Here is a 56,737-nt window from a genome sequence, read left to right as displayed (position 1 = left end):
CAGTGACCGGGCTTCGTCGCGAAGCATCGTCTGTGTGGCCGGACGGTATTGGTCGAGGCCGCCGTAGAGCGGGCCGCACGCGGCGAGCACTGCGGCCTCGGTGCACTGTCCGTTCACGGTGAGGTCGGGGTAGGCGGCGTCGACGACGCGGAAGGCGTCAGTAAGCCCGTGAATGCGCACGGAACGATGGACTTGGGCGACCAGTGCGGCCTTGAAGGTAGTGGTGAGCTGAAGGTTCTCGGTGGCTCCAGCGGGGAAGTGGCTGATCGGGACCGCGTTCAGTTCAGTGATGAACAGGCGGTAGGCCCGTTCGAACGCGTCGTCGTCGGCCGCGCCGGCGAGTGTCGCAGTGGTCACGATGGTCCTCCGGGGTCGTTGTGGGTGAACGCGGCCCGGCAGCACACGTGCCCTTGGGCGCCCGTCGGGTTCTCAGCCGTTACGTTCGCGGGGTGCGGGGCGCCCGAGGGCACGTGTGCTTTGATGCGGCGATGTCACCCGCACGGCGTCGGAGGGACAGCCGGTCCCCAGAATTGTTCTTCTCAACCCGGCTGCGGAGTGCCGGCGGTGCTAGCGCTGTTCTCCGTTGTTGTCGCTGGCCTTGGGTAGCGGGAGACCGCATAGCTCACAGGCAGCGCCTGGTACACCGCTGTGGGAGCTGATTCCCTGGTTGAAAGGCTCGACGGGGCATCCTCTTTCGAGCGCCTCGGTGAGGGCCGCTGCCCGGTCGGAGGGAAGGCAGGCTTCGCAGTGACCGTAGGTGTCGGCGATGTCGCCGTGGGTCCGGATGGAACATGCCCGGCAGGAGAGACCGGCTTGTTTGAGAGCGAGTTCGAAGTCGATTCCGTGGCCGTCTTGCTGACGTTGTTCGACGTGCAAGGGAAATTGCTGGATCTCGAGGGTGTTGGTGAAGCGGCGCCATTCCGCTTCGGTGAGCTCGCCGACGCTGAGGTGCCTGGCAAGCCACCAGTGCTCTTCAGTCCACATGAACAGGGGGAGTCCATAGCGGTCAGCGATGTCTTTGATTGCTTTCGCGGCATCAAGGTGACCGAGTGTCCCGGCGGCGTTGAGGCGGAGATCGGTGAGCGCGGCCGGGAGGTCGGGGTTGGCGATGTCGAGGGCGGCGATCAGTGTCTGCTGGCGAACAAGTTTGTCCTCCTCGTCGAGGGCTTCGCGCAGTTCTCGGAGAATCCAGTAGTCGTCGTCGTCGGAGTCGTCGTCCTGGCTCTTCCGGTTCGCCCAGTCACGGATGTTACTGATGGGGGTAGTTCCGCAGCGGTCGGCGAGAACGGCCTGCGTGGCGACGGCATGGGCGTTGTCCAGGACGGCGGCGAGGGTGAGAAGTGCACGGCCCCACCGTGCGGCCAAGGCCGGCGTCAGCTCCCAGGTGTCGATTTCGGTGTCGAGACTGGCGTCGAAGGGCGCGTGGTAGCTCAGGTTCAGGTATGCGCTCAGTGACCACGTGGAGGTGGTGGCATTGTGGCTGGTGGGATCAAGCAGGTCGACTGACAAGGTGGCAGGCAGGGGTAGTTCGGTGTAGTGCTGGCGGGCGTAGCCGAGGAGTTGTGCGGCGGTATCGCGGGCGGTGTGGCTGTCGTAGGAGACTGGTAGCCGGATGTCCGCGGCTTGTACCAGTTCGACATACGGGTGCTGGTTGGGTTGTGGCAGTTCTTCCCGCTGAAGAAAGAGCCCGTTGGGGGCGAGGACATAGCGGGCGGAAGCGAGGGGCTTGGGCTGGATTTCGACGCTGCGTCGGTCGTGTGTGGACATGTCGTTCCTTTGTGGATAGATTCGTTGGCTCGCGCGGGATCTGGTGACTGAGTTGCCTCGGTGGCGTCGTGCGGCGTTGCCGCACGACGCCACTGGGCGTGTCAGAGGCTGGCGGCCGAGGTCAGTCCGGTGCGGAGTCAGCGGTGCGCGGTGTGGAGGCGGTCGCTGAGTACGCGGCGGGTGCGGCGGCCTTTGGCGATGCCATCGCGGATGGTGGTGGTGAGTTCGTTCCAGCTGAAGTCGGCGACGCCGAGGTGGTGTCGGGCCGCTTCGGTGAGGTGGTGCGTGATCGCGGGCTCCGTGATCCAGCCGTTGGCGAGGAGTTCACCGAGCGCGGCCGCTGCCGCGTAGAGGGTGATGTGGCGCTGTCCCTCCTTGGCGGTCGCGACGTTGCGCGACTCGGCGGCGACGGCGGCGTTGACGTAGGCGACCACTCGCCTGCTGGTTGTCGGGAGCACCGGTGCGGATAGCGGCCGCGCCGGTGGCGGCGGTGGTGTGAGCGCCGCGACGAGCCAGTCGGGTAGTTCGGCGATGGGCCGATCGCGGACGATGACGTAGGGGACCCCGGTGCTGCCGACGGAGCCGGGAGCAGTGACCGCCGCCCCGGGGCCGCGGGTGTCGGTACGCCAGCCGAGCCCACGTCCGCGGTCACCGATCGTGCTCCTGAGCGTGGTGCCAGGCGGGCGGCGGAAGTACCAGTGCTCGCCGCCGCGCGGAGTGGCGATGACGAGGGTGTTGCTGGGAACGCGTTCGCGGGCGCGTGCGGCGAGCAGGGCGATGACGTCGGAACCGTGCGCGACGCCGAGGTTCGCCCAGGGGGCGGGGACTGGCCCGTGCGCCGCGTCGAGATCGAGCACCAGCAGGCCGGAGGGGCCGCAGGCGATCCCGACGTTGCTGTCGGGAAAGCGGCCCCACCAACGGTTGACCGTTTCGGGGTCCAGCGTCGCGCGCTGTTCCCACCGTCTGATGGCTGGCCGTTTGCTCCGAGGTGCTTGAGGAAAGACTCGCCAGCCGCGTCGGATGGCGTCGAGCGCGGAGGCGTGAAGGGTCAGGGTGGGAGGAACGATGGCAAATTCTGGGCATGGTGTGGATACCGCGGTCACGGGTAGATGTCCTCTGGCGCGGGGTCGATGACCATGGCTGTGGCGTTGTCGGTTCCGCCGAAGTACCTGGCGGCGACGGTCAGCTTGTGCGCGCAGGCACGTGAATCGGTGAAGGTCCGGGCCGCGCGGGTGATGGAACGCAGCGGGACCGGTTTGTGGACGCCGTCGCTGGTGAGGATGAGTCGCTGGCGCGGCGAGCTGGTGGTGACGTGGCCAATGGTCGTGGCGGTGGCGGTGCTGACCGAGCTGGTGACGATGTGATCGGATCGGCGCGCGACGGCCTCGAGTTCGTCAGGCCGCCCTTGGTAGGAGGCGGCCAGGGCGGTGCGCAGTTTCTGACCGCGAGTGTGGTCGACGGTCAGCTGTACGCATTGGTCGGTTTCGGCGCGGTACTCGTAGGCGCGGCAGTCGCCGACCCAGGCCACGTCCCAGCCAGCTCCGTCCGTACTTGGCAGGGGCGAGGCGACAACCATGACGGTGTCCTCGTCGGGCAGGCCGGGGAGAGCGTCTGCGGCGGAGAGAAGGCCGGCGACGGCGCCGTGGCGGGCTGCGACTCGTGCGGCGGTCGCGGCTGCCCAGGCCGCGGCGTCGGCGGCTAGCGGGTGATCTCCGATGCCATCGGCTACCACCCAGGCGTGGTCTTCGCTGTTGAGCGAGACATGCACTGCGGTCGCATCGGCTTGGTGGCGGCGGCTGCTGATGCGGGATGCGCAGCCGGGGTAGAAGACGTCGGTGTAGGCGGTGCGGCGATGTCGGCGGGCCAGGACTCGGGCGTCATGCAGTGATTCGGCGCAGTCGGTCCAGCCGCAGCGGCAGACCGCGTGTGCCCAGCGGGGACCTGTGGGTAGCTCGGTGTGTGGCCAGATCGGATGATGGTGAGCGGAGAACGCGGACGTCGGATGGGCCTGCGTCGGTGACGTTGTTCGAGGGATGTGCATCACGGACTCCGTTTCACGGATTGGCGGAATTCGCACAGCGGGCCAAAGTTGAGCCACGCCGAAGCGGGGTGTGGACGCGACCTACGTCCACACCCCGCAGAAACGGCGCCGTTAAGCGACAGCCTCGTTGTTGGCGGCTTCCGAGTTCTCCGTGGACGAGTCCGCAGCGGACTCTGTGATGCTGCGGGAGAGCTCGATGGCCGACGGGTCGAAGACCTCGTCGTCGGAGTCGTCATCGTCGGCGCCGTGGTCGTCGTCGTCACCACCGGCGGCGCCGGCGGGCTCGGACTTCTCGCCATCGTGGCTATCGTCGACGGCTTCGGACGTGGGGTCGGGACCGATCTTCTCCGCGATGACGTCTTCCACACGCTGGGGCACCAGGACCCTCGATTCGATCGAGGAGGGTTCGTAACCCCAGCCCACAAGCGCGGTCAGGTATTCCTGGTTCTCCGGGTACGGTGTGCGCCACGCGTCGCGATGGAGTTCTTCTTCCATCGCGCACAGGGTGAGGAACACGTCGAAGCGAGTTGCTTTCGCAGTGCTCGCGGTGTTGATCCGCTCGGCCAGCGACCTTTGACCGGTCTCCGAGGTCTTCAGCAGCTTGTTCGCCAGCCTGTGGTTGCGCTCCATCGTGCGGCGCAGAGCACGGCCGCCTTTGAGCTTCTGCGTCGCGAGGAACACCTGGGCTCCCTTGGGAACCGCGGACTTCGCGACGAACGCCGCAAGCCACTCATGACGCTTCTCGCTTGAGCCGTCCCATTCCTGGTTACTGTCTCGGACCCAGTTGTGCTTGATCGAGTTGGCGCGACGCTGCCACTCGGCTGCGGCATGGGCCTTTCGGGCCGCGTCGAAGGAGTCGTCGGTGGTGGCGTCATCATCGTCGTCGGCCGGGACCTCGATGAAGTCGACGTGACCGGCAGGGGCATCGGACAAAGCGTGGCCGTGTTCGCGGAAGTCCATGCAGCCGTACTGCGCGGCCATGACGGTGTGTCCGTCCTGGTAATCCTCAGACAGCCAGGCGGCGTGTCCCGGGCAGCTGCTGTGCTGGTCGATGGTGATCGCGGTGCCGGGCTCACTGTCGGGGGTGAGGCGGAGACGATCGAGCGACCGCGCCGGCCCGGTGTCGGCGTCGATCGTGTCGTCGAGGATCGTGACGCCCGCGTCGGTCAGGTCCCGGGTGAGCTGTTCGGTCAGTGCTTGCACGCGCTCGGCTTCGGCGTGCTTGCGGCGCTGGACATCGGCGAAGACCCGGAAGTTGTTCGGTTCGGCGATGGCGAGCCGGATGAGTTCCTTCGCGGTGTCGAGGTCACCGCGGCCCTCGAACTCCGCGACGACGGCGGCCTGGTCGAGCGTCAGGTCGTAGCGGTCGGTCGCGGCGCGTGCCAGGTCGCTGGCACCGGCCTGGAGGACTTTCTCCACGTACTCCTTGCCGCCTTTGCCGCGGCCGAGCTTCCGGGCGATGCCGGTGGGCTTGAGGTCGAACGCTGCCAGCTGCTGGAAGGCGCTGTACCGGTCGCCGAGGGTCAGTCCCTCACGGAGGTCGTTCTCGTTGAGCTGACCGACGATCCGCTCGATGGTGGCCTTGCGTTCGTCTTCGGACGGGGGCGCCTGCATCCAGACTGGTACGTCGCACTGCGCTTTGCGGGCGTTGAGCACGCGACGCTGGCCCATCGTGATCGTCACCGCGCCGTCGTCGGCGCGATAGCCCTTCACGGCCATGTCGACGCCCCGCTGCTTCATGTCCTGGACGGTCGTGGGATCGGTCTCGGCGTTCTCCGTCCGGACGTTGACACCGATGACGACCTCGGCCGGATCGCACCAGACGATGGTGTCGTACTCGGCCTCCCACTCCGCACGCCGGACGCGCAGCTCCGCCTCTGTGGGCGCTTTGGCGGAGGCGGACTCGTCGACGTCGACGGGCTCGGAGGTGAGGGAATCGTCGGAGGCGCCGAGGGACTCGATGATCTGGATGTTGTCGTCGCGCTGGGCCGGGATTTCCACAGTGCTGGTCACTGGGACTCCTTCACAGAAATCGGCCGGTGACCGCTCGCAGCGGCCACCGGTCTCCGCCCGCGTGGATCTGACCCGATTCATGCCGTTGAGGATCGGGACGCGGGTGTCCCGGTCGGGACGCACTCGATCCAGCGGCGCCGCCTGCCGCGGGAGGAAGCCCGCCTTCCTGCGAAAAGCGCCGGTTACTCGCTGAGCACGGGCTTCCTCCCGTGCCAGGCGCCGCTAGAGTGCGGCGTTCCGACCGGGAACCGGCGTGCCGGACACATCGGCCTAGCCCGCTTGCTTTCCGTTCTTGTTCGTCGCCACCGTGGTTCGACCCGGTATCGACTTGTATGCGTGGGAGTTGCCGGGTTGGTGCACTGTGCGTCGAGGCGACCGGCAGGGTGCTGCCCGGGCAGCACGCCGCTCACAGACGGGTGAGGAGGGCCGGTCAGCTCCCTGTTGTTATTCGACGACATCGCGAACGGCCAGGCTCGCGGGTGTGCATGGTCGGCTCTAAGGTCGTCTGGATCTTCTGGCACCAATCCGCCGCAAAACGGAGGCAGTTGGACTCCGTGCGATGGCACGGGCCGCATCCGGGGACGTAGCGGCCGCGCACTCCAAGCCATCGACCTCTCACGTATTGCGAACTGTTGTATCAGCCGGAGTTCCGAATAGCTGGCTGAGTGGTCTACGAGCATGCTGGCGGCTTGCGCTGGCCGCAGTGCCACGTGCGACTTCTAGCGTCGCTGGCCATCAGACGCTTTCGTCCTAGTCCGGTAGTGCGGGGTCGTCACCCAATCGTGGCGGGTGCGGTGTTGGCACACTACGTAGAAGGCCGGGATGTGCGAGCGGACAGAGGAAGCGCGATGCGATCGCTGAATGAAGCCATTAACAACGGAGCAAAGGCATGGGCCACTGAGTTCGCCGAGGCGAACGGCCTCGCCGACATCGACATGTGCTGGGGCGTCCTTCCGGGAAGGTGGTGTGGGGCTCGCCACGAGACGAGAGTTCGCCGTCTGCTGCTTCAGCGGCGGTCGCCCGATGGGCGGTGGCGCTTAATCTGATCCACACACCTCCGAATTCGTACGTGTACGTCGGGAAGGTCATCTACGAGGGCATCGTTGACGGCTGGAACATACGCGTCTCGGCGATGGTCGACCAGGTCGCGAACAACCGGGCCCGCATTGAGTACCAAACCTCACAGAGCTGAGTGAGACCGTGGCCCGAGGCTACCCGATGGGAGGTGCGGCGGCGTGGTCACTAGCGGCCTGCGCGGCCTGTGTGGCGAGAAGATCGGCGAGGGCTAGTGCGATGTCGGGGCGAGTGTCGATGCTCCACCGGACGACGTGTTCGCCTTGGCGCCACAACGGCTGAATGACTTGAGCTGTAGCGAACAGCGGCTGTCCGAACTTTCCAATCGCGGCGGACTTCGCGTTCGGCTTGACGTCTGCGCCTAGCTTGATCGCGACCGATTCGAGGACACTGTGCAGATCGGTGGCGTCGCGGCGGCGACGGTCGGCGAGGTTGCGCGCGTCGCCGAAGAACTGGATAACCTTTGGCAAGAGCCGCCGTCGCAGGTCCTTTCCGACGTCCTGTGGCGGCCGTGTCGGGGAAACGGTGACGAGGGGGCGGACCGCACCTTTGGGCCGGTGTGCGCTGAGGTCGCTGGAAAGCCAGGTCTCGAACACAAGCCTTTCCCCGCCGGTGCGTCGTTCGAGGGCGATGGCGACGAAGCCGCCTTCAGGGGCCGGATAGCGTGGCGACCTCACCGGTACTGTGCGGAGGCAAGATCTGCCAAGGCGGTCCCAGTACTTCGGCGACATCGCGCAGGTACTCGCTGAGTTCTGTGGCGGTGCTCTCTTCTCGATTGCTCATGGATCATCCTTCAATCGCTGAGGCCGCGATGCGGCTGCTTCGGGAGGGCGTTGGCTGATGTGCGGAGATCAAGAGGCCAGGGCGTCGTGATCGTCCTCTGCGACGTGCTCGGGTGACGGCCGGGTTTGCACTTTCCTTGCGACTGCAGCGTTGGCGAGCGGACGTTGACGTGCCAGGCCTGTAGCTCCGGGCGGCTAGTTAAGATCGGTTGTTGACGTGCTCGGCGCGTGAGGAATATCCCCGCTCCGGGACAGTGCGAAGACCGTAGCGGCAAGGCTGAAGGCCAGCTCTTTGGTCGTGTGAAGCGTCCACTCCACCTGGGAGTTGGACTGGACGCGTAGCCGGCCGCCGATCGGTAGTGAGTGGCGCCCTCCTCCGAAATCCATCGAGTCTTGATCGTGCTCGAAGTGGTCGACGTTGGGCAGGATGCCGAGCAACGTCTTGATCGTGTGCGACTTTTCGGCCTCGCGGAGCTCGTGGTGCACTTTCGCTTCGGCGGCCAAGACCATGCCTTCGCGGTAGGCGGGAAGCAGGCGCCGGGTGATGTCGGCCGCAATCCGTGCGGCGGCTTTGTCTGGGCTGACGGTGATGAGGTGACGAGGTTCGTTGTGTCGCTTGAACTGGGAGGCGAGGGATCCGTAGACCTCGAGTCGATTTCGTGTTGCTGTTGTGGTTCCCGGTCGGATTTGTATCTTCTCTCCGTCGGGTCCGTACAGGTAGGCGTCGGTTCCGTTGCCGAACACACCCTGTCCTGTTTTCCAGTCTCCTTCGAGGTGCTGCGCGATCTCGCGAGCAAGGGCGATCATGTTGTTCATCGTTTCTCCTGCCGTGTCGAGGATTCGGGTCAGGACGTGAGGAAGGTGGCGACGAGACTCGCGACTCCGTCCTCGTCGCGTGTCACGGTCAGCAGGGGTGTCGTGCTCTTGCGGAGCGTGCACAGATACTGGCCGTTGTCCGGGACGATGTCGAGATCGACGAGGCCTCCGGCGGTGAGGTTCTGTCGGGTCCAGGTGCCGCGCTTGCGGGTGAACCCGTTGGCGCGCAGGACAAGGTCGAGCATGGCGGGAACTCCAAACGGGGGTCTGAGTCGTCTCTGCGGCAACGGCAGGCGGGGCCGACGCGAGTTAGGTGTTGGTGGACGCTGTGGCGTTAGTGGCACGTGCGCGGCGCTCGGCGCGCGCCGCGTCGACGCTGGCCTGCCAGTGGCTCCACCGGCGGCCAGCCTGCCTGGCTTTGAAATGAGCGATGTTGTTGGCCGGGATTCCGACCGGCGCAGGACCGACGACGGCGAGTAGGTCCGAGCGGGACTGCGAATGCCAGCCCGCGTCCTCGATGGCTGCCTCGTCGGCGAACACATCGGCGACACGGTCGACGGCAGGATCCAATGTGTGGTCCTGGGTGCCGCCGTACGAATACACCCACCAGAAGTTTCTGGGTGGACGGGGCTCGACGAGTTCCCGGAACATCGCTACCTCTTTGGTGTATGCGTAGAAGCGAGTTCGGGGGCGGGCCTCCATCACTTCAAGCCAGGCTGTGAGATAAGAGCGGGAGAAGAAGTCTCCGCTGTCGTGGATCCTCACCCAAGCATCGTTGAACTTGTTGTGGGACAGCTCTTTCTGCATCGCCGCGGTCCATCCGGGAAGATCGTCCAGAACTAGCGCGAGGTTCTTCTGGTGGCGTGCTCTGACGTTCGGGAAAAGGTAGGTTCCGTTGCGGGCGTAGCATGCCTGTGCGCATACGCCGGCTGATGGGCAGGTGTTGTAGTTCCGCCCGTCGGGTAGCTTTCCCGCGAAGGCGGGGAGTGACCAGTTCCAGATTCCGAGCTTCTTCAGTTCGCTGTTCTGCCGCAACAACGTCATCATGACCTCCATCCTCATGCGACTCGATGCATGGGGAGGCCACACCAAGATCTTTCAATTCCACCGTACACCGGTCTCGCGGGGCAGTGGATGCTGTGCGGTCTGCCGGAGCTTATTCCTAGTCCGAGAAAGCTGAGTCGTGCGCGATGCTGGCGATCTGGTCACCTGCGAGGCCGAATACCGCAGCGGTGGTGTCCTCGCCCAGTTCTTGGGTCAAGCGGGTCACACTGAGGCGCACAAGGTCCAGGGCGCGCTCGTGGTCAGTGCGAAGATGGACGACCACGGTCGGCTTCTCGGGACCCGGTACTTTGAGAGCGCGTGCGAGCCAGGCGGGAGCGCGGAGTCCCTGGGCGGCGGTCGCCTCGTCGACATCGACGTCGATGCCGAACTCAGCGAACCAGAAGTTGAGTGTTTCCATGACGTCCCCGCCGCTCCAGCCAGTCCCCTTGTCGAGCCGCTTGAGGCGTCCGAACAAGTCCAGGACGGCGGCAGAAACAGCGAGTTCGCCGATATCGGACGACACAGAGTCCGGCCTCGCGGCGGGCGCCGGGCTGCGCTTCGCCCGGCTGGCATGGATGTTGGTGAGTTCGTCGTAGATCGGGGTGCCGAGGTCTCCTCGCGGAGCGGTTGTGTCATCTTCGTTGTTCGTCATCGATTGACTCCAATCCGGGCCGGCAGGGCTGCACAAGTGTTGGATGAGGCCGAGTCCAGGTGTCCTCAGCGAGGGTGAAGGAGGTCGACGAGAGGCGCGACTGTGGGCTGTCATAGCATCTGGGAAAGGAAGCATCGGCGTCGCGCATGCCGCTTGGCGGCTAGGTGTGTAGCGGCAGGATGCGGGGGACCTGCCCGTGTTGCTCCTCGTACGCTGTAAGGCGCGCGACCGCAGCCTTCCAATCGCAAGTGCGTTCGGACTGGTGCACTTCGATGAAGACATAGGCCAGGTCGTCGCGTAGCTCCGGGCAAACGGTGCGCGCCAGGTGCATGCACCTTCGGTGCATCGCCCCGCCGGCCGCGACCTCACCTTCGGAGACAGCGATCCACGCGGTTGGGGCGGAGGCGAGGGAGCAGCCACACACCTGGCACAGCCAGTGCTGATCGGCTTCAGCCAGTCGCCTGGAGTTGAGGGCGGTCCACGCGACGTAATCGCCGATGACGGGGGCCAGCCACGGCGCGGGCCGTTGCTCGATGAGCGGACGGGGCCAGCCACGTTCGGGCTGGCCTTCCTCACTCACGACGTCTCCTGCAGGGATCCCGTCGAACGAGCATTCAGCTGCGAGACAGTACACGTACTTCGTGTCGTACTGGCCCGTGCCGTCATGGAGTGTCAGCGGGCCTTGGCAATCAGGACAGGGCGGAAACGGGGCTGGGACGGTCACGGTTCCGGCCTTTCGTCCGGTGTAGGGCGCTCGTGTTGAACCAGCGCCGGGACACATTTGAGAATGTCTTCGGCGTCGGTGATTAGCGTGGCGCGCCCCGTGCGGATCAGGTCGTGAGACTGATTGAACGTCAAGGTGGTGACGGGGCCGGGAAACGCCAGGATGGGGCGACCGTTGATCTCGGCCTGCTGGACCACGCTCATGGCGGCATCGCTGGATCCGGGCTCGATGACGACGCATGCGGTGGTCAAAGCGGCCAGGAGGCGGTTGTGGGCGTCGACATGCGACGTTGGGGGGATCGTCAGTGGATTGTGTTCAGAGACGACGAGGGTGTCTGGGGAGCGGCCAAGGAGGAGGGTTTTATGGTCAGCGGGGTAGTCATTCCGGATACCGCTCCCGAGAACGGCGACCGAGGCTCCGCAGGCGTTGTGGGCTCCGCGGAGGGCCAGGCTGGCGACGCCGGCGGTTCCGCCGCTCCATATCGTGATTCCGTGCCGGGACAGGCCCGCGGCGATGTCCATCGCGTAGATCTCGCCGTAGGTGGTGGGGCGTCGGGTGCCGACGATCGCGACTGAACGCCGGGCAAGTTCGTCCAGGCGCCCGCTGCCGTTGACCCAGAGAGCGAGCGGCGGGCAGAAGGTGATGTGTGGACCAGTTGCTCGGTCGGCCATTCGTCGTCGTGCGGGGTGATGAGGCGATGACCGTGGAGCGCGGCGGCCGCAAGGGCGTCGTGTGCGGCGTCGTCGTGGTCGCCTGGCCGTTGTTCGGTCAGTACCGCGACGGGGGCGCGGTCGGCGGAGATGAGCCGGACTGCTTCGATGGCGCCGACCTCCTGGACGAACATGGCGGTGGCGTGCGCAGGCGGCGCTGCGGAGGAGAGTAGGTATGCGTAGGCGTGGTGGAGTGTCGCGGGACGCATGGTGGGCTCCTATTGTGGGAGGGACAGCGCGTTCGGCCGCGGGGATAGCGTCGCGGTCGGGACGCTGGGCGGCGCGAACAATTGCGGGGAATACGGGCGGCGGGAAAGTGCTGAGCGATGTTGACCGTGGCGGGTCAGGGCAGGTCGAACAAGGTCTCTCCGGTGGAAGCCGCCCAGTGCTTGGCAAAGCTTCGGCGTTCTTTGTCGGCGGTTCCGGCGAGAGTCGCGCCGATGAAGTGTTCGGTGCGGGGGTAGGGGCCGTCCGTAGCTTGCCGGCGAATCCATACCCGGCCGGTGTCGTCGGGAGCGCCGACGTTGTCGCGTGTCCATGCGAGTGCTTCGTGCCGGGTCCCGGTGAATCTCGCGCGCGTTGAGCGCCAGCCAGGCCCCTTCCTGTTCGGTTCTGCCGTTCGAGGGAAGAACAGACGCCTGACTTCGTAGACACTCCACTGTGATCGTTCAAGCTGTTGCTCGAACCGTGTCAGAGCGACGAGGTTGTCGTCTTCGACGAGGCGGTCGTACAGACTGTGGCGGCCGAACATGCGGCTTCGGGGATTGAAGAACAACGCGCGAAACTCGGTGAGCAGCGCCTCGACCGCCTTGTCAGGAAAGAGCCGCATCCGGTCTTTCAGGTCGGGAAGTGAGGCTTGTGAGCCAGCGAAAGGACAGATTCTCGCCGCAGTGGCCGTGTCTAGATGAGTTGGTGTCCTGGTAGGAACGTCGGCGATTGCAACGCCCTCAGGTCACGGTTGCTGCGCACGTGTCCCGTTTCCTGACCTGTTACGTGGCGTAGATCAATCCGAGCGGCCGGTATGGTCTTCGAGGCGAGCGTGCCCGAGGCGGCGGAGGTGCTGCGTGGTCGACGTGGTGGTCAGCTCGACCGAGCGTGGCACACGCCGCGCCCGATCCGCGCCCCTGGCTTTTGCGACCGGCGCAGCAGTGGGGTTGCTCGGCGGGATGATCGGGCTGGACGGTGCGGAGTTCCGGCTGCCGCTGCTGATCGGGCTGTCCGGGTTTGCCGCGCTGTCGGCGGTGATCCTTAACATGGCGATGAGCCCGTTCGTTGTGATCACCGCCCTTCCCGCCCGGCTGGCCGTAGCGTCGGCGGCCGAGCTCGGCGCGCACTAAGCGATCGTGGTCAACTCGCTCGCCGGCAGTCTGCTCGGCGCCTGGGCGGGAGCGGCGTGGGCCACCCGTATGCGGACCGCGGCTCTCTGCCGTGTCTTGGCGGTACTCATGGTCGGCATGGCCGCGGTCTTCCTGCGACTGGACAGGCCGGACGCGCGAGCGTCGCCGCGCGGAGATCCGCGAGTTCTTCGGGTTCACTGAAAGTTCGGTCGCTGACCAGGCCGATGCGACTGACTGGCTGGTCGCCGAGGTGACCGAGGTCGAGCGCCGCGCGGAGGAGGTGGGCGCTGTGCTGCTGAGCTGGCTGAGTGGTTGGCGTTTGGAACCGCCGACGGCGGGCCGGATAGAGCGGATCGTGCGCTCGGCGCTGGCTCGCGGCGAGGCGCGGCTGATTGAAACGGGTCATCGCGTTGCTGCCGGAGGAAGGTTCTTGTGGGTCCGTCATGAGTCCGGATTTTCGCACAACGTAGGTCACAGAACCCCGCTCCTTTCGCTTGAGCGCGACCCGGTTCTGAGAGCCGATCCGCTTCTCGGCGACCTCGGCCCGGCCATATTTGATCTTGCTCCGGCAAAGGGTCGTTTGTGAGAGCAGCGCCAGGCTCTCGGTGCCGGGGCTTGTGGTACGGAAGGCGGGGAAACGGGCGCTCACTCGCTCGCAGGAGGGGCGGGGCGAGGAGTGGCTTCCTTGGGTTTGGGGCCGGGGCGGCGGCTACGTGCGGCGCGGGCGCGGATCTCTTCGGTGGCTGCCCGGTAGGCGGGGGCCGCGTGGGTGAAATAGTCGAAGAGGACCTCACGCTGTTGGGGTGTGTAACGGTCCAGGACCTCGGCGATCAGTCGGCGGGCGGGACCGACCACGTCCTCGATGTCGGGGAAGGTCTCGGCTGAGGCTTCGACGATGACCCGTCGGCGGTCGGCCGGGTCCGAAGTGCGGCGCAGGTAACCGGCCTTCTCCAGTCGGTCGATGAGCCGGGTCGTGGCCCCGGTGGTCAGGCCGGTGCGGGCGGCCAGATCGCCCGAGGTGATGCGTCCGGCCAGGGTGATCAGGCTGACCGCGTACCACTCGGTGGGCTGGAGACCGGCGGCTTCCGCACCGGCCATGCCATGCAAACCCACCGCGTCGAGGTACTGGCGGAAGATCACGTGCTGGTCTCCAGGCGTCGGGTTTGCCATCGCTGTGGATGCCCCTTAGGCTAGTAGTTGCAACAATGCAGATATTGTGTGCGAGCAGATTCTGCTTCACCTTAACGAACTGGAGGGCGGCATGACCACACAGGGCGACAAGGCGGCCATCACCGCGGTGATGGCCGAGATGAACCGCGCGTGGGCCCGCAACGACGCGGACGCATACGGGGCACTTTTCACTCAGGACGCCACGTACGTCACGTTCGTCGGGACGTACTACAGCGGAAGGGCCGACATCGTGGAGTGCCACCGTGCGCTGTTCGCGAAGTTCCTCAAGAACACCAAGCTCGCCGGGGAGATCACCGACATCCGGTTCTACGGTCCGGATACCGCGGTCGTCAACGGTCGCGGCGACACCTACAAGGGCGCCGCCGCGCCCCGGTCCTCGAAGCTGTCGAAGGTGCAGACGTGCACGTTCGTGCGTGAGGCGGACGGGCAGTGGCGGGTGGCGGCCTTCCAGAACACCCAGCGCAAGGCGCTGTTGGAGGCCATCTCCTTCAAGACTGCCCCCGGCACCATCCCGGCCGCACAGAAGTGACCGGGTCTACCGCCCGGGGCACGGCTCTGGTCACCGGGGCGAGTGAGGGCATCGGCCGTGCGCTGGCCAGTGCACTGGCCGCGGACGGCTACACGGTCACCGGCATCGCGCGCAACGAGGCACGCCTGCGCGCGGTCATCGACGGCCTGGGCGAGGGCGGGCATGCGGCTCTCGTCGCGGACCTGGCGACCGAGGACGGCCTGGAACGCGTGGTCGACGGTGTGCAGCAGGGCCGGTTCGACGTCCTGGTCAACAATGCGGGCACCGCGAGTTCCGGGCCGTTCGTCGACGTCCCGCTGGAGCGCGCGACGGCCATGATGAACCTCAACTGCCACGCGCTGCTCACCCTCGCCCACGCCTTCCTGACCGGGGCCCAGCCCGGCGGGGCATTGGTCAACGTCTCGTCCACCCTCGCGTTCGCCCCCATGGCGAACCTGAGCGTCTACAGCGCCACCAAGGCATTCGTCACCTCGTTCTCGGAATCCCTGTGGCATGAGCACAAGGCCCGCGGCGTCTATGTCATGGGCCTGTGCCCGGGAATGACCTCGACGCGATCGCAGCCGCACAGCGGCGCTGACGTACCCGCTGGCCTGGTGCAGAGCCCGGAACAAGTCGCTGCCACGGCTCTGGCGGCCCTGCACCGTCGCAAACAGCCCACCGTCATCTGCGGCACGAAGAACACCCTGTTCGCGGCCGTGGCCAGGGCCCTGCCCCGACGGGCGGCCCTGCGCATCCTCACCCCCCAACGGCAGTCTCCCGCCTACCACCGCACGCCCCTCTGAAACGGAGCAATCCCATGCCCATCCGCAAGAAGCACCTGCGCACCCTGCACGGTCTCATCGAAGCACCCGTCGACCAGGTCACACCCCTGGTCCTCGACGTGCCGCCGGCCGACGGAGTCACCGTCGAGGCCTCTACGCGCACGCGAAGCGTCGCCGTCCAGGGCAGCTGGTGGTATCGCAGCGAGACCACCGTCACCCCGACACCCGGCGGCAGCATGATCACACTGAAGATCTACAACGTGGCACAGCGAAGCCGCTGGGCGGTCCCCCTGGCCTCCCATCCCGCTCTGCGTGACGCACCCGCGGCGTTCATCTGCCGATTGGAGACCATCGGAGCCCACCTCGGCGTCAATGCCTACCCCACGACCCCAGCCCAGAACGGCGGGGCAGCGTCAACGCGACGCACTGCATGACACTGGACGCACCGGAACATCTCCGAGGAAGAAGAGATGCGACGGCAGGCCGAGGGACTTTCGCGGCGGTGGTGACGGAGCCGTTCGGCGACCGGCTCAATCTGTTCGGCTCGACACTGCTGGCCTTATGGGACCGCGATTTCGGCCCTCCGATGCTGTGAGTTTCGGTCATGTCGAGGTCCTCGGCGCCGGTGCGCGGCACCGGCGCCGAGGACACCCACCCACCCGCTCGGACGCGTCCCAGGCAAGGCTGATCTTTCCCATCCGGGCGGTCACCATGGACGTGTGTCGAGATCGCGGTATGTCAGCGGTTGCCGTTCGAAGTCGCAGGGGTGGAGTCAGCGGGCCGAAACCCGCACGGTAGAGATGTCGGGCAACTCGACGAACTCGTCGTTCAGGTCGCGCAGCGGGCCTTCGACGACGTACGCGCCTGGGGACAATCCGAGTTCCAGGGCCTGCTCCAGAGTGATATCGACCCGGACCCAGGAACGGGAGACGACTTGGATCCCTTCGACCATCGGAGGGGTCGCCGCGCGGTCGCAGGCCGGCCCAGCGGAAGTCGGCTGCTGCGCCTGAAGGCCCAATCACTGCTGGCCCCGCGGTGTTAGCAGGTCGCGGACGACACCGCCGGACGCCAGCGCAGCCCGAAGCCGGATGATCTCCTCGTGCTGAGCAGTCAGCCGTGACACGGCCTGGATCTGGAAGCTGATGAGGTCGGCGTTCTGTTGTTCTTGGGCGCCGACGCGCTTTTTCAACGAGGTGACCTGTTCTTTCAGTCGTTCGATCTGCCGCTCGCGGGGGTCGGCGATCACGCCGGTGTCGCGCAGTGTGTCGCGGCGGTGCTCGAACTCCTCCTTCAGATGCAGGTAGGTGCTGTAGAGCGCGGCGCGGGTGATGCCGCTGGCGGTGGCCAGGGTCTTGACATCACATTTGCCGCCAGGTGGGAGCTCGCCGCGCAACAGGCGGTCCATCGCCGCACGGATGGTGGCTTCCTTCTGCGTGCGCGTCTGCTGGTCGAGTCGTCCCATAGCTCAGACCTCGTCCGTCGACGCGGTACCGCTGTTGGCGTCGATCTCGGCCAGGACGCGGTTCGCGCGGGCCAGGTCGGCTCCCAACCTGACTTTTTCGGCCTTCTGGCCGCGGCTGAGGTTGCCGAGGAACACGGTGGTGCTCTCGACGGCCTGGGCCCACACCGGCCGGTGGCACGGATGGTGAGTCGCTTGCGGGCAGCGAGCGGAGTCGCACATCCCGATCAAGGGTTTATCCGCGTCCGGGGTGCCGGCCAGGCGCAGGCAGAGCGCTTTCGAGGGGTCGGTGAACCAGCAGTAGTTCGCTATCCCCAGGTGCAGGGTCTTCGCCCGTTTGGACAGCATGCCGCGTAACTCCTGATCGGTGACGATGATTTTGGGTGCCGCTCGTTGCTCGTCGGTCAGCTTTCCGTCCACGATGTCGAAGAACTCCAGCAGGTTCTTGGCATGCGGCCCAGAGGGGCGGATACCGTTGCGGTAGTTGGTCATCTCGTCGACCAGGATGTCCAGGTTGCGTTTCTGCTCTTCCTTGCCGACCTCGGCGAGGAACTTCGCCTGCGCGCCGCCGGGGCGCCCGGCGTAGCCCTCGGTCGTGACGACGCTGATGTGCTTGAGCGCGAGCTTCGCGGCCAGCAGCCCGCCTGGCCGATACGCGATTTCGACGGCCAAGGTGCGGCGCAGCATCCGCAGCTCCACTTTCCGCTCCGGAATCGGCACGAGGCCAAGGCGATCCCCGGCGGGACCGTTGACCCAACGGCGGAAGGTGCCGTAGGTGTTCTTGAACGACGTACGTCCGAACAGCAGCGCGCCCGGTTCGGCGTCGTCACCGAGCAGTTGCTCGGCGAGCGCCACGGCGCGATGGACTTCGGCCACGACCACCCACTCGTCGGCCTCACCGCCGTAGCCGCGGTGTTTGATGACCTTCCCCGCCAGCCGATATCGCCACATCCCCGGAGCCTTCTCCTCCGGTGGAAGTCGGCAGCCGAGGGTGAGCTCGAACAGTTCACTGGACCGCATTCCGGTCGCAGCCGCGATCACCAGCAGGCACGCGGTACGCACCACGTCGGTCAGGGCGCGGGCGTGACGATCCGACAGCGGCACCGTCCACGCGACATCGCCGCGGCCGTCGGCGCGGGCCACCTCGGCGGCATCACGTCCCAGCGGTTCCTCGACGCCCACGAGCGCGGCTGCGCGCTCCAAGACCGGCCGAAGCTGCGTGAGCCACTCCGTGCGGAAGTTCCCGAACCCGGCGTCGATCGCCACGTCTCTCAGCGAAAGGTTTGCCAGCGGGTCATCGGGGTGAGCGGGCGTACGCCTGACGATCTGCTCGACCTGGTGCGGGATACGGCTGAACGGCCTGCCGTCGACGACGCGTTGCTCGATCGCCGCCCGAACCAGCCCCATACTCGGGCTCCTCGGCTCCGGGAGGGTCCGGATGCGGGCACGTTCGGCCCGCATGTGTCTGTTCAGCGCCACGACGTGCGGGCCGAGGGCATCCACCACGTACAGGGCTGCGGCGAGCACCGGCTGCAGGACATCGTCGGGCACCACCGGGGTGCTGTTCTCGATAGGTGTCTTCAGTCCGGCGACCGCGGCGGCGGCTTTCCCGCCGAACGGCCGGAATCCCGCGCGGAGCCGGTCATTGCTGAACAGGGCGTGGTACTGCACGAGGCCGTTGATGACCTGTACGGCCATGTTCACCGTTGAGCGTCGGTCGCCGAGGCCCTTGCCGTTGCCGCGTCGCCGCTCGGCGATGTAGACCTCGCAGAGGTGCTCGCTGACCTGACCGAGTTCGGTGATGCCCTCGTTGGTCAGCCAGTTGAACCAGCGGATCAGCTCGTAGTGCTTGTTCACGCACCCTGGGACCGTTCGCGCCACCCGGTACGCGGCAGGAAGCTCGCACACGGCGTCGTGTGAGGGCACCAGCAGCGCGACGAGGTATTCCTTGGCCACCACTCGCCACACCGGATTCCGGATCGCCCCGAAGTTCCAGCGCTTGTGCGGCTTCGCGATGTACGCAGCCAGATCCGTGGCATCGGAGAAGTTCCAGACGTCTTGTTCGAACACTGGCCCACGCCCGCCGAGGCGCACGCGCAGACCAATCGCGGCACACAGATCAAGCCCTCGGAACGGGGACGCACCATCGTGGCGCTCGGAGTTGGTTGCGGTCGTCGTCATGGGTTTGTGCGTTCCTCCGGAAGCAGGGGCAGCTCGGTGTCTGCATCGGCGACATCGCGGACGGCTCGGGTCAGCAGTGCAGGGTCACGGTCGCGGAAGGCCCCGAGGATGTCGTCGATCCGCTGGGCGTAGGGGCCGAAGGTGGCCATGAACTGGGCCGAGGGAAGCTGCTGCCACTGACGTGCGAAGAACGCCTGCATCCGCAGCAGGTTCACCGCGTGGCGAGGGGTGAAGATCGCCAGCGGGCACAGTAGACATACCCACGGCCGCGCCGGGCACGGCTTGCCCGCCGGACCGTGCAGGCCCGACATCGGATCCGCGCACGCGGCGACGAACACGTCCTGGCCGACGGTGGTGACCAAGGCAGTGATCGTCTCGTCGCTCAACCGCATCGCGCGGACCGCGTCCGGGAACCGCTGTGCGAACTCCGCGGTCTCCTGCGTGGTCAGCACGATCGGTGGTCGCGCTTTGCGGAGCACGTCGGCTTGGGCGTTCTCGATGATCGTGTCGACGGCGTCCTGCTGCGCGGGGGTGGTTGCGGTCAGGTAGTTGTCGCCCTCGATCGCCGGGGTGTGGTTCGGGTCCACTGTGGCTCGCGAGCTGCCGAACCAGGACTTGCGATCGCGCAGTGACTCGAACGTGGTCCGGATGCGAAGCCGGTTGACCCGCAGGGGTTCGCCGTCGTCTGCGACGAGCGCGACGTCGACGTCGAGCATGGCGGGAAGATCCCGCTGGATCCACTCGGTGACCTGGCCGCTGGTGATCTCCGCGGACATCAGCTGCCCGTAGCGGCCGTTGGCGTAGCGCGCCCACAGTTCTCCCCGCGCCTCGGCCGGCGCGGTGTTCCGGGTCAGGGTGGAGTGGTCGAGCCATTGCTCCAGCAGACGTACCGATCGGGCGTTGAGGGTTAAGCTCTCCGTCGAGGTCCGGCCCTTCAGGTAGCGCAACAGGATCGTCGAGTCACCTGCCCAGTCGAGGTCCTCGACGCCGAGGGATTCGATGCCGTCCGGGACGATGCCGCTGTAGGTCCCGAACAGCGTGCGGTATGCCAGCGTGATGCTCGTGTCGACGAACAGTGCCGTGCACGCCTTCGGCACGATCTCGGTACACGCGTCGCCCGCAGCGGATCCGAACTCCTGCGAGAACGCCGTCCACGTCATCGGGCCGCGCCGCTGGAACAGCCAGCAGACGTTGTCGAAATCGAACCCGCCCTCGCGCGGGTCCCGGCCGCGTTCGGCGGCGGCGATGGCCGCGCGGTGCGCGCCGTAGGAACGGCGGATCGATTCCCGGCAGACCTGCTGCAGTTGCTGCCACTCCTGTTCGCTGTAGGGCACGGTGCGGCGCTTGTCCCGCCGTCTCTGCGGATTGAAGTGCCGACCGTCCACCAGCGCGCGAACGTCCGGTTTCAGGACGCCGAGCTCGTCATCCATCGCGGCGAGGATGCGGCGGGTCTTATACTCCCGGGCGTTGCTGGCTGCCATCCAGTACTGCGCCAACTGCGGCCGGGTGAGGTTCGCCGCGCCGCCGACGTGCCCGCGGTCGGTGAGCTCGGCGACGAACCGCCGGATCGAGGTGACGTACTGCTTGAACGTCTTGATCTCATCGATCCGGCCGTGCGGATGCACGAGGTCGACCAGCCCGATCAGCATCTCGCTGGCCAGCACGGGGTTACTGACCTTGCCGAGCCGGATGTTCTCGTCGGTGCGCCGGGCTGTGGAGACGAAGGTGATGCCGAGCGGGTCGTCGATCAGTGTCGCCGGCATCAGCGGGCTCCCATGTGGTCGATGGCCTCGTCGAACTCTTCATTCGCTTCGCGTGTTGCTGCCGCGAGTTGCGCCCGCTCGGGACGACTGTGGCCATGCCGTTCGTAGGCGTCGCGGTAGATGCGTGTCATATCCAGGCGCCGTAGATAAATTTCCGTGGTCAGGACTGACGAATGTCCTAAAAGGTCGCGCAACACGGCCATCGGGTCCGCTTTGGACAGATAGAAGGCGAGCGCGGCATCGGCGTCAGTGTCCTCGATCATCTGCGCGAGCTGGGCGTAGTAGCCGCCGACAAGTCTTTCCAGGGTCCGAATCGCGAATGTATGGCGCAGCCGATGGGGGTACACGGTCGGGAATCTCGGTTCGAACCGGTCCCGTATCCGCGCGGAGGCCCGCTCGAGCACCGTCGCCCACGCGGTGAACGGGCCGCCGTCGTGCCGCAATGCCAGAAGCATCGAACCGCCGTCCGGCGCGACCAGTCGCAGCCGGTCTGCCGGGCGCAGCGTGCACCAGCGCACTCGGTTGCCGTCGATCCTGCCGCCCACCTGGTCGACCTGCGTGACCAGCAACGGATCTTTCGGGCGCCACGTTGATCCTTCCGCGGCCAGCGGCCGGGCAAGCTCGACGTAGCGGTGGACCTCGGCCAGCGCGGCGTAGCTAATCCAGGTCTCGCGGAACTTCCGGCCCTTGGTCACTTCAGCTGGAACCGGAAATGGGATCGGCAGCGCGGACGGCGTCGGAGGAAGCAGTGGGATTTCCGGCGTCAGCAGGTAGGTGAACTCCTGGCGGCGCAGACCGGTCGACAGAGCGAGTTTCCCCACGTCCGCGTTACGCGCCAGCTCACGTCCCCGGTACTGGGTGTCCTCTTGCCCGTCAGAATCTAGCCCTGCCAACGCTTTCAGGAACAGTTGCTCGAAATCCGAGGCCAGGTACTTGATCGTCACGTGCGGCTTCGGACGGCGCCGCACGGCCATGTTGACCTGCTGGACCTGTTCTTGATGGCCGTAGGCGACCTTGGCCTGCCGGTAGGTGAACGGCTCGGCCTGCGCGTGACCTTCGGCGGTCGCCCACTTGTAGGACACCGTGAGAATGCTGACGTGCTGGTCCCACGTGGCGGCCCCGAAGCGTACCGCGATCGGCCCGCACGCCCGATGAACCGCATACGCGCTGAGTGCGGCCTTCAGTTGCGGACGGGTGTCGAACAGCTCGATTCCCCGCTCGGAGAGGAACTCCATCCACGCACGCAACGCACGTCCGTACGTCGGCCACGACGACGGCGACGAACACCCGCTCGACGGCAGCTCGCGCAACCAACGATTGACCACCGCGCACGGCCGGGGACCGCCCGCGTCCTCCAGGAAGAGATCGTCGTCGATGAGCACTGGCATGCCGTCGGGCGTGACCGGTCTCTGATCGACGTCCCACGACTCCCAACCCTGAACCTCGAACAAGATCATCTTCACGTCGGGGAAGGTACAATCGAGACACGCTAGGTCGCAACACGGAACGGATACTGACCGGCGGAGACTCAGTCCAATCGGGACACAGCAGCAAAGCAGTCAGAAGACAGAACGAGCACGCGGACTTCTTCCACGTGATGCGGAAGGCCTTGTGTAGGCGTGCAAGGCATCGGGTGCGGGACCAGTCCCAATCGATGAGTGGATGGAACGGCTCGCGCGTTTGGGTGGCGTAGACGTCATCCTTGTCGGCGCGGCCGGTTTCGTCGCGGTTGTAGCCGATCGCATGCCGGTACTCGCGGTCGGGAAACGCGGTGAGGATGAAGCGGTCGAGAACGAATCCCTTGAATTGCAGCGAACAGCGGCGATCTGAGAGTTGGGGAGTGATGCCGTTGATCGCGTTGTGCTGTGCCAGCGTCCACGGACCCTTGCTGTGCATGACTCTGGGACTTCGTGAGTCATCGAGAATTTCGATTCCGTCAGACTCAACCGGACCACGGCGCGACAACTGGACCAGGCGGACACCTCGGTCGCGTAGCAGCGGCAGGATGAAACGTTCGGAATCGCGAAGCGTGTCGTTGAACTCCGAGCCGACGACCGCGTGCAGCACCACCATGTTCGCCGGATCAGTCCCATGGTCTTCCGGGGCCGACAGGATCTCGGTCAGATAGGCGGAGCTCTCCACACCCGCTCCCCACGACACAATGTCGAGGGGCGGGCCGACAGAGGGCAGTGGGAACAACGTCGCGGCTGTCACAGTCACCGCTGGATTCGTGGACGGGGTCCGTCCGATGTGGCCGTGCGTTGTCTAGCGGGCGGATCGTTCGGAGGTATCGTCTCCGCGGCGGGATGTCCGGGCGGAATCTGCACAGTGAGGTTCGGCTCAGGCGGCGTCAGTGGGGACGTGGCCTGTTCTTCCGTGCGGGGCAGCCCTTGAAAGATGCCCACGTGGTAGGCGATCGCCACGGCATGAGCCCGGTTGGCGGCCTTGAGCTTGTACAGAATGTTCTTCACGTGGGTGCGAATGGTCTCGATAGAACGAAAGGTTTTGGTGGCAATCTCGCGGTTCTCGAGGCCTCGGGCGATATGCTGGAGGACCTCCAGTTCTGTTGGTGAGAGTGTCATTCTTTTGCGCATCGTTTAGCCCTTCGCTGGAGGGGCTGGCTGGTCGTCGCGGCGCGGTGCGACGACCAGCCAGCCGAGCCGGGGCGCGGCACGTTGGGGCGACGTGCGCGGCTCGGGGTCCCGGCTCATTCGGGTGGTTTTCGGTAGGCGGCGAGTTCGGGTGAGGTGCTTGGAGCCAATCGATCCGAGCCGCGAGGGACGCGGCAACTGAAGGACCGGACGTGCGCTGGAAGCAGCGCGTCGTCGTGGCACCAAGGAAACCGTCTTGGTGGGTGTGCGAGGTGGACGAAGCGTTCCCGAAGCAGGCCCATCCGCGGCGGCCCGTCGATGTAAGGGAACGCCCCTCGGCAGTCGGCCGCTGCGGGTGGGTCTGCTTGAATGCCGTGTCCGCCTCGTGCACGCACAAGGCGTGAATCCCGTTCATTTATTCACTTCTGGGCACATCCCCGGGATGTGCGGATGGAGCGAGAACTCGACCGAACATGGCCAGCCTCCCGAGCGGCCGGCGGGCTCGGCGTGGTAGGTCGCCGTCGTCGAAGAGTGCGTCGTCATGGACTTCGTCCATGTCGGCATCAGTGCGTAGGCGTTGCAGTGGACGTGGCGATGTCCGGCGGTGGCGCTGATGTTTGAGTATCGAGGCATCGACGTGTTCGGTTCGGAACCACTGCTCCTGCTGCTCGTACCAGGAAGCGGTCAGGGAGTTCTCGCAGCGTCCGGCGCCAGTGCGCTTGCCCTCCACGCACGGCAGAGGCCACCGCAGTGTTGTCTCCGCGACGCTCGGCACGCTGCGACTGTGAAGGCAGACAAGCCAGGAGCACGTGGGGTGCTCCATAAAACACTGAGCGTGACTTGCTAGGAAAACGTCTGAAAAAGTTGACGATATGACGAAGTGTGGGCAGACTTGTCTCAGAAGGTCGTCACGGAGTTACCCGTTCGGGACGGTGCTCCAGGCCTTCGAAGCGGCGCCTCCTCTACCCCCTGGAGGGCGCCGTGGTTCGGGAGACGGTTCCAGGGGAGGGCGCCGTCTCCCGAACCCCCTCTTGAGGTTCACGTGCTCGCGCAGTATCTGAACGGCTCGGGGATGCGCTAGTCGTCTCTACGTCCCTCCCTGGCTTCGTTGATCATTAATTGGGAGGAACTCGGCATGGTCATTAAATCTCGTCATGCTCATGTGGCTCGGATCGCCGCTACCCTGTCGGTGGCGGGTGCGCTGGCATGCGGAATCGGTTCGGTCGCCCCGTCAGGCGCCGCCGCTGCCGAAGTGCCGCATGCGGCATCGTCGGTCTCGTATTCTTCTGTCGAATCCGGTTCGAATAGCGTTGATTCGGCGTCGGCCGTAGTGGCGAAGGAACCGTCGGTGAAGGCGCGCTACCAGTGCATTACGCGAGATAACACGCCGCTGTGGTACAACGGCGCGATTCTCAGGTGGACGAACGCTGGGCAAGGATTGTACGACCTGATGGATTTCGGTGACCAACGGATCTGGGCGAGGCTTTGGGGAGGGGGTAGCATCTCGTACCAGATCGACCGATGGAATGTCGGCTGGTGCGGCTGAGGTCCTAACCAGGTCTACTTTGTACTCGATTGATTTTCTGTTCTGCGACGGTATCCGCTGTGCTGTCGTGGCAGCGCGGGCGTCGGTGCGTTCATATGAACGCTACTTGTCACCCGTGGTACTTGCTGCCAGTCCGCTGGGCCAGGGCAGGCCATACTTTTCGGCCTGCCCGCCCGGCGGACTGGTGCAGAATGCGACGCCACCGCCGCTGAGCGCATCGCGGGCGTTCGGCCTTGCTGGATCGAAGCTGTCACCTGATTCGGGAGCATGGATAGCTCTGGTGATCTTCCGGAGTGTCGCACACGGCCGGCCTACAGGACAGATCAGCGAACGGGGCAGCGTCGACGTCATCGTGGACGTGACATTCCAAGCCAGGTCGCAGGGGGCGGGTCCCGCTGTCCATCGCGCAGGTTGTGCGATACCAACTGGCCCGAATCCTCTCCTGCAGGCCGGGCCGGGAGTTCGTGTTGCTGCCCGTGATCTATTCCGGGCCTTCGGTTCCAGTGGGAAACGCCATCCGGAAACTGATCCGCTTGTGGCTGTTGATCTGCTGCGCGGGTTCGTGGATGAGCACGCTTCCGGGGACGAGCATCGCGGCCGCGCGGGGGTTGAACACGGCGGCGTCGATCTGGGTGGGTGGCCTGCCGTTCGGTGCTGGGAAGTTCGTGGGGGTGTAGTCGTCGGCGAGTTCGGCCATGTGGCTGAACCCGACACCGCCCACGCGGCCGCCGGGTTTCCGGGTCAGCCACGCGCGCCGCCAATCGCGGCGGCCGCGCCGCCAGCGGCCGCACAGATAGTCGAGGGCGTGAGTGTCGAACGGGTGGTCACCAGGAACGGGAATGCCGTCTGGGAACAACATGCGGGGCGCGTAGTGGCACAGTTCGTCGAAATGCTCGGCGTAGGTGTCGGGCTCGAATTTCGGTCCGGAAGGGTGACCGAAAAAGTCCCCGACGACCATGGTCGGCAGTTGCGCCTGTGCTCCGTAGGGGCGGAATGGTTTGACGTCGTGGCGGCGCTGGTCGCCGTCCGGGTGCCCGTGGAAGCCGAAGAGATAGAACTTCTGGTCTGGCGAGTCCCGTGGGGACAGTAGGGCGCGGTTGGCGTTGCGTTCGAGGAAACCGGGTTCGTCCCCGCTGTCCCAGGTATGTTTGTGGACGAGGTTGGCGTCATACAGCAGAGCGGGACCGAGATCTCCCCACTTGTTCGGCAGGCAACCGGGCCGGATCACATAGCTGCGGTCGCGGAACGCAGTGTTCAGCGCATACTCGGCTTGCCCGATGCCCTTACCGCCGAAGAGCCGCCAGAAGTTGCCTTCGCCGATGATCCCGGCATCGGGTGTCCGGTTATCCGCGCCCAGCAGTTCCACAAGGTTGTCCATGGCGTAGACGGCGGACTGGTCGTGTTCCGCGCCCCCGTTATCGAAGTTGAGGTATTCCCTATTGAATGTGCGTGTTGACGCAGTTCGAGAGGGATGGTGGAGTGACGAGTTGGCGAGTGTTCTGGGTGCCGCAGGATGCGGTTCGTGGCGGAGTGCGGCGGCGACTACTGGCCGGATGGGAGGACTTACCGGCACGCGAAGATGACGTGGGGGTGCGGGCGGGGGACCCGATCTTCCTGTCGCCGGAGTACACGGTGGACCCGCTGTTGATTTTCTACAGTCAGTCCAACAAGTTTCGTCGCTATACAACGGAAACACGGCGGAATTATGCGACGGACATCAGTCTGTTCCTGACGTTCCTCTGGCAGCGTTGCCGGAGCTGGATTGAGGCGACACCACGGGATCTGGAGGATTACGAGCACTGGCGCCGGTTCGCTGAATCGAATCCCCTGCGGATCGGGGGAGCGAAGTGGGATCGTGAGCTGGCGGCATTCACCAGCCTGTACAAGTGGGCGGTCAGCAACTACCACGTGCAGCGGAACCCGGTCGCGATGAGGCAGGTGGTCGGTCGCGACGGCGAGGTGGCGACGGTGCCGACGGCCAGGGCGAAGGATGCCCGGCGCGGCAATGTGCAGTGGTTGACGCCGCGGACGTGGCGGCGGTGGATTGACGTCGGGTTGCGCGGTCACACTCGCGATGGTGTGCTTGAGCCGGGCTGGGTAGGTCGGCTTGAGGACCGCAATGTGGCGTTCGTGGGACTGTTGACGAGTTCGGGGCTGCGCCGGGCGGAAGGTGGCTCCCTGTTGACGTTCGAGGTGCCCGCGCTGCGGCTGGACGGCGGTCGCTACTACCGGGGCATCGTCGCCGCGGAGGTGACGCGCTCGAAGAAGCGGCGCACGTTCTACGTTGCCGCCGACGCGGTAGGCGAGATCGAGACGTATGTGGACTCGTCGAGAGCGTTGGTGGTGCGCCAGGCGCAGAAGAAGGGCCGCTACGACCGGTTGCCCGGTAGGCGGGTGGTCACCGAGGTCACCCGGGGACGTAAGCCGGTGGTTCACTGGCGGGACCAGGGCGGTGTGGCCGGCTACCGGCCGCTGGACGCGCTGACGGTGCGGGAGCGAATGGGGCTGTTCACAGAGGGCCCGCGTGGTCTGGAACCGTTGTGGTTGTGGCTCAACGAGCAGGGCCTGCCGTTCCAGGTGCACTCCTGGGACGGTGTCTTCACTGCCGCTAACCAGCGATGCGCGCTGGTGCTGACCCCGCCGAGCAGGCTGGGCTTCGACCCGCACCAGGTGTTCGCCCCGTACGCGACTCCGCACTCTGCACGGCACTCGTTCGCCCTGTTCATGCTCGTCGTGTTGAACACCCTCATGGATCAGCGGTACGGACTGTCCGCTGAGGAGCGTCGAGATTTCCGACAACTGTACGGAGATCCGTGGTTCATGGTGCAGTGCTTGTTAGGCCACGCCACACGGGAGACTACGGTCCAGCGGTACCTGGCTCCTGTCGCTGACCTGCAGCTGCGACCGATGCTGCTCGGCGCGGCTGAACCGGTGAACGCACCGATGCCGGAGCTGGATGAGCTGTTCGCCCGGGTGGCGCGGGACTCTGAGGGGATCCAGGACCTCGTCGATCGCCTTGCGCCGACGCGCGGCGGTCTCGAGTGAGCCCGCGCGGGCGCTCCGCGTCCCTGCCACCATCCGGTCACGCGCGCCCGGAATACATGGCCCCGGACGGTCTGGTCGTCCACCATTACAACCGCGAGGGACGGGTCAAGGAGTATGACTTCGGCACGTTGCCGGTGGCGGAACCGATGCAGCGCTCGCTGGCCGCGCTGTTCGCGGCCCGGTGCACCCCGCACTGCTGGACCTTGCACATGACCTCGAAACAACACTGGTTCCGCCTGACCCGATTCACGACATTCCTGTCCCAGCAAGAACATCCGCCACGCGATCTGGACGAGCTCACCGCGGCCATGGTCGCGCGATGGCGTGGAAGTCTGGTGGGGACTACTGACGGCTACTCGGCGTTCGACACGGTGACCCGGCTTCTCCGGGCTGATGCACGCTTGCAGACCGGCCGGATAGCTGACGAGCTGGCCAGGCGCATCCGGAAACCCGCCGGTGCGGTCCAGTCCTACAGCGAGGCGGAGTTCGAGCAGATCACGGTCGCCGCCCGGCGGACGTTCCGGGCTGCGTCGGGACGGATCGAGGAGAACCTCCGGCACCTGGCGGCCTGGCGGCAGGGAGTGTTCGGCGAGGACACCCAGGGCTGGGTGCTGGGGGAGGCCCTGGCCATGATGACCTCTGGTGAGGCTCTTCCCTGCTCTATCGACAAGAGCGGCCACCGGAACCTGGTGTGGAAGTACCGTAAAGCGCTGGGCAAAGTGAGATGGAAGCGGCTGTTCTTGTCGCGGACGGAGGCGGCTGCACTGGGGGTCCTGCTGCTGGCGCAGTTCGGGTGGAACCTGTCGGTGATCGACCGCCTAACGGTTCCCCGAGCGTCGCCGGACCCCGGCGACGACGGCCGACCGACCTATCGTGTTCCGCTGGAGAAACCGCGCCGCGGCACCGGTCAGCACCACGAGACGAGAAACGTCACCGATGACGGATCCGTGTCACCCGGACGTCTGATCACCCAGGCCCTTGCCGCCACCGCACCAGCCCGCACCATTGTCGAGAACCTCGCCCCCGGCACCGACCGGTTGATCATCTGGCGTCAGGAAACCGGCAGGCAAGACCGAGTGGACCAGCGTGACCGCCACGCGGCGGTCGGCCTGTTCCACTTCGGCGTCGACGCCTCCGCCGCCAAGACATGGGCACGGGCAGAGGGATTCACCGGATCCCCGTTCCGGAGGGGACGACGGACGGTGGTCGCGCTCGATCGCCGAGAACCTGCTCAGCACTCCCAGGACACCCACGATCGCCACTACGTCCTGGTCGACAAGCGGGTCCAGGCCGAAGCCGTCGAGACGATCGCGGCCGGAGCCGAGGACGCGGCCGACCGTGCCCGAACGACGGTTATGGTCGCCACGCTGCGCGAGCAGCCGAGCCCTGGGGATGTGGAGACCGTGACCGCGGCCTGCGCGGACTTCGACAACGGGCCAGTTCCGACCTCCGCCGGCTGTGGTGCCTCATTCCTGCTGTGTCTGGCGTGCACGAACGCTCGTGTCCACCCCGGGCACCATCCGCGGCTGGCGCACCTGCACGGTGCGTTGACCAGCCTGCGCTCGGCCCTGCCTCCCGCCCGCTGGGAGACGGACTGGGGTGATGCCCACGCCCGCCTCACCGATCTCCAGGGCAAGCTCGGCGACGGCATCTGGGCGCAGGCCTTGGCCCAGATCACCGATACCGATCGCGACCTCGTTGACCTTCTGCTGACCGGAGCGCTGGACACGTGAGCACCGCCCCCGCACTCGATCCCGACGCACTGCCTATGCCTACACCACAGAGCCCTGTCGTCCTGCCACACCTCGCTCGGCCGCTGCACGGCGACTTCAACGCCCGCTACGCCGACGCTGTGTGGCCACTGAGCGCCTTGACCGAGAACCCCAGCCAGGGGAAGGCAACGATCTACTGGGAGCGCTGCCCTTTCGCGTTCCGAGACCAGTTGCGGTTGGTGGCCTGGCACCTGATCAACGCTGAGTTGGGACCCGCGTTCCGGATGGAGCGCGGCAGGCTCCGCGGCCGGCTGAGTGTGGCGGTGACCTCGTCGACGGTGGATCACTGGATGCACCTGGCGCTCTGGCTGGAAGCCCGCGGCATCCGGAGCCTGTCCGAGTGCGACACCGCCGTCCTGCACGACTACGGCACACATGTTCGCGGCCAGGACCACAGCCGCGGCTATACCAGGAAGACTTTGATGGCGTTGACGCGCTTGTGGGCGTTCGACCAGCTCAGCGCCAGCCCGATCGGTGTTGCGCGACCTCCTTGGGAGGACATGGGGGTCGATGACTACCTGCCGGCTGTGACCACGGCCGGCGGCGAGAACGAAACCGAGCCCCTATCCGAACGAACGATGGGCCCCTTGCTCATCTGGGCAATGCGCATGGTCGACCATTTTGCTGAGGACGTACTCGCCGCCGCTGCCGAACGACAGCGCCTGCTGGACGTCGCAGCCAACGTCACTACCAGCCCGGCCGGGCAGTTCGCGTTGCGTGCCTTCCTTGACCCCTTGATCGACGCCCAAAAACCTGTGCCCACAACCAGGTCCTTCGGCAGGCGTGCGCTCGCGCGCACGTACATCAGCGGTATGACAGGTGCGACCTTCGGCCAGATCGACAGGTTCGTCCAGCGCGCGGGACTGCTGGTCATCGCCGCGGAACGGCCAGGGCCGTGTCCGCTGGACGTCCAGGTCACCGCCCGGCTCGCCGGGCAAGCTTGGCGCACGGCGATTGACTACGACGAAGTTGCGACGTTAATGCGGCATCTCGGCACCGCCGCGTTCATCGTCTGCTCGTACTTGACCGGCATGAGGCCGGGAGAGGTCCTCGGTCTACGGGCCGGGTGCTGCCCAACCCCCGAGCCCGCCGCAGACGGCACCGCCTCACGACACCTGATCCGCAGCCACGAGTACAAAGGCGCCACCGACGAACAGGGAAATCACCACTCCGCCGGCGTCGAGCGAGACGTACCCTGGGTCGCCATCGCCCCGGTCGTCCGCGCCATCCGGGTCCTGGAACGCATGGTCCCCGCCGGGGGATTGCTGTTCGACCATCGCGCTCACGACCTGCATGCGCGTCCCGGTACCGGCTCGCTGAAGCTCAACGCGTTCCGTAAGCGGATCGACGCGTTCGTGCAGTGGGCAAACCAAGAAGCGGCTGTCCATGGGCTGACCGGCAAGTCGATCCCGCCTGACCCGCTCGGACTGATAGGTACCGCGCGCTTCCGCAGATCCCTGGCCTGGCATATCGCGCGCCGCCCGAACGGCTTGGTAGCCCTGGCCATCCAATACGGCCATCTACGTACAGCGATCTCCGGCGAGTACGCATCCCGCGGTCGCGGAGGCATCCACGAGCTCATCGACATCGAAACCGTTCGGGCGGTCGCCGACACCGTCGCCGATGTCCATGACGACCTCATGGCCGGTCGCGGGGTGTCCGGTCCTGCAGCCCGTCGTGCGATCAAGGCCGCCGCCACCGCGCCACGCTTCGCCGGCACCGTCATTACCGCCATCACCGCCCGTCGCCTGCTGGTCAACGAGGACTCGATGATCTACGACAACCCGCACGCCCTGCTGCTCTGCCACTACAAGCGCGCCACGGCCCTCTGCCACCGCGACGGCGTCAAGGACACGCCCAGCCTGGACCACTGCGTTCCCGGCTGCGCCAATATCGTCCGCACCGATCGCCATGCCGCCCAGCTCCGCGAACGCGCGAACACCCTGAATGATCACGCAACCCATGTCCTCCAACCGATCGGCGACCGGCTGCGCGCTAACGCGGAGCGGCTCCGTGGCTACGCTGAGACCCACGACCGCAGCCGCACTACCCTGACGGAGACCACCAGATGACGCCCGCTCTCGACGAACGCGATCGCATCCGCGCCGCTATGGATCGAATCCTGGCAGGTACCCCGGAGCGTTCCAACGGAGCGCTGACCGTCGTTGCCCTGGCGCTGGAAGCAGGCGTCCCCCGTAACGCACTCACCCAACGGCACACCGATCTGAAAGCGGAGTTCTACGAAAAAACCACCCTACACGGCGCAATAGCCGAGGTTGAGCGGCAACTACGCACCACCATCGCCAGTCTGAATAAGACGATCGCGAGCAAGAACGCCGAGCTCGCACGGTTGCGAGCTGATATTCCAGCTCTCGTCCGCGTCGTCCAACACCTTACATTGGAGAACAATCAGCTCCGGGACGCACTCACGTACCCCGACGCCACCGTTGTCGCTCTGCCCGGCCGACGCATAGTGAGCTCGTAGGGCAGGCCCAGCACCGTTTCTCGGTCATGGCAGACGCCTGAGAAGCGCCAGTAATTGTCAGCGCGCGGGCTTGCCGATGTCGAGACGGTGGGGATCCGCTCGATCAGGCCGAGTGCGGCGACTTCGAACAGATTTGTGGCCACGGCGCGGTCGAGTAGGCGATTGGCGGCTTCTGCTCTGGTCGCTGCAGCGCAACACACGGCGACACCGCCGTCGTCACCATCGGCGACCTCATCGACAGCTGCCACAAGAGCGGAGAACTCTTCCCTGCAGCGGAAAGCATCACCCAGGAGCTAGTACTCCAGTCGTAGATCGTGATGTTCACGGTTCTTCGGTCGTTTGTCGCACATCGAAGATCTCCCGCCACCGGCCAGGGTCTACGCTGGAGCCCGCGGCCGCCACACGATCTTGAATAGTCCTCACAAACCATTCATGATCAACTGGCGGCCGCGTCCGTCTTCCACCGGCCCCCACCAGCCAAGATCACGAAGTCCGGCTGGAGTACTAGGTCGAGCGGGCGTCGCGGCACCGGGTGAGCAGCTGGCGGTCGCCGGGGCAGGCCCGTCGCCGCCAGCGTCCCGAGTGCAGCGTCACGGCCCGGGTATCACGCCGCTGCAATCTGCCGGCGGCTTCGGTAAGAGCCGTGCCGAACCCGGCCTCGGTCGCCTTACTGGCCACAGGGGCCTGGGTTCTCATCGTTCACCGGCGCTCGTAAGGCGGGAATACCGACAAACGCAATATCGCCGCTACGCACGGTTGGCGTTATGGCATCTCTTCTCTGCCGCATTTGACTCGGGGAGGGGTCCCGGGGTCGATCTCATACGATAGTGGAGGCGTTGCACACTGTTGGGTTGAATGCGATGCGCAAAGTTGGCGACTTCGATCAACGCGGAGGATGAGTGTGACCAGAAAGCTGATATCGAGATTCGTAACCGTTTTCGCACTTATGGCCGCATTTGCGGGACAGGCTCCCGTCAATGCCAATGCGGCCATCGAAGGTGCAGCCTATCTAGGCTGGGAGCTCCAGCTTGCCCCGGATGCGCCTCCCGGGTCGACCGCCGAACGTCGACGAGAAATCTACCTGGCGGCTGGCAACTACTACTGGGAAGTGTCAGCAACTCGAGTAAACGGAGATTATTATCTGCAAAAGCGAAATATCTACCTGGCTGCCGGCACGTACACGTGGATTGTGTGGGTGACGAAAACCAGAACAGGCACCCAGTACAGCTATGTCTCCAGTCTTCGGACGGCCAATTTAGATCCTGCTGTGATAGACGGCACGTTCTCGGTTCATGCCTATGGCAGGTATGCATTGCAATCGTATCTCGAACAACGTTAGTGCGGATGTTTCTATAGGCATCGCAAGATCTCGGCGATCCCGCCTTCGCCGATCGGGGTGCGGCCGAGTCCGCTCCGGCTTTCGGCCCCGACGACGCACACCGCACAGCGAGCCGAGACCTCGATATCGGCGCCTGCGAGCGGTAGCGTGTGATGTGGATGGAGCCGCGGGGAAGGCGGTTCCATCCACTCCGGCGATGATCGCCTGCACCAAGAGCCGGCTCGTCGCGACCAAACACGCATTACCGCCACTACGGGCTCATGGTGGCGGCCATTACGTCACCCCCAGTCGTCGGGCCGGCGTCGGCGCGAACGAGGGTTCGTGGCGCGACGCGGTATTTCGGGCCTGGCTGGACGCGAAACGTTGACCACGCAAAAGTCGCGGACACGCTCACTCGGTGCCTTAGGTCTCAGGTGCGCCGCGGAGTCGGGTGGGACACGATCGGATTCACCGGCCGTGTACACGCTGATCCGGCTGGGCAGAACCAGCCCCTGACCGGCACCGTCGAGCTCTTGCTTGATCGAGCCCCGCCGTCCTCGAAGGCGGCCGTGACAAGCAGTTCCACGCGGGTATGGCCGCGGTGTTTCCCCTTCAGTTGGCGCCTCAGGTTTACAAAGGCCTTTGATCATCGGGAGCCTCCATCTCAACAAGCGTGATTGCGGTGCGGGAAGCATGGGGAAGCGCACTGCCGAACGGCGGAGGATCAGGCAGGTTCCGCACCTCCGGTTTCACAGGGCTGTGCTGGTATCGTTTGCCGAGTGCGTGAGCAGGTCATCGCTGGGCGTTACCGTCTGGACGAGCGGATCGGCAGTGGAGGCATGGGCGTCGTGTGGCGCGCCTTCGATCTCGAACTGCGCCGGGTGGTGGCTCTCAAGCAATCCCATGTGGGCGACAGCGGTCAGATTCGACGAGAGGCCAGGATCGGCGCCGGTCTGCACCACCCGAACGTCGTGACGGTGTTCGATGTGGTGCTCGACGACGAGGTCCGCTGGCTCGTCATGGAGTACCTGCCTTCCCGGACCCTGTCCGAGATCATCGAGACCGACGGTCCGCTCAGCGCGGCCGAGGCGGCCGGGATTGGCGCGCAGCTGGCCAACGCGCTGGCCGCCATGCATGAGCGAGGCATGGTGCACGGCGATGTCAAGCCGGGGAACGTGCTTGTGGCCGAGGATGGCACCGCGAAACTGACGGACTTCGGTATCGCGCGGTGGGCGCAGGTGACCGTTACCGGCGGCGCGCTGGTGGGCGGCACGCCCGGTTACCTCGCCCCGGAAGTCGCCGACGGTCGGGAAATGCAAGCACCGGCCGACGTGTTCTCCTTGGGCGCGACGCTGTTCGCCGCGGTCGTCGGGCGTTCGCCGTGGGGCGCCAACGAACTCGGCCCGCTGGTGCAGCTGCGCCGCGCCGCGGCCGGCGAGCTGGGGCCATTGTCCGAGGCCGGGACGCTGGCCCCCGCACTCACCGCGTTGCTGGAGACTGAGCCGAGCCAGCGGCCGCCTGCAGGCATGGTCAAGCGCATGTTCGAAGACATCACCGGCGACGCCGCGCCACTCACGCCTCTGCGTGGCCCCGTTCACGGCCGCAGGTCGGCGTCCAGGCGGCGGCTGCTAGTGACCTGTCTCGGGCTGGTGGCGATGTTGGTAGCGGGGGTCGCGGCGGGCTTCGTGTGGCGTGCTCCGCGCACTGAGACGCCGCCGACACCGGAACAGGCGCGGGTCGGTGTCATGGGAGACGAACGCACCGCCGATCCGTGCTCCTTGATCGAAGTGGCCTCGCTCGCCCGGTTCGGAACCGTCAAGCTGGATTCCGAGTACGGGCCGTTCTACAACTGCTTCCTCCGGGTGCGACTCAGCCCGGACGAGACCGACATCGCCGAAGTGCGGGTAGAACTACGCGGCGTGCTGGACCCACCGCCACCGGCTTATCGCCTTGGTCGCCTCGGGCCCATACAACGGCCCGCCCCGGAAAAGGGCGAGTGCCCGCGGTACGTCTGGATGCCGGATGGACACGAGGTCGGTGTGTTCGCGCGGCATCTGGAGAACGGGCGCGCCGATCTGTGCGGGATGGCCGAAGCCGTGGCGAGCGGCGTGGTGGTGGCGCTCGCCGCCGGCGAGGTTCCCCGCAGGCCCGCGGCGCCCGCCGGCTCGCTGCGCAATCTGAACGCGTGTGACCTGCTCGAGCCGGACGACACAGCATCCGTACTCGGGGTGGCCGGAGTCAAGCCAGAGCCTGACTTCGGCCAGTGGACCTGTTACTGGGAGCAAGCGCCGCTCCAGGTGATCGTCGAGTTCCATCGCAACCGCCCGCCGGTCGACGGCCCCGACGGCAGACTGATCAAGATCGGCTCCCGGGACGCTTTCGTCGAACCGGCCCAGAAAGCCGGAGACGGCGACATCGGCTGTGAGATCACCATCGTCCACCGGAGATATCGTGCCGCCGACCCGGCCGACGGGGAGTGGGCCGAAGTGGCCGACGTAACCGTGGAAACCAAAGAGAACATCTCGTCGGAAAAACTCTGTGCCATGGCCATCGACCTCTCGAAGTCCGTCACGAATCGCCTTCCGCCGCCCTGAGCCCCCCGCACTCTCTGGTCGGGGCGCGTCGGCGTCAGTCACCGCTTTCGGTCAGTAGCGTCTCGATGTGCCGCGCCAGGGATTCCGGTGTGGGGTGGTCGAGGACGGCGGTCGCTGCCAACCGAAGACCGAGGGTATTCGCGAGGCGAGTGCGCAGTTCGACCGATGCCAGGGAATCGAATCCGGTGCTGCGGAAGGATTGATCGGTCCGGACGTCGGTGAGGCTCCGGTGCCCCAGGATGCCGGCGGCGTGGGTTCGGACGAGGTCGATCAGAGCGGCTGTTCGATCGGCCTGTGGTTGCCGCAGGAGGTTGACACGGTCGACGGGCAGCTCGCCGTCGGCGTGCTTCTGCGCACGGGCCGAAGGCCGGATGCCGGTGATGTCAGCGAAAGCGTCCGAGACGTGTTACTCGTCCGCTGATCGCGCGACCGAGGTGATCGTGAACTGCGGAAGGTTGTACTCGAGCGCCGCGTCGAACGCGCTGAGCGCCTCTTCGGTGGTGATCTAGGTCGTGCCAAGGCTCGCTATCCGTCGTTTGTCCGCGGCGGTCAGCTGACCGGTGAGGCCGCTTGCTTCCTGCCACAGTCCCCAGGCCAGGGTGATCGCGGGCAGCCCGAACCGACGGCGGTAGTGGGCGAAGGCATCCAGGAACGCGTTCGCGGCCGCGTAGTTGGCTTGCCCCGCTTTGCCGAGAGTTCCGGCGATGTTGCCGTAGATCACGAACGCCTGCAGGTCGATTCACTGCGTGGCTTCATAAAGATTGACCACCGCGTCCACTTTCGCCCGGAGCACCTCCTCGAAGCGCTCCGCGGTCAGATCGGTGACCAAGCCGTCGTCCAGGACACCGGCTGTGTGGACGACGGCGATGAGGGGCAGGGAGGGCGGAATGGCCGCGATCACCGCTTCCAGCGCGGTCGTGTCGGCCACGTCGCAGTCAGCGAACGTCACCTGCGTCCCGTTGCGGGTCAACTGTTCCTCAAGCTCGTCAGCACCTTCGGCTCGGGCGCCTTGGCGACTGACGAGGAGCAGGTGTTGTGCCTGGTGGACCTCGCTGAGATGGTTCGCCAGCACCTGGCCGAGGTGGCCTGTGGCCCCGGTGATCAGGATGGTCCCGGTGGCGGAAAGGTCGAGCGGCTGGGTGATGGCGGTCTTTCCTACGGCGTGTCCCTGGCTGAGGTCGCGCAGCGCGTGCCGCACGAGTCCCGTACTCCACGTCTGGGTCGGCAAAGGGTGGAGCGTGCCTGTCTCGAATTGCGGCAGGAGTTCCGCGAACGCCTGCTGGAACACCTCTGGTGGTTTGGTTTCTGCCCGGCAAGGCAGGTAGGTGACGCCGGGGTAGTCGTCGGCTACCTCGCGGGGGGGTCACGAAGGTCGGCCTTGCCCGCTTCCACGTACCGGCCGCCAGGGCGCAGCAACCGCAGCGACGCGTCGACGAACGGTCCCGCCGCTGGAGTGATTCTCCTGCTCGCGTCCGCGTTCAATCCTCGATATCCACGTCGAACGCTTCCGCGGCTGCCGCAGGTTCCCCGAACAACACAGCGGGATCGTCGGAGAGCCACACGGCGATGTAGGACTTACCCTTCGGTGGCGCCAGGGTGGAGAACCTCGTGCCCCTGCGCGCTTCCTGTCATACCGTCAGCGGTGAACCTGAGTGTGAAGGAGAACCGTTTATGATCGTTTCTGCGCCACACGCGATCCGGCGGCAGCGAGGTGGGTTCGGTGGGTTCGTGGACCTGGACGCTGCCGGGCACGAGCATTGCCGCGGCCTGCGGGTTGACTACGGCGCCGTCGATTTGGGTCGGTGGTCGGCCGTTGGGGGCGGGGAAGTTCGTGGGTGTGTAGACACCATCGAGTTCGCTGACGTGCTGGAAGCCGACTCCGCCAATGCGGCGGTCGTCCATCCACCGTCCACAGAGGAAGTCCAGAGCCCTGGTGTCGTAAGGATGGTCCCCGGGCATCGGGATGCCGTCGGGAAACAGCATCCGTGGCGAGTAGTGCGCGATTTCGTCGAAATGCTCGGCGTAGCTGGCCGGCTCGAAGTTCGGGCCGGAGGGGTGGCCGAACCAGTCGGCGAGTACCGCGGCGGGGCGGACTGTGCGGCGGCCGTAGGGCCTGAACCGGTGGACGTCCTGGAGTCGGAGGTCCCCGTTCGGGTGCCCGTGTGTGGCGAGCAGGTCCATCTTCTGGTCCGGCAGGTCTCGCGGTGAGATGACCGCGAGATTGCGGTTACGTCCGAGGAACCCTGCGTCACGCGGGTCGCCATGCCATTCGTGTACGTGGACCTTGGCGGCGTCGTAAAGAAGTGCCGGCCCGATGTCGCCCCAGTCGCCGGGCAGGGACCCGATCCGGAGGACGTAGTTGCGGTCCCGGGCGGCGCTGTTCAATGCGACTTCCGCCGCGCCTTGCCCCTGGTTACCGAAGAATCGCCAGAAGTTGGCCTCCGCGATGACCCCGAGATCGGGCCACCGGTCATCGGCGCCCACCAGATCCACCAGGCCGTCCATGCAGTAGTCGACGGCCTGGTCAGACGACGCCCCACCGTGATCAAAATTTACGAACATCAGATCAAGATCAACGGAACCCTCGTTGGTCACGGGCGTGTCGCCCTTTCAGTCGGCCCGCAAGTTCGACACGCTGACTTGACAGGGAAGAGGTAGGTGAAGTCCAGTTCGACGGTCATCTACTCCGCCCTTCGCCGTGGTCCGGCAGGACGTGCAGCATGGCGGGTTCGTCCGGCGCGACGCGGGGAATCAGGCAGAGCTGGCCGGGCGTGTCCTGGCTGCTGCACGCGCCGAAGAGCAGGCAATGCGCTATGTCCTGTGGTCGGCGGCGGCGAGCCTGGCGCTCCAGATCGCCGAGCACCGCGGCGAACGGGAGGGCGTGGACGCCCACGACCAGGGGGATGCTGCGATGCCGGTCGCAGCCGATCAGCACCCCACACGAGGAGAAGTGGGCGATCCAGTGGCTTCCGCGCACAACGAGCTCGACCTCGAGTTTTTGCAGGTTGTCGTCCAGGGCGGCCTGGCGGCGGTCCTCGGTGTCGAGCGCGCCCTGGAAACTGCCGGGATAGCTGAGCACCGCGGTCGTGAAGCTGTCGCGGTCGACGACCGTCCAGCCACGCCACTGGAAGTAGGCCACAAGCGGGACGACGGTTCCGTCGTCCGGTGGCGGTAGTTCATCGTGGCGGGTCGTAAGGATCGGGTCGATGACCGCGCGGAGTCGAGCACGTGCGATGTCGAGGATGGTCATGTCCTTCGTCAGTCTGCGGATGGGATGTGCCGTGATGCGATGACCAGGGGGTGTCAGGTAATCGCCAGTCGGGCGCTGGGCCGGTCGATCGCCGCTATCCGGGGTTGGCGCCAGGACGACCGACGTGGGTAGACGGTGATGCACGGGACGTGTCTGGTTGTCCTCCACTTCCGGATGTGGGTGGCGAAGCGGTCGCCAAGCGAGGTGGCGTAGGGGCCGTATGCGGCGACGCCGAACTCGAGTCGCTGAGTGCCGCCGGGTTAGCCGCAGCCGGTGGCGGCCAGGGCGAGTCGTGTGGCGCGGTCGCTCGGCACGACACCACGGCCCCAGATCTCGGCGCGGGCCGGGGATGGCCAGCTGTCCCCGGTTCTGGTGAACCGCAACGTCCCGCCCTGTGAGCCGACGATGGTGACGGTGTCGGTGGTGATGCTGAGCTCGGCGGCCAAGTCGGTGTATTCGGTGCCGGACAGGCAGCTGCCGCGGTAGTCCCGCACCCCGGCCCAGGTGTCGGGAGCGAACCCGATGTCGGCGGGCTGCCCTGCAACGCCCAGCGTGACGGCGGCGGACACCAGGAACGCGCACGTACCCAGGTACAGGATCGGCTTGCGGAACAGTGAAATGTCCCCGAGTGCCCATCCCATAGCGGTCGCGGTGAGACCCGCCGCCAGGACAACAACGGGCCACCAGGGCATGGGCAGGTAGTACTTGCCGCTCCAGGTCGCCAATCCGGCGGTGGTGGCGAGGGCGACTCCCCAGCACACGGCCGTGACCACGCGCAGCACGGGATGGCCGGCGGCGCGGCCTGGCTGCTCGTGCGCGGAGCGGCGCTGGCGGAACATTCGGCGGTTGCGTGCGCGTCCGGCCCGGTCGGTGGGCCGGGGGAGGCGTCGGATCACCGGCCGGTCCCGGTCGGCGGCGGGCGGCCACAGGCGGATGTTCCCGTGCTGCCTGGCTTTCGGCCGCTTGTCGTCGGTGGTGTCCGGGTTCGGGGTGTGCGGATCGGGGCATGGAGCTTGCACGGTGATTCTCTTTCTCGGTCGTGGAACGGGATGTCTTGACGCGCGGGTCACGCGGGTGGTGTGTCCGCGGCGCGGGTGGGGTCACGGTCCGTGAGCGCGGCGATCTGGGAGCGTGCCTGGCGTGCGAGGAGATCGGCGGCGTCGATGTCGTAGCGGTGGGCGAGGCCGTGGGCCAGGGCAGCGGTGAGGTAGTGGTGTCCGGAGAGGACCTTCGTGATGGTGGTGCGGTCGTATCCGAGCGCGGCGGCGAACGCGCCGCGACCTAACCCGGTGGCGGCGATAAGGGCGTGGAGCACCTCGACCGCCGAGGCCGTGTCATCGACGTCGACGCGGAGCGTGTGCCGGCCCGCCGGTATCGATCCGCCTGTGGTGGCGGTGTGTTCCCGTCGGGCGGTGATGGTGGCCAGCTCGGCGTGGTCCTGCAGGGTCAACAGGGAGATCGGGTCGAGCCCGTAGCACCGGGCGACGGCGTAGGCGAGGTCCGGGCTGATGCGCAGGCGGCCGTTCAGCACGCGGCCGAGCTGTGCGCGGGACAGGCCGACGGAGGCTGCGAAGTCCTCCTGGGTCGCGCCGCTGCCGGCGATGACGCCGGCCAGCATGTCCCGCGCGGCGGCGCGACCGGAGCCGCGCGCTGTGCGTGTTGAGCGGGATCGCGGGGTGGTCGCGCTGGGGACCCGGCCGACCGCGGCGAGGGTGAAGGGCGGGTGGGGGTGCTGGGTGGTGTCCGGTCCGGGCCAGCAGGCCTGGCTGGTGATGCCCCCGGGCGGGAGTAGTTCGAGGTCGGTTAGCCAGTCGCCGAACGTGGCCGGGCTGCACACCCGGGGGTGCGGGGGAACGCATCGTTCATACGCTCGGCACCAGTGGGCTGTGCCGTCCCGCAGCGCAGCGCGCGCGGATGGTGGGGTACCCGGCAGCAGGGGCTGGTTGGTCAGGTGCGTGATCGCGATCCAGCTGCCGGGCGGCAGGCGTGTCGCGAGCCGGTGGATGATCGACAGCGGCGAGCGGCCGCGTTCGAGGTAGTGCAGGAGGTTGACCAGCAGGACGCAGACTGGCCGGTCGAGGTCAAGCAGCTGTGCCTTGCGGAGGTCGTTGAGCATCGTGTCGACCGCGAAGCCGTTCCCGCGCACTGCCGTCGCGGAGGGGCGATCGAGGTGGGTGGCTCGGCCGAGCCAGGCACGGTTGTGGTCGTGAACCTCGGCGTCGTTGTCCACCAGCACCAGGCTCGGCCTGCTGCTCGCGCCCCGCGTGCCGGCCAGCGCCGTGTAGCTGGCGCTGCTACTGATGAACCCGCAACCCAGGTCCAGGAACTGCGTGATTCCCTCGGTGAGCGCGTCCTCGACCACGCGTGTGGTGAAGATGTCGCGTTCCTTGAGCTCCGCGGCTGCGGCGGGGGAGATGCGCATCAGCTCGCGGGCCAGCTGCCGGTCTTTCGGGGAGGCGAGTGTGCCGTTGCGGAGCGCGTCGTCGACCCGGGAGGGGTGCGGGCGTTGTCCGCACCGGGCCGGAAGGTCGCTCCAGTACTTCTGGTTGCAGGAGCGGCGAACGGGGGTGTGAAGCCCTTTGCAGCACCCGAGGGGACGCGGGCAGGGGTCGCCCCAATACGGCGCCTGTGCGTCCCGCCGCGGCCCGGCGGTCGGGATCATGACCGGTCTCCCGCCGTCGCGACGATGGCGTGGGGTGTGGTGAGGGGACCGGCGTGGCACGAGGGCTGGACAGTGTGGCGGAAGGACCAGACGCGTGGTGGGGTCATGCGGCGGCCGTGGGTTCGGGGACACGTCCGACGGCGGCGAGGGTATAGGGCGCCGGCGCGAGACGGGTGGTGTCCGGCTCGGGCCAGCTTCCCGTGGTCGTGATCATGGGCGGAAGGAGATCCAGGTCGGCAATCCGGCGGGCGAACTCGCTGCGGCTGCTGGCCTGCGGGTGCGGCGGGACGCACCGTGCCATCGCCTGGCACCAGCGATCCGTGTCCCGGCGCAGCGCGGCCTGGCCGCCCGGCCTGTCCACGGTGGACAGGGCCCGGTTGGTGAGATGGGTGACCGCGACCCCAGCTGCGGGGCGGGAGACGCTTCACCAGGCGCCGGATCACTGAACGGGCGTTGTTCGCGGCTTCGAGGTAGTACAGGAGGTCGACCAGCAGCACGCAGACCCGTTGCGAAGGATCCAGCGCGCCGGTCCGGTAGAGGGACGTGAGCAAGGGGCCGATGGCGAACGCGTTGCCGTGGATGAGGGTCCGCGGTCGTGTCATCAGGATCGGGTCTTCGGTGAGATCAGCCAGGTTGTGGTTGTCGACGTGTGGATCGTGATCGACGTGCACGATCGTTGCCGTGGGGTGCCCGGCGAGCGCGGCGTGTGCGGCGCTGGTGGCGATGTGCCCGCAGCCGAGGTCCAGGAACTGGGTGATGCCGTCGGCGAGCGCACGGCCGACGACACGTGCGGTGAACTGGTCGCGATCTCGCACAGCGGCGGGCGCGGCCAGGGAGATGTGCACGAGCTCGTCGGCCAGGCGCCGGTCGTCCCGCGTGGCGTGATCACCGTTGCGCAGCACGTTGTCGACCAGAGCGGGGTGCGGACGCATGTCGCATCGCTTCGGCAGGGCTGTCCAGAGCCTCTGATACTCGACGCGTTTGGCACGGGTGTGGAAGCTCAGGCAGCACCCGTCCGCGGCGGGGCACGGGTCACGCCAGTACGGCCCGCGGCCATTCCGCCACGTCTCCACGAGGCGGGTCACCTCGGGTCTCCGCCACCAGCGCCAGCGCGAACGATCAGCATGTCGTCTCCCCGCCGAAGGTGCCCCGGGCGAGAAGCCTTGCCACGGAGCCGGTCTCAGGCAGCGCTCGGGAGGCTAGTTGGGCGATGGTCTGCTGGTAGGGCGCGAGGTGGTTCGGGTTGTCCAGGACCAGCATCGCCGTCGGTGTGAAGACGGTGACGACCTGGTTTTTCCGGTCGTCCTCGAACAGGGTGAAGCCCGGCATGGTGGTGACGGCAGCGGCGGCCGGGAGGATTCTGAGGTGGCAGCGTGGGTGCCGGACCAAGGCGTGGAAATGGTGTCGTTGCTCGGTCGCGATCTGGCTCGGCAACGACCGGCGCAGAGCGGTCTCGTTGATGTATATCGTCGTGGCCGGTCCTTGTGGCCGGCTCAGGACGGTCTGGTGTTTCTGGCGTGCTGCTACTCCGTCACGGACCGTCTCCATCGCCAGGAGGCCGTTGTCGCGCAGCAGGGTCTCGGTGTATCCGGCGGTCTGCGTCAGGTGTGGCAGTTGATGTGGCTGGTAGGAAATGATCGTGTGGGCGTTGGCACCGAGATGGAGGAGCGTCGGCAGCATGTCGGGAAGATTCACCGGGTGGGCCTGGACGCTGTAGGCCTGGGGGGAGAGGTCGGCCACGGCGGAAACGCGGTCGATCTCGTCGGGATCAGCCTCTGCCGCAACGAGGAATTTGGCCACGTCCAGGCCGGTCGCGGCCATGTACCCGGTGACCATGCGGCTCGTTTTCGAATCGCGCCAACCGAGTTTGCCCGCGATCGTTCCCTGAGTGAGTTTCGATTGCCGCAGCGCACGCTGCAGCGCGGCACCGATCTCTCGGCTTTGGACCGAGGATCTTTCCGTTGATGCGGACGTTGTTCCGGCAGGGCGGGGCGCGGCGGTGGACACGGTGCATCTCTTTCTGTGGCACTCAGGCAACGATGGTTGGCGACTCGTCGGATGAGGTATGTGCTGTCAGTGCGGAGCTGCGGTCGCCCGGCAGAAGGTCGCGGTCGACAGGCAACGGTCGCGACGTCGCAGTGGCAGGGGAAGAACCGGTGTTCCAGCGGCCGCGGTGGGTCACCGGAACACCGCCGGCGGATGGTTGTGGGACTCCACGAAACCGGGGATCACCGTGCGCCCGGCCAGATCGAGCACGGTGGTTCCCGGCCCGATCAGCTTCGATACTTCGCGTTCGGAGCCCAGCGCGGTGACCCGCCCACCGCTCGCGGCCAGAGCAGGCAGTGTTCTACGTCGCGGGGCCGGCGGTGGACCTGGAGCTCTCCGCTCTGTGGAATTCGTTTCTCCTTGCAGAAGATCGCGACCAGCACGACGATCGGCAGGTGCCCAGGGCGGGCCAGCGGATGTCCGGTATTCACGCGGCCTCACCCGCCATCGCGGCGATCGCGGCGGCGGCACCGGAGAGGTCGGGGACCGAGGTAGCCCGGGGGTTCTGGCGAAGATCAGCGGGAAAGGTTTCGCGGGTGGTGACCAGGACCGCGGCGGCGCAGCCGGCGGCGAGCGCGCCGCGGACGTCCTCGTCGACGCGGTCTCCGATGTGCACGATCTCGTTAACGCTGATGCCGTGTGTGGCGGCGATGATCGTCCAGCCGTACGGCTGGGGTTTCCGGGCGGCGAGCTGGAAGCTGGCGAACACGCCGTCCAAGTGCTGTCCACAGTGGAGGTCGAACTCGCCGAGTGTGTGGCCGACGTCGACGGTGATCAGCACGCGGTCACCGCGCCGGATGTCGTGGCGGTGATCCACGCGAGGTGCGCGGTGACGTCGGTGAGGACCATCGGTAGCCCGAAGGAAAGCCCTTTGTTGGATCCACGGCTGATGAGGCCGACTACCTCAGGCTCGCCTGGGTCCGCGGCGTCCGGCATCGCGAGAACGGGTTGCCCGGAGAAGCCCGGGCCGAGCGCGTGGTCCTTCGGTACCGCGGCGCTGAGTTCGCCGTGGCTGAGGCCGAGGAGCATGCCGCTGCGGGGGTCGATGATCGTGGTGTCGACCTGGTTGAGGACGCCGTCACCGTCGTTGCCGCCCGGCCAGCCGAAGGTGCGGACGGTCTGCCCGATTTGGGCCGGGCTCCTCGCGAGCCGGATCGAGGGCGGGTCGACGGGTTCGGCGAGTTCGACGAGGAGGATGTCACCGATCGGGCCGGAGAGCTTCCCTGGCCGCCGGGGGCGGAACGGGCCGGGCGTCGGGGTGTTGATCCGGCGAACGACGCCGGTTCGGACGTCCCGTTCGCCGATCCGGGCGTAGAACTTCTTCTCGGCCACCGGCGGCTCGCCGCGTTGACGCCCGACGTCGCTGAAGATGTGCGCGCACGTCAGGACCCACCGGTCCGAGATCAGAACACCGCCGCCACAGAGGTGGTCCATGTAGTCGGGGTGAGTCGGAGCGTCGTAGTAGAAGGCGACCGACCAGGGAACCTCACTGGTGGTGGGGCCGTGGACCGGCTGGCTGGCTAGCGCGTCGACGGATGCTTGGTAGAAGCGGGCACTGTCGCCGCCGGGAATGGCCTTCCGGAGCAATTTGACCATGAGAGTCGTCCTTGGCGATGGTTCGGATGTCGGATATGGGCGTGAGCCACGACCACGGGTGTCGATTGCGGGATCGTGCGGCCTTGCCGAGCTGTTGAGATGTGAAACAGGGGAGCGGATCGGTGGCGGCCGACGCTGGGCTGCCACCGATCCGCTGTGGTGCTATCCCGCGAGCGTCAGATCCGCCTGCGTGATCCGCGTGTGCGGGTCACGCTGGTGCATGGTGCGCACCATCCACAGGAGGACACGCGGCTCCGCGACCTGGGTGTAGACCGTGGAGCTGACGCAGTTCTGCGTGTGCGACCGCGACCCGAGTCCAATCAGGACCCAGTCCCGCCCGTGCCGCTGCAAGGCTCCACCACCGGAGTCGCCGGCACACGCGGTACCGCCACCCGGGCTGGTTCCCAAGCAGATCTCACCGCGCCCGATGCCTGCCTCAGCGCAGTCGGCGTTCGGGGCGATCGGTACGTCGAGCTGCCGCAGCCACCTCGGTGCCGGGGCACCCCAGTGAGCCGGGTCCGGATCGGTCAGGCCCCACCCGATCATCCGGGCCTGCTGCCAGGCACGCGGGAAACCGAGCTTCGCGGGCGTGACCATGAATCCCGGGACCGGGTGATCCAGCTGGATCAACGCGAGATCCCAGACGTAGCCGGCTCCATCCGGCATACCCCACTCCCAGGAGTCCGGGAGTGAGATCGACGTGACGCCGCGGACCGCGCCGCCGAAGTGCCGGTTGGTCGACCCGATCCGCAGCGTGTACTGCGACGGATCCTGCGGAACCGCCTGCGTACCCACTCCGGCCCGCCGCGGGGGCGGTGCCTGCTGGAACGCCCGCCACGCCAGCTCGCCCGCCGTGTCCGCGCGCTGCGGTGCGGGAGGCATCACGGACAGGCAATGGGCGGCCGTGAGCACGAACCGCGGATGGATCAGCGCACCGCCGCAGGTGTGCCAATCCGGAACGCCGTTCTTCAGCAGCTGGATCGACCCGGCGCCGGCGTAGGCCTCCGGAGCCCGTTCGCCGCGGACGATCATCGGCGACACATCGTCGCCTCCGGGGTCGGTAGCGGCCGGGCTCGTGGTGCTGGTGCTGGCGGGTGCGGCCGCGGCCGCACCGTGGTTCCCGCCGTCGGCGGCAGCGACCGGCGCGCCGCCGAGGCCGGTGGCGAGGAACGCCGCCAGGACGGCCACGGCGACGCGGAACCCGCCACGGCGGCGGGGTCTCGAACTTGATGCTGTCACTGTTTCCCTTCTCTAGTAATGCTTCCTGACGCTCTCCGCGGGTCTGCGGGGAGCGCGACTGTGGGCCACCGGGTACTCCGGTGGCGGTGCGCGACGATCTGCGAGACGGATCGACGACGCTCGGCATGCCAGGCCGTTCCGCGCACGGCCCCGTCGAGGACGACAGCCGGTAGGGCGGGGACACCGCCCCTGGCCGTCACCGACCGAGCCGTTTTCGGTGCCATCCGGATACCGTCCTCAGGTGAGGGCGTCCTCGGCTGGCTGCGTAGGCACGTCCGCGGGCGGCTCACCCACGGGCCGTCCCGCGCTGACTGTCGGTGGGTGGCCGTGGTCGGCGGCCGTGCCGCGGCGGGCGGCGTCGACGAGACGCTCGTACAACCCTGGCTCTGCACCGTGCGCGGGCGACGAGTCGGCCATCAACGTGACCGGCTTGCCGGCATCGGAACGCACGACGACGAGCCGCACCGCGCAGCGCGATTCGACGTCGACGAAATGGTGTTCGCGATCCGAGCAGCGGTGCACGATCCGGCGGCCGAGAAGGCCGGACAACCGGGCTCCGGCATCCTCACGATCCAGCGCCGGGTCGTAGTCGACCTTGCTCAGGCGGCACGGGTCCAGGGCGAGGAGGGCGATCAGGGCACGGTCGACCAGGTCGCCGAGCGCGGCACCCTGCGCGGGCATATGGTCGGCGGCGGGCGGGCGCGGCGCGGTCGAGGCTGTCACGACGACGCCTTGGCCGCGATCGCGCACCACACCGGCAATTCCGGTCCTTGTACGTCCGCGGGCTGCGGCCCGGCCCAATGGGCGATCGGGGCTACTCCGGGGAACTCGAGGTGCCATCCGCTGAACCAGCCCTCGACCTCGTCGTGGTCTCGGAGCGTGAGCTGGGGTTCGGGTGTCGTGGCCAGGTGCTCTGCCAGGGCGTCCAGCGCCGCTGCTTGCTCGGTCCCGGCGGCAGCGAGGCCGAGGGCGCTGACCCCAAGCACGCTGCCGTCGGCGACCTCGCGGTGGTAGGCGCGGATCAGCGCGGCGACGTCATCAGGCCAGTGCGACGAGTCGCCGACCATGGTGAGGCACAAGGGTTTCCCGAGGTCCAGCGACCAGTCCCCAGGCTTATGGACCTGGTGCAGCGGCCTGTGCACCTCGTGGACCGCCGCCGGGATGGCAGCGGCCCGGGTGACGTCACCGTGCAGGATCCGGGCCTTCTCCAGGGCTAGATGCAGGTGCGCGGCAGGAATCTCTTCGCGGGCCACCATCACCGTGGTGGGATCCGCGACGTTGGCTTTCACGATCGTGTGCGGCGTGATCTGGTTCGGCCCCGACGGCAGTGGCGCGCGCAGGATGACGAACTGGGTGATCTTCTTCCGCGCGGCGCGCGCGATGACCTTGGCCAGAAACTGTCGCTGTGCGTCCAGAACCCACCGGTAGCCAGGAACAGCAGCGTCGATCGTCGCGGCCAAGTCTCGATCGGCGGCGAAGATGCCCATCTCGGTGACCGTCTGCGGTGGAGCGTCGGCGAGGACGCCGTTGACCCGGGCGACGGTCGGGGCTGCGAGTTCGGTCGCCAGGTGGGGAACTGTCCCGTGCGGTGGGAGCGAATACGGATCGTGTGTCATGAGGTTCGGGTGCTCCTGTAGGCGGGAACGAGTCCGTGAGACGGGGTGCGGACCGGGCGGACCGCTACCCGCGTGATCAACGCCAAGGATGAGTCCGTTGTGGACAGTGGCGGGCCGTGCCTTGGTGCGCGGGCGGTCTCGGCGCGGCCGAAGATCGTGGTGTCCCAGGTATGGGGGTGGTGGAAGAGAGCGTCGAATTCGGGGGCGGTGCGCAGGATGAGAGGTGTGCGGGTGTGGTGCTCGAACACAGCGCACGCGGCTGGCAGGCCGGTTCCCGCCGGGGTGTCCGGGGTTGGGGGGACTTGGCTGGCCATGACCCAGCTTCCGGGAGGCAGGACATTCCACAGGCCGGCCAGCAAAGCGTGAGGATCACGGGTGTGTTGCAGCGCGGTGGAGGCCAGCACACAGACCGGTTCGTCCAGGGCGAGCGCACCGATGCCCTGAGCCGAGCGCAGGCACTGCTCGATCCCGGGAGTGGCGGAGAGCCAGGCGACGTCGGGGTCGAGGCTGCAGGTCGTGACGATCCGGGTCCGTACCGCGGTTTCGGCGTCATCCAGCAGATAGAGCACGCGCCAGCCCGCCCCCGCCGGGAGAAGCTCGTGAGCCAGACGCAGCGGCGCGAGATCGGGACTGAAGACGACGAACCGGCGGATCCCCGCACCGAGAGCCTTGTCGACCACTCGGTTCCGGACGCGGTACTCCGCCGCAATCGTCGCCCAGAAACCGGGCAGGGTCCGGCGGAGAAGCGGCACCACGGTGTCGGACTCGGCGTGCCCGCGGACTCCCGCCAACGCCGCCCGGACCTCAGCGAGCGACACGATCGGCCCAGGGTGGCCGCGATCGGGTCCTGGGGAGGCGTCGGGGTGACTGGTGTGCTCAGGCATCGTGGCGTGCTTCCGTGTTCGCAGGATCTGGGTTTAGCGACGCACGTGCGGTGCGTGGCCGGTTCTCGGCGTGGACGAGTGTGGTTACGTACCGGGTGGCGGGGGAGGGATGATCAGTTCGGACATCTGGATCGGCCGGCGGAATTTCTTGCCGTAGCGCTGCATCAGGTCCGGGACGCGCTGTAACTCGGTCATGACCGGGTCGCTGCGGTATACCGGCAACTCCATCAGGGCGGCGGTGTCGGCGTCGATCCCTTTCAGGTGCTTGACCGCGACGTCCTCCACCAGCTTCCGGGTCCCGGCTGCTGCCGCCGCGTCCCGCATGGCCCGCTGAAAGCCGGCGATCGCTGCCGGATTGCTGGCGGCGAACTTCTCGGTGGCGGCGTACAAGCCGATCGGGAAACCCTGCGCGGAGCCGGTCGCCGGATCGGCGACCGGGTGTAGACCGTGTTGTTTCTCCGCCGCGGTCGCGAAAGGTTCCGGGAACAACGCGGCCTCGATATCGCCACCTACCACTGCGGCCGCCATGGCCCCGAATTCCAGGTTGGTCCAGGTCACCGAGTTCGGGTCGGCGCCGTGGTCGGCCATCAGCGACTTGGTGAGCGTGTCACTCACGCCACCCTCGGCGTTGCGGCCGAGCTTCTTTCCCGCCAGGTCTGGGACCGACTGCACCGGTCCGTACTGGCGCGCGAGGACCCTCATGGTCCGCTCACCTGCGACCGCGGCCTCGGCGACGATCTTCAGCGGGAGGCCGCCGTCGACGGCGTTGACGTAGGCGATGTCGCCTGCGTAGGCGATGTCTGCGTCGCCGCTGGCGAGTTTGGTGATCGCGTCTTGGCCGCTTTTGGCCGGGACCAGTGTGACCGCGATGCCTCGTTGGGTGAAGAGCCCGTGGTCGGCCGCGATATGCAGCGGTGCCACGTCCGCGAGCGGCACGGCGGCGACCTTGACCGGGATGTTCGGGCCGGGTGTGGGCTCCTCGCCGCCGAGGAGCCCACAACCGGAGGTGACGGTGAGGACAGCGGCGCCGAACACAGCGCGGATACCGGTGCTAACGCGCCTGTGGCGCGGGGGAGACGGTCTCATCGGGAGTTTCTCCGGGATCGAAAGGACCAACGCCGGACCGGACACGGCCAGGCAGGGGGGCAGGGGGAGGTGAGAGGAATGACGAACGTGGCGCCGTGTCAGCGGTTCAGGTGCCGTCGGGACGGAGCTCGCTGGTGGCGCTCGCGATCGGGCAGGAGCAGGCCGCGGAGGGCTTCGGGACAGGTGCTGCGCGGCTGCAGACCCGGCGCGCGTAGCTGATCGCGATGCAGCCCGGCCTGGGCGAGAATCGTCCAGAGCACCGCGGCACGGTCATTCGCTGTGTCCGTATCCGGGTCCTGGTGCGCGGACGCGAGCATGCGATGCCACAAGAACGTGTACTCCGGGTCCGTCAGCACCCAGCCTCGAATACGAGACCTGCGTGCCGCGCGCTGTCGCTGCAACGCTGTCCAGGCCACCGTGTACGCCGGCCCTTGGAGTTCGGCGAGCATGTCGTCGACCGGCAGATCTCTCGACAGGGTCGCGCGGACTGCAAGGCCGCACGGCTCGGCCAGCCGAGCGACCGCCGCACCATCGGCCACGTTGAGCCGCCCACCACGGATCGTCAGCGCACCCTCGAGGAAGAGCTCGGCGACCAGCGCGATCGCGACCGCGAATCTGTCCCGATGAGACTGCCGGGTGAACACGTGATCGCGGCGATCTTCCCCCACAGCGGACAGCACCAGCGCAGGTAGAAACGTCGGGCCTGGATAAGCCAAGATCGCCGTGGAATTCGGTGTGTCCAAGGTGTCCTCCCCTATGGGCGAGAGAGCCGGTCGGGTTCGCCCTCTCCGAAATGTGGGTGACTACGCGAGCGGCCTGGGCCGCCCCTTGTGCGCGACGCCGGCGAGGTGGAAGCGATCGGTGGCGACGCGTTGACGGAACGGGCCGGGCGGATACCACTCCGGGCATGGAACGGGTACGCGGTCGTCCGTCAGCGCGTGAGGAACAACCAGCGGAAGGTCGCCGAACAGCGCCTCGATGTCCTTCTGCGGAAGGAAAGGCCGAGTCCCGAGACCTCGCGCTTCGAGATGGTTGCCCGCCCGGAGCGCGGCCTCGGCGTCATCGGGATCCTCAGGCGCGCACAGATGCGTCAGTGCCAGGAACGAACCATCCGGAAGCGTGTCGATCAGCCCGGCGGTGATGTCCTGAGCGGTCCGCCCCGTGCCGTGAGGAATGAACGGCAAGGTCGCGCAATGCAGCAGCGCCACTGGCTCCGAGATATAGAGAGAGACGCACTTTTCCTCATAGAGCCGACGGAGGAAGTCGGGATCGTAGATGTCGGCTTCGACGACCCGGACAACGGAATTGCCGGAGTTGATGGCCGTGTCGTATGCGCCGAGCGCGTGACCGACGATGACCGGTTCCGATTCAACGTAAACAACGACAGCATCGCTGTTCACCCGGTGAATACGCTGGTGCAGTGGGTCCCCGTCTACGGCCCACTGGTCCGCTCCACAGACGACAAACGTCTTGACCTGTGTCCGCCGGAGCAGCATCTCGCAGACCCGCACCTGAAAACGACGGTCCTCCACGAACAGGCGCTTCGCGGCATCAGCCCCATCGGGCAGCGCCTCGCAGACCACCCTGGCTATCTCCCGGTCCACCCCGTAGTGGTCCTTGCCACCAACCAGCGCGTCGATCAACCGCACACGGCTGGGACCCTGTTGAAGCGCCAGCTGTTCTGACGGCATCCACGGCGGTGTGGCGACATCGAAAACCACGTACATCAACCCCTTGAAATGTGATGGGGTGATCTTGATGACGCGTTGATGTGAGAGCCAGGCAATCTAAGGGGTAATCTCACCGGCAATGTACCGGCAATCCAAGCTTGCGGCCTGCGGGAACTACGTTGAGCAAGGTAGCGGTTAGTCTATTTGGGTGATACTGATTTCTCTTGCCTGGTTACATGACGAAGCCGATGAGTTCGCCTGGCGCACCAAGCGCGATCAGATCGCTTTCCAGGTCCAGGGATGCTGAATCTGGCCTCGAAGGCAGGCGAGGCGATGCTGGCACTCTTGAGCGATAGACACGTCTGTGGACGCTTTGCTGAGTGCAAAGGTGAGCCAGCGTAGTTCCTGGATATCAGCGAAGATGCGGAACTCGCTACTGTGTGTCAGGTCGAAGCCGCCATAGGCGGACACGAAACCGTCGTACGAGTATTCGGACAGTCGTTCGAAGTCGACGTAGTCGACGGCGATCTGCACCAGGTCCCATTCGTGACGACCAAGACTGACTGCTTCCAGGTCGAGGAGGACAGCGTGTCCGTCGCCCAGCACGGCGACATTGCCTTGCCACGCGTCACCGTGGATGACCTCGTTGCCAGCCGGGCTTGTCAGGGCGGCGTACGACCGGCGGAGGGTCGCTTCGTGATCGCTAAGCCACGCGAGGTCGTCAGCGCCGAGCCAGGTTGCCCGCTGAATGCGGCTACTGATGTCGGTAAACGGGTCATGATGGGGAAGCTGCAGGTGATGTGGCGGCGCGAGCTGGTGCAACTGTCGCAGCAACGTGCCGAGCTCTGCCGGCGTGGCCGGACGATGCTGGGGAAGAAGCTTCCACCACGTGACCGGGCGGTCATCCACGCACAGGTCCTGCGGAAGGTCATTGACGGTACGAGTCGCAGGCACGCCAGCGCCGTTCAGCCATTGTGACACTGCGACTTCTCGCTGAGCCGCTTGCGCTCCACCAGGTCGGCCAATACGGGCGACGATGCCTTCTGCGAAGGCATACATGACGTTGTTGCCGTCTCGAATCAGTTCGGCGTGCCTGGCGTCCAAGCCGACGACCTGCGCCGCCCGGAACAGGACACGGTGAACTGAATCTCCTTGAGGTCTCACCACGCCATCGTCCCAAGTAACCGCTCTATGCGAGCGACTTGATATCGCGGCGGAGTGTATCAACCTCGGCTAGGTCAGCGTGTCTGGTCGTGGCGCTGGCCAACTGAGTCAGCTCATCGCGAATCCTGTGTGAACCCAGCTGCTTAGCCTCCTCGACGGCCAATGTGCCAACCGCCGCGGCCTCGATAGGGTCGCCGCAGGTCATCAGAAGGGTTGCCAGTCGGATGCGGGAGAACGTCCGTGACCGCGGATACGCGTCGCCGTGGAGGCGAATGGCCGCCTCTAGCCGTTCAGCTGCAATCACAGGGCGGTTCGTCTGTTGTGCCTGCAGCAAGAGGGCCTTGCCGGTAGAGCCGAGGTGCTCGGCCTCGTCGTAGTAGCACAACCACGGTGGCTCGTCTGTAGGTGTGCGCGCGGCGAAGCACTCATCGGCACGGTCGACGTCGGCTGCTGTCTCCTCGCCACGCCCGACGAGTGCCAGCAACCTCGCACGCACTGTCCACAACATGGCGCGGCAGGTGTACGAAAGCCGCTCCGAACGGACCTGAGCTTGCTCGATCAAGGTCAATGCGTCGTCGTAGTCGCGAAGGTAGATCTGTTTCCGCGCGATTTCCGCGAGGATGTTCGCTCGCAGTGGCCAGGCCTTGCCTTCGTTGGCCGCCCATAAACCGAACTGGAAGAACCGGTCGGCCGCAGTGTGGTCGGCGATGTCGAAGGCTGTGTGGGCCACCACGGCGCTCAGGTTGGCTACTGCCTCAAACATGCCACGCCGGACTGTCGTGGTTCCGCTGGCATCGAGAAGGCGTTGCGTCCAGCGCAACTGTGCGGCGGCGGCCTCGCATGACGGACCGCCGCCGAACCTATTCTCGGACATTGCGATGGCCCAGGTAATCGCTTGAACCTGCTCGACATCCACCTGACCGATCCGCTTCGGAGCCGGAGTGTCGACTGTCGTCCGAGCCAGAAACTCCGTAGGCGAAGCACCCAGCGTCGGAAACATCGCCAGCGAATCGAAATCATAAACTTCAGCCGGTTGTACTTGGGCCGGCGGCGTGGTGTCGACCAGTCGGCGGAGTTCTTGGAAGGTGAGGTTGAGGGCGGGCGCCAGGCGCAGTTGGTTGTGCAGGGTTGGTGTGGCCTCGCCGCGTTCCCAGTTGCGGACTGACTTTGGGTAGACCTCGATGGCTTCGGCGAGGGTTTCTTGGGTGTGGCCTGCTGCTTTGCGCGCGGCGATCAGGCCTTGACGTCGTTCTGCCATCGTCAGCCTCCCCTCGGTTGCGGTGTTCGCATCGTCGCAGGTCAACGCTACCAATTGCCGGTCGATTGCCGGAAGACGACCCGTCGGATTACTTTCCGACAGGAGGAGCGTGCAAGGTTCAGCCAGGTCGTGAGCCCAGTGTCGTCGGTGACGGTTGGTACGCATCGCGCACGGCCAGCCTGGCCATTGCCCATCGTCGCTTCGGGCGGACATGGCAAGCTTGAGGGCGGCGATGGCATGCGTAGCGAACCGGCAGGAGAAGTGTGATCCGTTCAGTCGTATTCGACGTGGGAGAGACCCTGATCAAAGACGACCGGGAGTGGAGAGCGTGGGCCGAGTGGCTCGACGTTCCGCCGCACACGTTGTCTGGCCTCGTCGGTGCGGTCACGAGTGCTGGTCGCGACAACGCCGAGGCGTTCCAGCTCATTCGACCCGGTTTTGATCTGGCTGTCGAGCGGCAGTTGCGGGAAGAGGCTGGGGTGGGCGAGAGGATCGACGAATCAGACCTCTATCCCGACGTGCGTTGCGCATTGGAAGCTCTGAAAGCAGCCGGTTGTTGGCTCGGCATCGCGGGTAATCAGACGGCTCGTGCGGCCACGCTGCTGAGGCGGCTTGAGCTACCTGTTGACGCGATCGCCACATCGGGCGAATGGGATGTCGCGAAACCGGACGCTCGGTTTTTTCGGAAGGTCGTCGAGTTTGCGCCAGGCGCGCCCGATGAGATTCTCTACGTTGGCGATCATCGGGATAATGACGTGGTGCCTTCGCGTGCCGCCGGCCTGCGATCAGGGTTGATCCGCCGCGGACCCTTGGGGTACCTGTGGGCCGATGACTCGTCCGTACGCGAGAATGCGGACTGGGTGTTCGATTCGTTGGTCGAACTTCCTGACTTGATCGCGTCCTGACTACAGATCGAATGTGCTTCGGCCCTGAGGCTTCACCAGGGTGGCCGAAAAAGTTCTGAGGGCATCTCGTAGGTCGCCGCTCGTGGTGGGCTTGAGGTACTCAACGATCTCGAACACCTGTCGGTGCTCGCGAACGTGTTCAGGCGCGATACTTGACGCTTTTCGGAAGGCGCTGAGTACCCGTTCGGGCTGGTCGGCGAGGCAGAAGGCGCGTCCCAGTTCGATATAGAAGTGTGAGCGACGCTCCGCTGGCATGGTGAGCGGGGGACACCAGCCGTTGGCTAGGCGCAGGGCGTTGCCAGTGTCGCCGATCTCGACCTCGAGAGACAGGTCATGGATGCGAACAGAGGCCACGCCGAACGCGGTTCCAAGATGAATGCCTTCATTTGTCAGGCGCGCCACCTGCTGAGCTTCCTCGATGTGGTCACGTGCTTGGCGTGCGTTTCCCGCGCGTGCGGCCATGACGGCTGCACGCATGTGCAGAGTCCCGTAGGTTGCGGCAGCCGTTTCGGACTGTCCGACATGGACGTCGTTCGCGGCACGCTCGAGCATGCGTCTACCGGCTTCGAGGTCTTCGGACGCGAAGAAGATCTCGCCGCGTACATACGAACTCGCTCCAACGAGAAGATCGTCTTCTGACAGAAGTGAGACTTCTCTGAGTGAGTCTATATATCGAGCTGATAGATCGTAGTATCCGAATTTGTCGGCGATCGCATCGGCTGCCCGATACGTAAAAGCGAGCAGGCGGGCATACTGGTGTTTGGAGTTTGTCGGCGCTGACAAGATCGCGCGATGTAGTTCAGGGAGTAATTCCGGAAGCTGCAGGGAAAGATTTGTGTAGTCGGATTGTAAGCGCCGCTCCACGATGGACTGTACGATCGACTGAAGATCATCGAGTGTTCGCGTGTGGCCATCTGGCGGGATATCTCGGGTATCCAGAACACGCCGTAGGCGTGGTATTTGCGCGTGGACGACACTCTCTGCGGCAGCGTTTTTCGTGGTTGCGTCATGCCGACCATGGCTAGACGTGGACGCTGGGGTGGTGTCGACCAGTCGGCGGAGTTCTTGGAAGGTGAGGTTGAGGGCGGGCGCCAGGCGCAGTTGGTTGTGCAGGGTTGGTGTGGCCTCGCCGCGTTCCCAGTTGCGGACTGACTTTGGGTAGACCT

56 protein-coding genes and 1 pseudogene (1 of these 57 cut by a window edge) are annotated in these 56,737 nt (G+C 66.3%); 15 read left to right on the top strand and 42 right to left on the bottom strand.

Going from position 1 to position 56,737, the window contains the following annotated elements:
* The 13 genes from ACLJO0_RS41680 to ACLJO0_RS41620 all read right to left on the bottom strand — a co-directional run.
* On the bottom strand, window positions 1-357 hold the 5' portion of the coding sequence (locus ACLJO0_RS41680) for a hypothetical protein (protein ID WP_410585431.1). The gene continues 45 nt to the left of window position 1, outside the view; the window shows 357 of its 402 coding nt (coding positions 1-357); its start codon is at window positions 355-357; its stop codon lies off the left edge, out of view.
* Window positions 358-567: 210 nt separating this feature from the next.
* The gene (locus ACLJO0_RS41675) at window positions 568-1,767 is read right to left on the bottom strand and encodes a hypothetical protein (protein ID WP_410585430.1); all 1,200 of its coding nucleotides are present in this window, start codon (window positions 1,765-1,767) and stop codon (window positions 568-570) included.
* A gap of 137 nt (window positions 1,768-1,904) precedes the next feature.
* Window positions 1,905-2,870, bottom strand: a complete 966-nt coding sequence (locus tag ACLJO0_RS41670; protein ID WP_410585429.1) for a bifunctional DNA primase/polymerase — start codon at window positions 2,868-2,870, stop codon at window positions 1,905-1,907.
* Complete coding sequence (locus ACLJO0_RS41665; protein ID WP_410585428.1) at window positions 2,867-3,808, bottom strand: PP2C family protein-serine/threonine phosphatase; 942 nt, start codon at window positions 3,806-3,808, stop codon at window positions 2,867-2,869. Before ACLJO0_RS41665 ends, ACLJO0_RS41670 begins: the two co-directional genes overlap by 4 nt.
* 111 nt (window positions 3,809-3,919) lie before the next feature.
* Entirely contained in the window at window positions 3,920-5,821 is a 1,902-nt protein-coding gene (locus ACLJO0_RS41660) for a hypothetical protein (protein WP_410585427.1), read from the bottom strand.
* A gap of 1,211 nt (window positions 5,822-7,032) precedes the next feature.
* Window positions 7,033-7,491 (bottom strand): hypothetical protein, encoded by a 459-nt coding sequence (locus ACLJO0_RS41655; RefSeq protein ID WP_410585426.1) that lies wholly within the window; start codon window positions 7,489-7,491, stop codon window positions 7,033-7,035.
* Between the two features lie 52 nt (window positions 7,492-7,543).
* Window positions 7,544-7,678, bottom strand: a complete 135-nt coding sequence (locus ACLJO0_RS41650) for a hypothetical protein (RefSeq protein WP_410585425.1) — start codon at window positions 7,676-7,678, stop codon at window positions 7,544-7,546.
* A gap of 194 nt (window positions 7,679-7,872) precedes the next feature.
* Window positions 7,873-8,493 carry a hypothetical protein gene (locus ACLJO0_RS41645; protein ID WP_410585424.1) on the bottom strand — a complete coding sequence of 207 codons (621 nt, stop codon included), beginning with the start codon at window positions 8,491-8,493 and terminating at the stop codon, window positions 7,873-7,875.
* 29 nt (window positions 8,494-8,522) lie between these two features.
* On the bottom strand, window positions 8,523-8,738 hold the full coding sequence (locus ACLJO0_RS41640) for a hypothetical protein (RefSeq protein WP_410585423.1): 216 nt from the start codon (window positions 8,736-8,738) through the stop codon (window positions 8,523-8,525).
* A gap of 64 nt (window positions 8,739-8,802) precedes the next feature.
* A complete protein-coding gene (locus ACLJO0_RS41635) occupies window positions 8,803-9,537 on the bottom strand; it encodes a GP88 family protein (RefSeq protein WP_410585501.1) in 735 nt (244 codons plus the stop codon).
* A 118-nt stretch (window positions 9,538-9,655) separates the two neighbouring features.
* Window positions 9,656-10,189 carry a hypothetical protein gene (locus ACLJO0_RS41630; RefSeq protein ID WP_410585422.1) on the bottom strand — a complete coding sequence of 178 codons (534 nt, stop codon included), beginning with the start codon at window positions 10,187-10,189 and terminating at the stop codon, window positions 9,656-9,658.
* A 160-nt stretch (window positions 10,190-10,349) separates the two neighbouring features.
* Window positions 10,350-10,769, bottom strand: coding sequence for a hypothetical protein (locus tag ACLJO0_RS41625; protein WP_410585421.1), 420 nt, complete (start codon window positions 10,767-10,769; stop codon window positions 10,350-10,352).
* A 140-nt stretch (window positions 10,770-10,909) separates the two neighbouring features.
* Entirely contained in the window at window positions 10,910-11,584 is a 675-nt protein-coding gene (locus ACLJO0_RS41620; RefSeq protein ID WP_410585420.1) for a DNA-processing protein DprA, read from the bottom strand.
* Between the two features lie 26 nt (window positions 11,585-11,610).
* On the opposite strand from ACLJO0_RS41620, the gene ACLJO0_RS41615 reads away from it, so the two are divergent.
* Window positions 11,611-11,796: a hypothetical protein gene (locus ACLJO0_RS41615; protein WP_410585419.1), complete on the top strand. Its 186-nt coding sequence runs from the start codon at window positions 11,611-11,613 to the stop codon at window positions 11,794-11,796.
* A gap of 170 nt (window positions 11,797-11,966) precedes the next feature.
* Here the strand turns inward: ACLJO0_RS41615 and ACLJO0_RS41610 are convergent, their stop codons facing one another.
* A complete protein-coding gene (locus ACLJO0_RS41610; RefSeq protein WP_410585418.1) occupies window positions 11,967-12,452 on the bottom strand; it encodes a hypothetical protein in 486 nt (161 codons plus the stop codon).
* A gap of 235 nt (window positions 12,453-12,687) precedes the next feature.
* On the opposite strand from ACLJO0_RS41610, the gene ACLJO0_RS41605 reads away from it, so the two are divergent.
* On the top strand, window positions 12,688-12,960 hold the full coding sequence (locus ACLJO0_RS41605; RefSeq protein ID WP_410585417.1) for a hypothetical protein: 273 nt from the start codon (window positions 12,688-12,690) through the stop codon (window positions 12,958-12,960).
* Between the two features lie 91 nt (window positions 12,961-13,051).
* Complete coding sequence (locus ACLJO0_RS41600) at window positions 13,052-13,546, top strand: DUF4158 domain-containing protein (RefSeq protein WP_410585416.1); 495 nt, start codon at window positions 13,052-13,054, stop codon at window positions 13,544-13,546.
* Between the two features lie 59 nt (window positions 13,547-13,605).
* Here the strand turns inward: ACLJO0_RS41600 and ACLJO0_RS41595 are convergent, their stop codons facing one another.
* The gene (locus ACLJO0_RS41595; protein WP_410585415.1) at window positions 13,606-14,100 is read right to left on the bottom strand and encodes a MarR family winged helix-turn-helix transcriptional regulator; all 495 of its coding nucleotides are present in this window, start codon (window positions 14,098-14,100) and stop codon (window positions 13,606-13,608) included.
* A 121-nt stretch (window positions 14,101-14,221) separates the two neighbouring features.
* On the opposite strand from ACLJO0_RS41595, the gene ACLJO0_RS41590 reads away from it, so the two are divergent.
* From ACLJO0_RS41590 to ACLJO0_RS41580, 3 genes are read left to right on the top strand one after another with little or no spacing between them, the layout of a single operon-like run.
* Window positions 14,222-14,680, top strand: a complete 459-nt coding sequence (locus tag ACLJO0_RS41590; RefSeq protein WP_410585414.1) for an SgcJ/EcaC family oxidoreductase — start codon at window positions 14,222-14,224, stop codon at window positions 14,678-14,680.
* Window positions 14,677-15,462, top strand: coding sequence for an SDR family NAD(P)-dependent oxidoreductase (locus ACLJO0_RS41585; RefSeq protein WP_410585413.1), 786 nt, complete (start codon window positions 14,677-14,679; stop codon window positions 15,460-15,462). Before ACLJO0_RS41590 ends, ACLJO0_RS41585 begins: the two co-directional genes overlap by 4 nt.
* 14 nt (window positions 15,463-15,476) lie before the next feature.
* Window positions 15,477-15,875: a hypothetical protein gene (locus ACLJO0_RS41580; RefSeq protein ID WP_410585412.1), complete on the top strand. Its 399-nt coding sequence runs from the start codon at window positions 15,477-15,479 to the stop codon at window positions 15,873-15,875.
* A 338-nt stretch (window positions 15,876-16,213) separates the two neighbouring features.
* Here ACLJO0_RS41580 and ACLJO0_RS41575 read toward each other — a convergent pair whose 3' ends face one another.
* From ACLJO0_RS41575 to ACLJO0_RS41555, 5 genes are all read right to left on the bottom strand, one after another.
* Window positions 16,214-16,393 carry a hypothetical protein gene (locus ACLJO0_RS41575; RefSeq protein ID WP_410585411.1) on the bottom strand — a complete coding sequence of 60 codons (180 nt, stop codon included), beginning with the start codon at window positions 16,391-16,393 and terminating at the stop codon, window positions 16,214-16,216.
* 66 nt (window positions 16,394-16,459) lie between these two features.
* Window positions 16,460-16,903: a hypothetical protein gene (locus ACLJO0_RS41570; protein ID WP_410585410.1), complete on the bottom strand. Its 444-nt coding sequence runs from the start codon at window positions 16,901-16,903 to the stop codon at window positions 16,460-16,462.
* A 3-nt stretch (window positions 16,904-16,906) separates the two neighbouring features.
* A complete protein-coding gene (locus ACLJO0_RS41565; RefSeq protein ID WP_410585409.1) occupies window positions 16,907-18,970 on the bottom strand; it encodes a hypothetical protein in 2,064 nt (687 codons plus the stop codon).
* 107 nt (window positions 18,971-19,077) lie between these two features.
* Window positions 19,078-20,844 (bottom strand): hypothetical protein, encoded by a 1,767-nt coding sequence (locus ACLJO0_RS41560; RefSeq protein ID WP_410585408.1) that lies wholly within the window; start codon window positions 20,842-20,844, stop codon window positions 19,078-19,080.
* Window positions 20,844-22,307 carry a hypothetical protein gene (locus ACLJO0_RS41555; RefSeq protein ID WP_410585407.1) on the bottom strand — a complete coding sequence of 488 codons (1,464 nt, stop codon included), beginning with the start codon at window positions 22,305-22,307 and terminating at the stop codon, window positions 20,844-20,846. Before ACLJO0_RS41555 ends, ACLJO0_RS41560 begins: the two co-directional genes overlap by 1 nt.
* Before the next feature lie 199 nt (window positions 22,308-22,506).
* Here ACLJO0_RS41555 and ACLJO0_RS41550 point away from each other — a divergent pair, with 199 nt between their 5' ends.
* Window positions 22,507-22,674 carry a hypothetical protein gene (locus tag ACLJO0_RS41550; RefSeq protein WP_410585406.1) on the top strand — a complete coding sequence of 56 codons (168 nt, stop codon included), beginning with the start codon at window positions 22,507-22,509 and terminating at the stop codon, window positions 22,672-22,674.
* 386 nt (window positions 22,675-23,060) lie between these two features.
* Here the strand turns inward: ACLJO0_RS41550 and ACLJO0_RS41545 are convergent, their stop codons facing one another.
* Window positions 23,061-23,438, bottom strand: coding sequence for a response regulator transcription factor (locus ACLJO0_RS41545; protein WP_410585405.1), 378 nt, complete (start codon window positions 23,436-23,438; stop codon window positions 23,061-23,063).
* Window positions 23,439-24,570: 1,132 nt separating this feature from the next.
* Here ACLJO0_RS41545 and ACLJO0_RS41540 point away from each other — a divergent pair.
* Complete coding sequence (locus ACLJO0_RS41540; RefSeq protein WP_410585404.1) at window positions 24,571-24,981, top strand: hypothetical protein; 411 nt, start codon at window positions 24,571-24,573, stop codon at window positions 24,979-24,981.
* A gap of 481 nt (window positions 24,982-25,462) precedes the next feature.
* Here ACLJO0_RS41540 and ACLJO0_RS41535 read toward each other — a convergent pair whose 3' ends face one another.
* A complete protein-coding gene (locus tag ACLJO0_RS41535; protein ID WP_410585403.1) occupies window positions 25,463-26,359 on the bottom strand; it encodes a hypothetical protein in 897 nt (298 codons plus the stop codon).
* A gap of 116 nt (window positions 26,360-26,475) precedes the next feature.
* Here ACLJO0_RS41535 and ACLJO0_RS41530 point away from each other — a divergent pair, with 116 nt between their 5' ends.
* The 6 genes from ACLJO0_RS41530 to ACLJO0_RS41505 all read left to right on the top strand — a co-directional run bounded on the left by ACLJO0_RS41530 (window position 26,476) and on the right by ACLJO0_RS41505 (window position 36,195).
* On the top strand, window positions 26,476-28,026 hold the full coding sequence (locus tag ACLJO0_RS41530) for a site-specific integrase (RefSeq protein ID WP_410585402.1): 1,551 nt from the start codon (window positions 26,476-26,478) through the stop codon (window positions 28,024-28,026).
* A gap of 56 nt (window positions 28,027-28,082) precedes the next feature.
* Window positions 28,083-29,759, top strand: a complete 1,677-nt coding sequence (locus tag ACLJO0_RS41525; protein WP_410585401.1) for a hypothetical protein — start codon at window positions 28,083-28,085, stop codon at window positions 29,757-29,759.
* A gap of 137 nt (window positions 29,760-29,896) precedes the next feature.
* On the top strand, window positions 29,897-31,870 hold the full coding sequence (locus ACLJO0_RS41520; protein ID WP_410585400.1) for an integrase: 1,974 nt from the start codon (window positions 29,897-29,899) through the stop codon (window positions 31,868-31,870).
* On the top strand, window positions 31,867-32,283 hold the full coding sequence (locus ACLJO0_RS41515; protein WP_410585399.1) for a hypothetical protein: 417 nt from the start codon (window positions 31,867-31,869) through the stop codon (window positions 32,281-32,283). Before ACLJO0_RS41520 ends, ACLJO0_RS41515 begins: the two co-directional genes overlap by 4 nt.
* Window positions 32,284-33,184: 901 nt before the next feature.
* Entirely contained in the window at window positions 33,185-33,622 is a 438-nt protein-coding gene (locus tag ACLJO0_RS41510; protein ID WP_410585398.1) for a hypothetical protein, read from the top strand.
* A 758-nt stretch (window positions 33,623-34,380) separates the two neighbouring features.
* Window positions 34,381-36,195 (top strand): serine/threonine-protein kinase, encoded by a 1,815-nt coding sequence (locus tag ACLJO0_RS41505; RefSeq protein WP_410585397.1) that lies wholly within the window; start codon window positions 34,381-34,383, stop codon window positions 36,193-36,195.
* Between the two features lie 34 nt (window positions 36,196-36,229).
* Here the strand turns inward: ACLJO0_RS41505 and ACLJO0_RS41500 are convergent, their stop codons facing one another.
* The 19 genes and pseudogenes from ACLJO0_RS41500 to ACLJO0_RS41410 form a co-directional block, all read right to left on the bottom strand.
* Complete coding sequence (locus ACLJO0_RS41500) at window positions 36,230-36,433, bottom strand: acyl carrier protein (RefSeq protein WP_410585500.1); 204 nt, start codon at window positions 36,431-36,433, stop codon at window positions 36,230-36,232.
* Between the two features lie 267 nt (window positions 36,434-36,700).
* A pseudogene (locus ACLJO0_RS41495) lies at window positions 36,701-37,393 on the bottom strand (beta-ketoacyl reductase).
* Window positions 37,394-37,770: 377 nt separating this feature from the next.
* On the bottom strand, window positions 37,771-38,790 hold the full coding sequence (locus ACLJO0_RS41490; RefSeq protein WP_410585396.1) for a hypothetical protein: 1,020 nt from the start codon (window positions 38,788-38,790) through the stop codon (window positions 37,771-37,773).
* Between the two features lie 82 nt (window positions 38,791-38,872).
* The gene (locus ACLJO0_RS41485) at window positions 38,873-39,445 is read right to left on the bottom strand and encodes a hypothetical protein (protein ID WP_410585395.1); all 573 of its coding nucleotides are present in this window, start codon (window positions 39,443-39,445) and stop codon (window positions 38,873-38,875) included.
* Window positions 39,446-39,705: 260 nt separating this feature from the next.
* Window positions 39,706-40,464, bottom strand: coding sequence for a hypothetical protein (locus tag ACLJO0_RS41480; protein ID WP_410585394.1), 759 nt, complete (start codon window positions 40,462-40,464; stop codon window positions 39,706-39,708).
* 47 nt (window positions 40,465-40,511) lie between these two features.
* Window positions 40,512-42,107 carry an SAM-dependent methyltransferase gene (locus ACLJO0_RS41475; protein ID WP_410585393.1) on the bottom strand — a complete coding sequence of 532 codons (1,596 nt, stop codon included), beginning with the start codon at window positions 42,105-42,107 and terminating at the stop codon, window positions 40,512-40,514.
* The gene (locus ACLJO0_RS41470; protein ID WP_410585392.1) at window positions 42,104-43,039 is read right to left on the bottom strand and encodes an SAM-dependent methyltransferase; all 936 of its coding nucleotides are present in this window, start codon (window positions 43,037-43,039) and stop codon (window positions 42,104-42,106) included. The genes ACLJO0_RS41475 and ACLJO0_RS41470 overlap by 4 nt, the downstream gene beginning before the upstream one ends.
* A gap of 187 nt (window positions 43,040-43,226) precedes the next feature.
* Complete coding sequence (locus ACLJO0_RS41465) at window positions 43,227-44,114, bottom strand: DUF5753 domain-containing protein (protein WP_410585391.1); 888 nt, start codon at window positions 44,112-44,114, stop codon at window positions 43,227-43,229.
* 466 nt (window positions 44,115-44,580) lie between these two features.
* Window positions 44,581-44,934 (bottom strand): HAD hydrolase-like protein, encoded by a 354-nt coding sequence (locus ACLJO0_RS41460; protein ID WP_410585390.1) that lies wholly within the window; start codon window positions 44,932-44,934, stop codon window positions 44,581-44,583.
* Complete coding sequence (locus ACLJO0_RS41455; RefSeq protein ID WP_410585389.1) at window positions 44,928-45,749, bottom strand: trypsin-like serine protease; 822 nt, start codon at window positions 45,747-45,749, stop codon at window positions 44,928-44,930. The genes ACLJO0_RS41460 and ACLJO0_RS41455 overlap by 7 nt, the downstream gene beginning before the upstream one ends.
* Window positions 45,750-45,911: 162 nt before the next feature.
* Window positions 45,912-46,988 (bottom strand): S1 family peptidase, encoded by a 1,077-nt coding sequence (locus ACLJO0_RS41450; RefSeq protein WP_410585388.1) that lies wholly within the window; start codon window positions 46,986-46,988, stop codon window positions 45,912-45,914.
* Between the two features lie 237 nt (window positions 46,989-47,225).
* Window positions 47,226-47,711 (bottom strand): hypothetical protein, encoded by a 486-nt coding sequence (locus tag ACLJO0_RS41445; RefSeq protein ID WP_410585387.1) that lies wholly within the window; start codon window positions 47,709-47,711, stop codon window positions 47,226-47,228.
* Window positions 47,708-48,604 carry an SAM-dependent methyltransferase gene (locus ACLJO0_RS41440; RefSeq protein WP_410585386.1) on the bottom strand — a complete coding sequence of 299 codons (897 nt, stop codon included), beginning with the start codon at window positions 48,602-48,604 and terminating at the stop codon, window positions 47,708-47,710. Before ACLJO0_RS41440 ends, ACLJO0_RS41445 begins: the two co-directional genes overlap by 4 nt.
* Window positions 48,601-49,488: a hypothetical protein gene (locus ACLJO0_RS41435; protein WP_410585385.1), complete on the bottom strand. Its 888-nt coding sequence runs from the start codon at window positions 49,486-49,488 to the stop codon at window positions 48,601-48,603. Before ACLJO0_RS41435 ends, ACLJO0_RS41440 begins: the two co-directional genes overlap by 4 nt.
* A gap of 84 nt (window positions 49,489-49,572) precedes the next feature.
* Window positions 49,573-50,523: an ABC transporter substrate-binding protein gene (locus ACLJO0_RS41430; protein ID WP_410585384.1), complete on the bottom strand. Its 951-nt coding sequence runs from the start codon at window positions 50,521-50,523 to the stop codon at window positions 49,573-49,575.
* A gap of 149 nt (window positions 50,524-50,672) precedes the next feature.
* A complete protein-coding gene (locus ACLJO0_RS41425) occupies window positions 50,673-51,317 on the bottom strand; it encodes a hypothetical protein (RefSeq protein ID WP_410585383.1) in 645 nt (214 codons plus the stop codon).
* A gap of 60 nt (window positions 51,318-51,377) precedes the next feature.
* Complete coding sequence (locus ACLJO0_RS41420) at window positions 51,378-52,301, bottom strand: SAM-dependent methyltransferase (RefSeq protein ID WP_410585382.1); 924 nt, start codon at window positions 52,299-52,301, stop codon at window positions 51,378-51,380.
* A 219-nt stretch (window positions 52,302-52,520) separates the two neighbouring features.
* Window positions 52,521-53,348 (bottom strand): phosphotransferase, encoded by an 828-nt coding sequence (locus tag ACLJO0_RS41415; protein WP_410585381.1) that lies wholly within the window; start codon window positions 53,346-53,348, stop codon window positions 52,521-52,523.
* Window positions 53,349-53,433: 85 nt separating this feature from the next.
* On the bottom strand, window positions 53,434-54,666 hold the full coding sequence (locus ACLJO0_RS41410; RefSeq protein ID WP_410585380.1) for a helix-turn-helix transcriptional regulator: 1,233 nt from the start codon (window positions 54,664-54,666) through the stop codon (window positions 53,434-53,436).
* A 263-nt stretch (window positions 54,667-54,929) separates the two neighbouring features.
* On the opposite strand from ACLJO0_RS41410, the gene ACLJO0_RS41405 reads away from it, so the two are divergent.
* Complete coding sequence (locus tag ACLJO0_RS41405; protein WP_410585379.1) at window positions 54,930-55,571, top strand: HAD family hydrolase; 642 nt, start codon at window positions 54,930-54,932, stop codon at window positions 55,569-55,571.
* Here ACLJO0_RS41405 and ACLJO0_RS41400 read toward each other — a convergent pair.
* Window positions 55,572-56,737 (bottom strand): hypothetical protein (locus ACLJO0_RS41400; RefSeq protein WP_410585378.1); only part of this gene is annotated, 1,166 nt, incomplete at its 5' end.

Source organism: Amycolatopsis sp. lyj-108 (assembly GCF_046549005.1).
GTDB lineage: Bacteria > Actinomycetota > Actinomycetes > Mycobacteriales > Pseudonocardiaceae > Amycolatopsis.
This window is presented reverse-complemented; position numbering and strand designations above follow the sequence as displayed.

Excerpts from the sequence above, each read along its gene's own strand:
- ACLJO0_RS41675 (WP_410585430.1), bottom strand. The coding sequence starts at position 1,767 with ATGTCCACACACGACCGACGCAGCGTCGAAATCCAGCCCAAGCCCCTC.
- ACLJO0_RS41665 (WP_410585428.1), bottom strand. The coding sequence starts at position 3,808 with ATGCACATCCCTCGAACAACGTCACCGACGCAGGCCCATCCGACGTCC.
- ACLJO0_RS41650 (WP_410585425.1), bottom strand. The coding sequence starts at position 7,678 with ATGAGCAATCGAGAAGAGAGCACCGCCACAGAACTCAGCGAGTACCTG.
- ACLJO0_RS41645 (WP_410585424.1), bottom strand. The coding sequence starts at position 8,493 with ATGAACAACATGATCGCCCTTGCTCGCGAGATCGCGCAGCACCTCGAA.
- ACLJO0_RS41640 (WP_410585423.1), bottom strand. The coding sequence starts at position 8,738 with ATGCTCGACCTTGTCCTGCGCGCCAACGGGTTCACCCGCAAGCGCGGC.
- ACLJO0_RS41635 (WP_410585501.1), bottom strand. The coding sequence starts at position 9,537 with ATGACGTTGTTGCGGCAGAACAGCGAACTGAAGAAGCTCGGAATCTGG.
- ACLJO0_RS41630 (WP_410585422.1), bottom strand. The coding sequence starts at position 10,189 with ATGACGAACAACGAAGATGACACAACCGCTCCGCGAGGAGACCTCGGC.
- ACLJO0_RS41620 (WP_410585420.1), bottom strand. The coding sequence starts at position 11,584 with ATGGCCGACCGAGCAACTGGTCCACACATCACCTTCTGCCCGCCGCTC.
- ACLJO0_RS41615 (WP_410585419.1), top strand. The coding sequence starts at position 11,611 with ATGACCGTGGAGCGCGGCGGCCGCAAGGGCGTCGTGTGCGGCGTCGTC.
- ACLJO0_RS41610 (WP_410585418.1), bottom strand. The coding sequence starts at position 12,452 with ATGCGGCTCTTTCCTGACAAGGCGGTCGAGGCGCTGCTCACCGAGTTT.
- ACLJO0_RS41590 (WP_410585414.1), top strand. The coding sequence starts at position 14,222 with ATGACCACACAGGGCGACAAGGCGGCCATCACCGCGGTGATGGCCGAG.
- ACLJO0_RS41580 (WP_410585412.1), top strand. The coding sequence starts at position 15,477 with ATGCCCATCCGCAAGAAGCACCTGCGCACCCTGCACGGTCTCATCGAA.
- ACLJO0_RS41575 (WP_410585411.1), bottom strand. The coding sequence starts at position 16,393 with ATGGTCGAAGGGATCCAAGTCGTCTCCCGTTCCTGGGTCCGGGTCGAT.
- ACLJO0_RS41570 (WP_410585410.1), bottom strand. The coding sequence starts at position 16,903 with ATGGGACGACTCGACCAGCAGACGCGCACGCAGAAGGAAGCCACCATC.
- ACLJO0_RS41560 (WP_410585408.1), bottom strand. The coding sequence starts at position 20,844 with ATGCCGGCGACACTGATCGACGACCCGCTCGGCATCACCTTCGTCTCC.
- ACLJO0_RS41550 (WP_410585406.1), top strand. The coding sequence starts at position 22,507 with ATGGAACGGCTCGCGCGTTTGGGTGGCGTAGACGTCATCCTTGTCGGC.
- ACLJO0_RS41545 (WP_410585405.1), bottom strand. The coding sequence starts at position 23,438 with ATGCGCAAAAGAATGACACTCTCACCAACAGAACTGGAGGTCCTCCAG.
- ACLJO0_RS41540 (WP_410585404.1), top strand. The coding sequence starts at position 24,571 with ATGGTCATTAAATCTCGTCATGCTCATGTGGCTCGGATCGCCGCTACC.
- ACLJO0_RS41535 (WP_410585403.1), bottom strand. The coding sequence starts at position 26,359 with ATGGACAACCTTGTGGAACTGCTGGGCGCGGATAACCGGACACCCGAT.
- ACLJO0_RS41525 (WP_410585401.1), top strand. The coding sequence starts at position 28,083 with ATGGCCCCGGACGGTCTGGTCGTCCACCATTACAACCGCGAGGGACGG.
- ACLJO0_RS41515 (WP_410585399.1), top strand. The coding sequence starts at position 31,867 with ATGACGCCCGCTCTCGACGAACGCGATCGCATCCGCGCCGCTATGGAT.
- ACLJO0_RS41485 (WP_410585395.1), bottom strand. The coding sequence starts at position 39,445 with ATGACCATCCTCGACATCGCACGTGCTCGACTCCGCGCGGTCATCGAC.
- ACLJO0_RS41475 (WP_410585393.1), bottom strand. The coding sequence starts at position 42,107 with ATGATCCCGACCGCCGGGCCGCGGCGGGACGCACAGGCGCCGTATTGG.
- ACLJO0_RS41470 (WP_410585392.1), bottom strand. The coding sequence starts at position 43,039 with ATGCGTCCGCACCCCGCTCTGGTCGACAACGTGCTGCGCAACGGTGAT.
- ACLJO0_RS41455 (WP_410585389.1), bottom strand. The coding sequence starts at position 45,749 with ATGGTCAAATTGCTCCGGAAGGCCATTCCCGGCGGCGACAGTGCCCGC.
- ACLJO0_RS41440 (WP_410585386.1), bottom strand. The coding sequence starts at position 48,604 with ATGACACACGATCCGTATTCGCTCCCACCGCACGGGACAGTTCCCCAC.
- ACLJO0_RS41435 (WP_410585385.1), bottom strand. The coding sequence starts at position 49,488 with ATGCCTGAGCACACCAGTCACCCCGACGCCTCCCCAGGACCCGATCGC.
- ACLJO0_RS41420 (WP_410585382.1), bottom strand. The coding sequence starts at position 52,301 with ATGTACGTGGTTTTCGATGTCGCCACACCGCCGTGGATGCCGTCAGAA.
- ACLJO0_RS41410 (WP_410585380.1), bottom strand. The coding sequence starts at position 54,666 with ATGGCAGAACGACGTCAAGGCCTGATCGCCGCGCGCAAAGCAGCAGGC.